The 56,211-nt window shown below is 70.4% G+C and carries 53 protein-coding genes and 2 pseudogenes (2 of these 55 only partly in view); 45 read left to right on the top strand and 10 right to left on the bottom strand.

All coding sequences use genetic code 11. The features are described 5' to 3' along the window. The 3 genes in view from ABZ532_RS15475 to ABZ532_RS15465 are tightly spaced (each overlapping or abutting the next) and all read left to right on the top strand, a layout consistent with a single transcriptional unit that may run on beyond the window. A protein-coding gene (locus tag ABZ532_RS15475; protein ID WP_361282833.1) for an ABC transporter permease crosses the window boundary here: on the top strand, positions 1 to 101 show its 3' portion. It extends 886 nt beyond the left edge of the window; 101 of the gene's 987 nt are visible here — the last part of the coding sequence; the start codon falls outside the window, past its left edge; it ends in the stop codon at positions 99 to 101. After that, positions 101 to 1,120 (top strand): ABC transporter ATP-binding protein, encoded by a 1,020-nt coding sequence (locus ABZ532_RS15470; protein ID WP_361282831.1) that lies wholly within the window; start codon positions 101 to 103, stop codon positions 1,118 to 1,120. Before ABZ532_RS15475 ends, ABZ532_RS15470 begins: the two co-directional genes overlap by 1 nt. Then, positions 1,117 to 2,109, top strand: a complete 993-nt coding sequence (locus ABZ532_RS15465; protein ID WP_361282829.1) for an oligopeptide/dipeptide ABC transporter ATP-binding protein — start codon at positions 1,117 to 1,119, stop codon at positions 2,107 to 2,109. Before ABZ532_RS15470 ends, ABZ532_RS15465 begins: the two co-directional genes overlap by 4 nt. Before the next feature lie 75 nt (positions 2,110 to 2,184). Here ABZ532_RS15465 and aceB read toward each other — a convergent pair whose 3' ends face one another. After that, complete coding sequence (gene aceB / locus ABZ532_RS15460) at positions 2,185 to 3,816, bottom strand: malate synthase A (protein ID WP_361282827.1); 1,632 nt, start codon at positions 3,814 to 3,816, stop codon at positions 2,185 to 2,187. A gap of 194 nt (positions 3,817 to 4,010) precedes the next feature. After that, a complete protein-coding gene (locus ABZ532_RS15455) occupies positions 4,011 to 4,622 on the bottom strand; it encodes a nucleotidyltransferase family protein (RefSeq protein WP_361282825.1) in 612 nt (203 codons plus the stop codon). A 428-nt stretch (positions 4,623 to 5,050) separates the two neighbouring features. On the opposite strand from ABZ532_RS15455, the pseudogene ABZ532_RS15450 reads away from it, so the two are divergent. Together ABZ532_RS15450 and ABZ532_RS15445 are read left to right on the top strand one after the other, a co-directional pair. Next, positions 5,051 to 5,353: pseudogene (locus tag ABZ532_RS15450) on the top strand (DUF5955 family protein); the annotation flags it as partial. A gap of 422 nt (positions 5,354 to 5,775) precedes the next feature. After that, positions 5,776 to 6,294: a GNAT family N-acetyltransferase gene (locus ABZ532_RS15445; RefSeq protein WP_361282823.1), complete on the top strand. Its 519-nt coding sequence runs from the start codon at positions 5,776 to 5,778 to the stop codon at positions 6,292 to 6,294. A gap of 9 nt (positions 6,295 to 6,303) precedes the next feature. On the opposite strand, the gene ABZ532_RS15440 is transcribed toward ABZ532_RS15445, so the two are convergent. Further along, entirely contained in the window at positions 6,304 to 6,726 is a 423-nt protein-coding gene (locus ABZ532_RS15440) for a hypothetical protein (RefSeq protein ID WP_361282821.1), read from the bottom strand. Between the two features lie 291 nt (positions 6,727 to 7,017). On the opposite strand from ABZ532_RS15440, the gene ABZ532_RS15435 reads away from it, so the two are divergent. Further along, complete coding sequence (locus tag ABZ532_RS15435; protein ID WP_361282819.1) at positions 7,018 to 7,650, top strand: hypothetical protein; 633 nt, start codon at positions 7,018 to 7,020, stop codon at positions 7,648 to 7,650. Between the two features lie 211 nt (positions 7,651 to 7,861). Next, positions 7,862 to 8,584, top strand: a complete 723-nt coding sequence (locus ABZ532_RS15430; protein WP_361282817.1) for a methyltransferase domain-containing protein — start codon at positions 7,862 to 7,864, stop codon at positions 8,582 to 8,584. 26 nt (positions 8,585 to 8,610) lie between these two features. Here ABZ532_RS15430 and ABZ532_RS15425 read toward each other — a convergent pair whose 3' ends face one another. Next, positions 8,611 to 9,432, bottom strand: coding sequence for an IclR family transcriptional regulator (locus ABZ532_RS15425; protein WP_361282815.1), 822 nt, complete (start codon positions 9,430 to 9,432; stop codon positions 8,611 to 8,613). A 198-nt stretch (positions 9,433 to 9,630) separates the two neighbouring features. On the opposite strand from ABZ532_RS15425, the gene allB reads away from it, so the two are divergent. Beyond that, a complete protein-coding gene (gene allB / locus ABZ532_RS15420) occupies positions 9,631 to 10,968 on the top strand; it encodes an allantoinase AllB (protein WP_361282813.1) in 1,338 nt (445 codons plus the stop codon). A 4-nt stretch (positions 10,969 to 10,972) separates the two neighbouring features. Beyond that, the gene (gene alc, locus ABZ532_RS15415) at positions 10,973 to 12,100 is read left to right on the top strand and encodes an allantoicase (protein WP_361282811.1); all 1,128 of its coding nucleotides are present in this window, start codon (positions 10,973 to 10,975) and stop codon (positions 12,098 to 12,100) included. Positions 12,101 to 12,133: 33 nt separating this feature from the next. Here alc and ABZ532_RS15410 read toward each other — a convergent pair whose 3' ends face one another. Next, positions 12,134 to 12,361, bottom strand: a complete 228-nt coding sequence (locus tag ABZ532_RS15410) for a hypothetical protein (protein WP_361282809.1) — start codon at positions 12,359 to 12,361, stop codon at positions 12,134 to 12,136. 143 nt (positions 12,362 to 12,504) lie between these two features. Here ABZ532_RS15410 and ABZ532_RS15405 point away from each other — a divergent pair, with 143 nt between their 5' ends. Genes ABZ532_RS15405 through ABZ532_RS15395 form a run of 3 tightly spaced genes read left to right on the top strand, consistent with a single transcriptional unit; the run spans position 12,505 to position 15,647 of the window. Next, entirely contained in the window at positions 12,505 to 13,743 is a 1,239-nt protein-coding gene (locus tag ABZ532_RS15405) for a histidine kinase (protein ID WP_361282807.1), read from the top strand. Then, positions 13,740 to 14,444, top strand: coding sequence for a response regulator transcription factor (locus ABZ532_RS15400; RefSeq protein ID WP_361282805.1), 705 nt, complete (start codon positions 13,740 to 13,742; stop codon positions 14,442 to 14,444). Before ABZ532_RS15405 ends, ABZ532_RS15400 begins: the two co-directional genes overlap by 4 nt. Positions 14,445 to 14,453: 9 nt before the next feature. Continuing rightward, positions 14,454 to 15,647, top strand: a complete 1,194-nt coding sequence (locus ABZ532_RS15395) for a cytochrome P450 (protein WP_361282803.1) — start codon at positions 14,454 to 14,456, stop codon at positions 15,645 to 15,647. A 92-nt stretch (positions 15,648 to 15,739) separates the two neighbouring features. Here the strand turns inward: ABZ532_RS15395 and ABZ532_RS15390 are convergent, their stop codons facing one another. Further along, the gene (locus tag ABZ532_RS15390; protein ID WP_361282801.1) at positions 15,740 to 16,744 is read right to left on the bottom strand and encodes a Gfo/Idh/MocA family oxidoreductase; all 1,005 of its coding nucleotides are present in this window, start codon (positions 16,742 to 16,744) and stop codon (positions 15,740 to 15,742) included. Between the two features lie 173 nt (positions 16,745 to 16,917). Here ABZ532_RS15390 and ABZ532_RS15385 point away from each other — a divergent pair, with 173 nt between their 5' ends. The 4 genes from ABZ532_RS15385 to ABZ532_RS15370 all read left to right on the top strand — a co-directional run bounded on the left by ABZ532_RS15385 (position 16,918) and on the right by ABZ532_RS15370 (position 20,639). Continuing rightward, positions 16,918 to 17,637 (top strand): GntR family transcriptional regulator, encoded by a 720-nt coding sequence (locus tag ABZ532_RS15385; protein ID WP_361282941.1) that lies wholly within the window; start codon positions 16,918 to 16,920, stop codon positions 17,635 to 17,637. Positions 17,638 to 17,728: 91 nt separating this feature from the next. Then, positions 17,729 to 18,742: a sugar ABC transporter substrate-binding protein gene (locus tag ABZ532_RS15380; protein WP_361282799.1), complete on the top strand. Its 1,014-nt coding sequence runs from the start codon at positions 17,729 to 17,731 to the stop codon at positions 18,740 to 18,742. Further along, positions 18,739 to 19,815: an ABC transporter permease gene (locus ABZ532_RS15375; RefSeq protein ID WP_361282797.1), complete on the top strand. Its 1,077-nt coding sequence runs from the start codon at positions 18,739 to 18,741 to the stop codon at positions 19,813 to 19,815. Before ABZ532_RS15380 ends, ABZ532_RS15375 begins: the two co-directional genes overlap by 4 nt. After that, complete coding sequence (locus ABZ532_RS15370) at positions 19,812 to 20,639, top strand: ATP-binding cassette domain-containing protein (protein ID WP_361282795.1); 828 nt, start codon at positions 19,812 to 19,814, stop codon at positions 20,637 to 20,639. Before ABZ532_RS15375 ends, ABZ532_RS15370 begins: the two co-directional genes overlap by 4 nt. A 135-nt stretch (positions 20,640 to 20,774) precedes the next feature. On the opposite strand, the gene ABZ532_RS15365 is transcribed toward ABZ532_RS15370, so the two are convergent. Further along, entirely contained in the window at positions 20,775 to 21,710 is a 936-nt protein-coding gene (locus ABZ532_RS15365) for a YhjD/YihY/BrkB family envelope integrity protein (protein ID WP_361282793.1), read from the bottom strand. Between the two features lie 137 nt (positions 21,711 to 21,847). On the opposite strand from ABZ532_RS15365, the gene ABZ532_RS15360 reads away from it, so the two are divergent. The 10 genes from ABZ532_RS15360 to ABZ532_RS15315 all read left to right on the top strand — a co-directional run bounded on the left by ABZ532_RS15360 (position 21,848) and on the right by ABZ532_RS15315 (position 32,812). Next, positions 21,848 to 22,504: a GAP family protein gene (locus ABZ532_RS15360; RefSeq protein ID WP_361282791.1), complete on the top strand. Its 657-nt coding sequence runs from the start codon at positions 21,848 to 21,850 to the stop codon at positions 22,502 to 22,504. A 132-nt stretch (positions 22,505 to 22,636) separates the two neighbouring features. Beyond that, a complete protein-coding gene (locus ABZ532_RS15355) occupies positions 22,637 to 23,098 on the top strand; it encodes a DUF6325 family protein (RefSeq protein ID WP_361282789.1) in 462 nt (153 codons plus the stop codon). Positions 23,099 to 23,131: 33 nt separating this feature from the next. After that, complete coding sequence (locus tag ABZ532_RS15350) at positions 23,132 to 23,419, top strand: SHOCT domain-containing protein (protein WP_361282787.1); 288 nt, start codon at positions 23,132 to 23,134, stop codon at positions 23,417 to 23,419. Positions 23,420 to 23,482: 63 nt separating this feature from the next. Then, complete coding sequence (locus ABZ532_RS15345) at positions 23,483 to 24,865, top strand: chloride channel protein (RefSeq protein WP_361282785.1); 1,383 nt, start codon at positions 23,483 to 23,485, stop codon at positions 24,863 to 24,865. 20 nt (positions 24,866 to 24,885) lie between these two features. Continuing rightward, positions 24,886 to 25,800, top strand: coding sequence for a cyclase family protein (locus ABZ532_RS15340; RefSeq protein ID WP_361282939.1), 915 nt, complete (start codon positions 24,886 to 24,888; stop codon positions 25,798 to 25,800). A 14-nt stretch (positions 25,801 to 25,814) separates the two neighbouring features. Continuing rightward, positions 25,815 to 27,407: a GMC family oxidoreductase gene (locus ABZ532_RS15335; RefSeq protein ID WP_361282783.1), complete on the top strand. Its 1,593-nt coding sequence runs from the start codon at positions 25,815 to 25,817 to the stop codon at positions 27,405 to 27,407. Between the two features lie 188 nt (positions 27,408 to 27,595). Further along, on the top strand, positions 27,596 to 28,390 hold the full coding sequence (locus ABZ532_RS15330; protein WP_361282937.1) for an SDR family oxidoreductase: 795 nt from the start codon (positions 27,596 to 27,598) through the stop codon (positions 28,388 to 28,390). Between the two features lie 88 nt (positions 28,391 to 28,478). Further along, a complete protein-coding gene (locus ABZ532_RS15325) occupies positions 28,479 to 29,987 on the top strand; it encodes a cytochrome ubiquinol oxidase subunit I (protein ID WP_361282781.1) in 1,509 nt (502 codons plus the stop codon). Then, positions 29,984 to 31,036, top strand: a complete 1,053-nt coding sequence (locus tag ABZ532_RS15320) for a cytochrome d ubiquinol oxidase subunit II (protein ID WP_361282779.1) — start codon at positions 29,984 to 29,986, stop codon at positions 31,034 to 31,036. The genes ABZ532_RS15325 and ABZ532_RS15320 overlap by 4 nt, the downstream gene beginning before the upstream one ends. A 12-nt stretch (positions 31,037 to 31,048) precedes the next feature. After that, a complete protein-coding gene (locus ABZ532_RS15315; protein WP_361282935.1) occupies positions 31,049 to 32,812 on the top strand; it encodes a cation:proton antiporter in 1,764 nt (587 codons plus the stop codon). 160 nt (positions 32,813 to 32,972) lie between these two features. Here the strand turns inward: ABZ532_RS15315 and ABZ532_RS15310 are convergent, their stop codons facing one another. Next, positions 32,973 to 34,856 carry a glycoside hydrolase family 15 protein gene (locus tag ABZ532_RS15310; RefSeq protein ID WP_361282777.1) on the bottom strand — a complete coding sequence of 628 codons (1,884 nt, stop codon included), beginning with the start codon at positions 34,854 to 34,856 and terminating at the stop codon, positions 32,973 to 32,975. A gap of 184 nt (positions 34,857 to 35,040) precedes the next feature. Here ABZ532_RS15310 and ABZ532_RS15305 point away from each other — a divergent pair, with 184 nt between their 5' ends. The 8 genes and pseudogenes from ABZ532_RS15305 to ABZ532_RS15270 all read left to right on the top strand — a co-directional run bounded on the left by ABZ532_RS15305 (position 35,041) and on the right by ABZ532_RS15270 (position 42,203). Then, positions 35,041 to 36,426, top strand: a complete 1,386-nt coding sequence (locus ABZ532_RS15305) for a DUF2254 domain-containing protein (RefSeq protein WP_361282775.1) — start codon at positions 35,041 to 35,043, stop codon at positions 36,424 to 36,426. Positions 36,427 to 36,446: 20 nt separating this feature from the next. Next, a pseudogene (locus tag ABZ532_RS15300) lies at positions 36,447 to 37,574 on the top strand (ROK family glucokinase); the annotation flags it as partial. A 218-nt stretch (positions 37,575 to 37,792) separates the two neighbouring features. Next, positions 37,793 to 38,302, top strand: a complete 510-nt coding sequence (locus ABZ532_RS15295; RefSeq protein WP_361282933.1) for a hypothetical protein — start codon at positions 37,793 to 37,795, stop codon at positions 38,300 to 38,302. 152 nt (positions 38,303 to 38,454) lie between these two features. After that, a complete protein-coding gene (locus ABZ532_RS15290) occupies positions 38,455 to 38,832 on the top strand; it encodes a hypothetical protein (RefSeq protein WP_361282773.1) in 378 nt (125 codons plus the stop codon). A 33-nt stretch (positions 38,833 to 38,865) separates the two neighbouring features. Continuing rightward, positions 38,866 to 40,146, top strand: coding sequence for a 4-carboxymuconolactone decarboxylase (gene pcaC / locus ABZ532_RS15285; protein WP_361282771.1), 1,281 nt, complete (start codon positions 38,866 to 38,868; stop codon positions 40,144 to 40,146). A gap of 36 nt (positions 40,147 to 40,182) precedes the next feature. Beyond that, the gene (locus tag ABZ532_RS15280; protein ID WP_361282769.1) at positions 40,183 to 40,815 is read left to right on the top strand and encodes an MBL fold metallo-hydrolase; all 633 of its coding nucleotides are present in this window, start codon (positions 40,183 to 40,185) and stop codon (positions 40,813 to 40,815) included. A 69-nt stretch (positions 40,816 to 40,884) separates the two neighbouring features. Continuing rightward, positions 40,885 to 41,682, top strand: a complete 798-nt coding sequence (locus ABZ532_RS15275; RefSeq protein WP_361282767.1) for an exodeoxyribonuclease III — start codon at positions 40,885 to 40,887, stop codon at positions 41,680 to 41,682. 77 nt (positions 41,683 to 41,759) lie between these two features. Further along, positions 41,760 to 42,203 (top strand): DUF6278 family protein, encoded by a 444-nt coding sequence (locus ABZ532_RS15270; RefSeq protein WP_361282765.1) that lies wholly within the window; start codon positions 41,760 to 41,762, stop codon positions 42,201 to 42,203. A 114-nt stretch (positions 42,204 to 42,317) separates the two neighbouring features. Here ABZ532_RS15270 and ABZ532_RS15265 read toward each other — a convergent pair whose 3' ends face one another. Continuing rightward, complete coding sequence (locus ABZ532_RS15265; protein ID WP_361282763.1) at positions 42,318 to 43,907, bottom strand: alpha/beta fold hydrolase; 1,590 nt, start codon at positions 43,905 to 43,907, stop codon at positions 42,318 to 42,320. A gap of 311 nt (positions 43,908 to 44,218) precedes the next feature. Between ABZ532_RS15265 and ABZ532_RS15260 the strand changes: the two genes are divergently transcribed. After that, on the top strand, positions 44,219 to 44,998 hold the full coding sequence (locus ABZ532_RS15260) for an alpha/beta hydrolase (protein WP_361282761.1): 780 nt from the start codon (positions 44,219 to 44,221) through the stop codon (positions 44,996 to 44,998). Further along, the gene (locus ABZ532_RS15255) at positions 44,995 to 46,305 is read left to right on the top strand and encodes a cytochrome P450 (protein WP_361282759.1); all 1,311 of its coding nucleotides are present in this window, start codon (positions 44,995 to 44,997) and stop codon (positions 46,303 to 46,305) included. The genes ABZ532_RS15260 and ABZ532_RS15255 overlap by 4 nt, the downstream gene beginning before the upstream one ends. Here ABZ532_RS15255 and ABZ532_RS15250 read toward each other — a convergent pair. After that, the gene (locus ABZ532_RS15250; RefSeq protein WP_361282757.1) at positions 46,277 to 47,017 is read right to left on the bottom strand and encodes a hypothetical protein; all 741 of its coding nucleotides are present in this window, start codon (positions 47,015 to 47,017) and stop codon (positions 46,277 to 46,279) included. The genes ABZ532_RS15255 and ABZ532_RS15250 overlap by 29 nt on opposite strands. A gap of 106 nt (positions 47,018 to 47,123) precedes the next feature. On the opposite strand from ABZ532_RS15250, the gene ggt reads away from it, so the two are divergent. The 9 genes from ggt to ABZ532_RS15205 all read left to right on the top strand — a co-directional run. Beyond that, positions 47,124 to 48,962 carry a gamma-glutamyltransferase gene (gene ggt / locus ABZ532_RS15245; protein WP_361282755.1) on the top strand — a complete coding sequence of 613 codons (1,839 nt, stop codon included), beginning with the start codon at positions 47,124 to 47,126 and terminating at the stop codon, positions 48,960 to 48,962. A 133-nt stretch (positions 48,963 to 49,095) separates the two neighbouring features. Beyond that, on the top strand, positions 49,096 to 49,734 hold the full coding sequence (locus ABZ532_RS15240) for a hypothetical protein (protein ID WP_361282753.1): 639 nt from the start codon (positions 49,096 to 49,098) through the stop codon (positions 49,732 to 49,734). A gap of 120 nt (positions 49,735 to 49,854) precedes the next feature. Beyond that, positions 49,855 to 50,100: a ferredoxin gene (locus ABZ532_RS15235; RefSeq protein ID WP_361282751.1), complete on the top strand. Its 246-nt coding sequence runs from the start codon at positions 49,855 to 49,857 to the stop codon at positions 50,098 to 50,100. Then, the gene (locus ABZ532_RS15230) at positions 50,090 to 51,481 is read left to right on the top strand and encodes an FAD-dependent oxidoreductase (protein WP_361282749.1); all 1,392 of its coding nucleotides are present in this window, start codon (positions 50,090 to 50,092) and stop codon (positions 51,479 to 51,481) included. Before ABZ532_RS15235 ends, ABZ532_RS15230 begins: the two co-directional genes overlap by 11 nt. Before the next feature lie 30 nt (positions 51,482 to 51,511). After that, the gene (locus tag ABZ532_RS15225) at positions 51,512 to 52,753 is read left to right on the top strand and encodes a cytochrome P450 (protein WP_361282747.1); all 1,242 of its coding nucleotides are present in this window, start codon (positions 51,512 to 51,514) and stop codon (positions 52,751 to 52,753) included. Positions 52,754 to 52,877: 124 nt separating this feature from the next. Further along, on the top strand, positions 52,878 to 53,267 hold the full coding sequence (locus tag ABZ532_RS15220; protein ID WP_361282745.1) for a PPOX class F420-dependent oxidoreductase: 390 nt from the start codon (positions 52,878 to 52,880) through the stop codon (positions 53,265 to 53,267). Positions 53,268 to 53,360: 93 nt separating this feature from the next. Further along, on the top strand, positions 53,361 to 54,779 hold the full coding sequence (locus ABZ532_RS15215; protein ID WP_361282743.1) for a hypothetical protein: 1,419 nt from the start codon (positions 53,361 to 53,363) through the stop codon (positions 54,777 to 54,779). 169 nt (positions 54,780 to 54,948) lie between these two features. Further along, positions 54,949 to 55,791, top strand: a complete 843-nt coding sequence (locus ABZ532_RS15210) for a nitrilase-related carbon-nitrogen hydrolase (RefSeq protein ID WP_361282741.1) — start codon at positions 54,949 to 54,951, stop codon at positions 55,789 to 55,791. After that, positions 55,788 to 56,211, top strand: partial view of an aspartate aminotransferase family protein gene (locus ABZ532_RS15205; protein ID WP_361282739.1) — the 5' end (the start) only. Its footprint extends 857 nt past the window's final position; 424 of the gene's 1,281 nt are visible here — the first part of the coding sequence; the start codon lies at positions 55,788 to 55,790; the stop codon falls past the right edge of the window. The genes ABZ532_RS15210 and ABZ532_RS15205 overlap by 4 nt, the downstream gene beginning before the upstream one ends.

Genomic DNA, 56,211 nt, shown 5'->3' with positions numbered 1-56,211 from the left:
TGGTGCTCGGTGTGACCCTGCTGGCCGCCTTCTTCATCGTCGTCGCCAACCTGCTGGTCGACCTGCTGTACGCCGTGGTCGACCCGAGGGTGAGGTACTGATGGGTGCCCTGCTCGAAGTACGCGACCTCCAGGTCACGTTCACCACCACCGCCGGTCCCGTCCACGCGGTGGACTCCCTCGGCTTCACCGTCGAAGCGGGCCGCACCCTCGGCATCGTCGGCGAGTCCGGCTCGGGGAAGTCGGTCACCTCGCTCGCGGTGATGGGCCTGCACCGGAGTGCGGCGGCCCGGGTCTCGGGCTCGATCGTCTTCGACGGCCGTGAGCTGACCGGACTGCCGGAGAAGCAGCTCGCCGGGCTGCGAGGACGCCGGATGGCGATGATCTTCCAGGATCCGCTGTCCAGCCTCCACCCCTCGTACACGGTCGGCGAACAGATAGCGGAGCACTTCCGCGTCCACTTCCGCAGCGGACGGGCCGCCGCGCGCCGCCGCGCCGTCGACATGCTCGGCGACGTGGGCATCCCCGAACCCGCCCGCAGGGCGGGGGAGTACCCCCACCAGTTCTCCGGAGGCATGCGCCAGCGTGTCATGATCGCCATGGCTCTGGCGTGTGAGCCGGATCTGCTCATCGCCGACGAACCGACGACCGCCCTGGATGTGACCGTCCAGGCGCAGATCCTCGAACTCATCGTGCGCGTACAGGAAGAGCGCGGTCTCGGCGTCATCATGATCACGCATGATCTAGGGGTGATCGCCAGGGTCGCCCACGACGTACTGGTGATGTACGGCGGCCGGGGCGCCGAACAAGCTCCCGTGCAGGCGCTGTTCGACAGGCCCGCGCACCCTTACACCCGGGGGTTGCTGGACTCCTTGCCACGGCTGGACGATTCCGAGGACGCACCCCTGCGGTCGATCCCCGGCAGTCCGCCCTCGCTCGTCGGGCGCACACCGGGCTGCGCGTTCGCGCCGCGCTGCGCCCTCCACGCATCGGCGGACGAAGGGCAGCGGCGCCGCTGCACCACCGAACGGCCCGCCTTCACCCCGCTCGACCCCCTGAACGGCCCCGCACATATGACGGCCTGTCATATGGCCGTACCCGTCGAGGAGGAGGCCCGATGACGGTGACGACGACGACCTCGCTGCTGTCCGTACGGGACCTCGGCAAGTCCTTCCCCGGCAGGCGAGCGCGCACCGGCCGGCGGGGTGCGCCGGTCAGGGCCGTGGACGGGGTGAGCTTCGACGTCGCGGCGGGGGAGAGCCTGGGCCTGGTCGGCGAATCGGGCTGCGGGAAGTCCACCACGGGCCGTCTGATCGTCCGTTTGCTGGAGCCCACGGCCGGGTCGGTCCACTTCGACGGCAGTGACATCAGCCATCTGTCCGCGGGCGGTATGCGACCTCTGCGGCGGCACATCCAGATGGTGTTCCAGGACCCCCACTCCTCCCTCAACCCCCGGCAGACCGTGGCCCGGGTCATCGCCGACCCCCTGCTCGTACAGGGCTGGAGCCGGACGGAGGCACGGCAGCGGGCGGCGGATTTGATGGAGCTGGTCGGGCTGGTCCCGGAGCATATCGACCGCTACCCTCACGAGTTCTCCGGTGGACAGGCACAGCGGATCGGCATCGCCCGCTCCCTGGCCACCAGCCCCCGGCTGCTGGTCGCCGACGAACCGGTCTCCGCCCTCGATGTCTCGGTCCAGGCGCAGATCGTCAATCTGATGGCGCGTCTGCGCCGCGAACTGGGCCTCGCCTATGTCTTCATCGCCCACGACCTCTCCGTGGTGAAGCGGGTGTGCGACCGGGTCGCGGTGATGTACCTCGGCCGGATCGTCGAGATCGGCGACAAGCGCACGGTGTACGGCAGCCCGCTGCACCCCTACACCCGGGCGCTGCTGTCCGCCGTACCAGTGCCCGACCCGGTGGCCGAGCGGCGCCGCGAACGCATCACCCTGGCCGGCGACCCTCCGAGCCCGGCGGCGCCACCGCCCGGATGCGCCTTCCACCCCCGCTGCCCCAAGGCGCAGGCGATCTGCCGTGCGGAACGGCCGCTGCTGCGGATCGGTGGCCCGGGAGAGCGCAGCGAGGTCGCCTGCCACTTCCCGGGTGACTGAGCCGGACACGGGAACGACGGGGCCGCCCCCTGGAGCACACGGCTCCAGGGGGCGGCCCCGTCGTAGCCGCGGGTGTCAGCCGACGAGCTGCTCGTACGCCGGGAGCGTCAGGAAGTCCGCGTAGTCCGCGTCCAGCGAGACCCGCAGCAGCAGGTCGTGGGCCTGCTGCCACCTGCCCGCCACGAAGGCCTCCTCGCCGACCTCCTCGCGGATCGCGGCCAGCTCCCGGGCTGCGACCTCCCGCGCCAGCTCAGGGGTGGCCCGCACGGTCCTGCCGTCGTGCTCGAACTCCACACCCGCGTTGATCCACTGCCAGATCTGGGAGCGGGAGATCTCGGCGGTGGCGGCGTCCTCCATCAGATTGAAGATGGCCACGGCGCCGAGGCCGCGCAGCCAGGCCTCGATGTAGCGGATGCCGACCTGGACGGCGTTGCGCAGGCCCTCGTAGGTGGGCCTGGCGTCCAGGGAGTCGATGGCGATCAGGTCACCGGGCGCCACCGAGACCTCCTCGCGCAGCCGGTCCTTCTGGTTGGGCTTGTCGCCGAGCACCGCGTCGAAGGAGGCCATCGCGATCGGGACCAGGTCCGGGTGGGCGACCCAGGAGCCGTCGAAGCCGTCCCCGGCCTCGCGGTCCTTGTCGGCCTTGACCTTTTCGAAGGCGACCTTGTTGACCTCGGGGTCCTTGCGGGAGGGGATGAAGGCGGCCATGCCGCCGATCGCGTGGGCGCCGCGCTTGTGGCAGGTGCGGACGAGCAGTTCGGTGTACGCGCGCATGAACGGGGCCGTCATCGTGACCGCGTTGCGGTCCGGGAGGACGAACTTCGCCCCGCCGTCACGGAAGTTCTTGACGATGGAGAACAAGTAGTCCCAGCGGCCCGCGTTGAGGCCGGAGGCGTGGTCGCGGAGCTCGTAGAGGATCTCCTCCATCTCGTACGCCGCCGTGATCGTCTCGATGAGCACGGTGGCGCGGACGGTGCCCTGCGGGATGCCCACGTAGTCCTGTGCGAAGACGAAGATCTCGTTCCACAGCCGGGCCTCGAGGTGCGACTCGGTCTTGGGGAGGTAGAAGTACGGGCCCTTGCCGAGCTCGATCAGCCGCTTGGCGTTGTGGAAGAAGTACAGACCGAAGTCCACCAGCCCACCCGGCACCGGGCGGCCGTCGACGCGCACATGGCGCTCCTCGAGGTGCCAGCCGCGGGGGCGCATGACCACGGTGGCGAGCTCGTCGGCGGGCCGCAGCGCGTACGACTTGCCGGTCCGGGCGTCCGTGAAGTCGATCCGGCGCTCGTACGCGTCGATCAGATTGAGCTGCCCCAGGAGCACGTTCTCCCAGGTCGGCGCCGAAGCATCCTCGAAGTCGGCGAGCCAGACCCGGGCGCCCGAGTTCAGGGCGTTGATGGTCATCTTGCGGTCGGTGGGACCGGTGATCTCGACCCTGCGGTCGTTGAGCGCGGCCGGTGCGGGTGCCACCTTCCAGCTCTCGTCCGCGCGGATCCCCGCGGTCTCCGGGAGGAAGTCGAGCGTGCTGGTGCGGGCGATCTCCGCACGCCGCTCCGCGCGGCGGGCGAGGAGCTCATCACGCCGGGGGGTGAACCGGCGGTGCAGCTCGGCGACGAAGGCGAGTGCCGCGTCGGTCAGCACCTCCTCCTGCCGGGGCAGCGGCTCGGCGTCGACGGTGGCCAGCGGGGACGGCGCTGGTGCGGACATGAGTGGTCACTTCCTTCAGCGAGCTCGGCAGGGGCACTCGGTGCCAGGGGCCTTGAACTTCGGTCTCCGGCCCTGTTCAGGGCGAAGGGCGCTTCTGAACAGTGGATAGTAGTTATCGCATGGTGGAAGTTCAATGTTTTGTTGACGTCGAGATTCTCCGGGTCGACACAATGTGGCGCTCGGTGCCACCCTGCTCACTCCAGGTGCCCCAGATCCTCGGGAGTGTCGATGTCGTACGGCTCGGCCACCTCCCCGCACTCCACGAGGCTGATCTCGGGCTCGTGCTCCCTCAGGTAGTCCCGCGCCCCGCGGTCACCCGAGGCACTCGCGGCCACCGCGTCCCAGCGGGCCGCTCCGAAGAGCACCGGATGGCCTCGACGGCCGTCGTACGCGGCCGACACCAGAGCCGACGGCGAGTCACCGGCCGCCACCACCCGGGCGATCGCCGCCGCACCGATACCCGGCTGGTCCACCAGCGAGACCAGGACCGCGTCAGGGGCCCCCTCCGCGGTGCCCAGGGAGGTCAGCCCGACGCGCAGCGAGGAGCCCATCCCCTCCTCCCAGTCCGCGTTGACCGACACGACACAGCCCGAGAGGTCGGCTTCCCGCAGCACCTGATCGGCCGCCGCGCCCAGGACCACGTGGACGGTGCGGCAGCCTCCGGCGCGCAGTACGCGCACCGCGTTCTCCACCAGGGGGCGGCCCCGGTACTCCAGTAGCGCCTTGGGTCGGCCGCCGAGCCGCCGACCGCCGCCCGCGGCCAGCACCAGTCCCGCGACCTGCGGTTTCTCTGAGGTATGAGCCATGGACCCTGCTTACCTCATCAAAGAGCCCGATGGCCCGGCGACGCTTCGGTGGCCCTGTGCGAGGGTGCTGCTCCAGGGCGGGCAGGAGGTTCCCCGGATACATGCGGGGCGGAAACGCGCTCCACCCGGTCCCATCGGCCGGGACATGTCCGCCGTGGGCGCCGAGATCTGCGTGCAGACCAGCTCGGGGGCGCCCCCGGGCTGATCACCGTGAAGGGCTTCGGGCCGGAATCGGGCCCCAGCGACTACACAACGCTCGACCTCACCGTATGGCGCAAGGCGCTCGAAGTGGACACGTCGGGCTGATTCTCGTACTCCCGAGTGGCGAAGCCTGCGGGTCATGGCGTTAACTTGCCCGCGACCCAAGACGTCTGACCATCGTTCGGCGGGTCATACACCGGACACCGGGACGTGCGAGGGGGAGTGCTGTGTTGCGGAGCGTGAGGCAGACGCGGGTGACAGGGAGCGGTGAGGATCCGAGGGTGGCGGAGCTGCGCTCCGCCGTCTCCCGGCTCCGCCGTGAACTGGCCGGATATCCGGCCGAATTCGCGGATCGGGCCATCGCGGAGGACGAGCTCGCGGCGATGGCCGCGATGGTGGACGGCAGGGTGCCGGAGATCCGGCGGCTGCGCCGCTCGTTGCTGCTCGTCGTCGGCTCGATCGGCTCCGTCAGCGCGCTCGCATCCGGGCTCGCCGCCGTGCGGCAGGCGGTCGAGCTCTTCGGCGAGCCCATCGGCGACCTGTACGGCGACGCGAGCGGCGGTCCCTGCGGAGGGCTGCGCGGCGGGCTGACCGGGGGCGCGTACGGCGGCGCCTACGGCGGTGACGCGTCCTGCGGTGGAGGGGCGTACGGCGACGACGCGTCGTACGGCGTCGCCTATGGCCCTGGTTCGTACGGCAGCGGCATGGACGACGACACCACGCGCTGACCGCGGCCCACATGGTCAGGGTGCCGCCCCGTAACGCGGATTTCTCCGAACGCACACGGTAGTGACATGAGCGCGAAGCGTAGCCAATTTGGCGTGAACCTCGCTTGAGTGGACCTCGGCGGGGCAAAAGACTTCTCCTGTGCCAGCGGCTGCGCCTGTTGGGGGAGCAGTCGTACGGGGGCCACGGCACATCCATCGCGTTCGCAAGGCAAGGAGAAGTCGGCATGGCCGACGGCATCGCCCGTGGCACCGGACACCCGATCACCCTGACCGACGGCACAACCACCCGTACCAGGGAGATGACACCAGCCGATCTCGCGCCCGTCCAAGCGCTCCACCGGCGCTGCTCACCGGACAGCCGGGCCCGGCGCTATCACACCGGCAAACCCGAACTGTCCCGCGCCGGATGGCGGTTGCTGTGCGACCCGAGGCGCGGCACCACTCTGGTCACCACCGCGGGCCGGCACGCCGACCACATCATCGCCATGACCAACGTCATGCGTACGGACCGGCAAGGGGTGGGGGAGCTGGCCGTACTCATCGAGGACACCTGGCAGTTCAAGGGCCTCGGCACCGCGCTGGCCGCCCATGCCGCCGAAATCGCCCGCAGCCAGGGGCATCACACGCTGACGGCCACGGTCGCCGTCGACAACACGCCGATGCTGCACGTACTGGAGAGCCTCGACGCACCGCCCGCACTCGCATCCGACGGGCCGGTCATCGACGTCCGCATCCCTCTGTGAGCGGGGTGCTCAGTCGCGCAGCGGCTGGCTGGGCCTGCCTGTCGATCCGCGCAGGGCGATGAGGCACCACACCGCTGCCGAGGCCAGTGCGACCGCCGCCATCAAGGCGACCGCCGGTGCCTCGGGCCGCCAGCCCAGCGACAGCCGCGTCCCCACCAGGATCGTGCAGATGGTGACTCCCTCCGGGGCGTAGACCGGCACCCGCGCCGCGGCGGCCCGCAGGGCTGCGCCCGACAGCAGGCCGATGACGGCCCAGAACGTGAGGTACGGCAGCAGCGGTCCGGGCGCGGTGCTCGGCAGACCGTACTCGTCGGGCCCGAGGCGGAACTGGCCACTCGCCCAACCGAACCCCACGCCGAGCGCGGCCACGGCCACCACCCACAGGGCGTGGCGCCACAGCGGTCCGGGCCTGATTTCCTCAGTCTCCTCCAAGTCGTCCGCAATATTCGCATTGTCGTACCCATGGGGGCTCAATTCATCGCTCACGCACGGAAGGACGCTCCGGCGTGTGTCGCGGTTGTCCGCGGCCGAGCAAGCGAATTGCGCCTGCTTGGTGAATGCTGTTCCCTCCACAAGAGTGGACATAGATGCCTAAAGCTCGTATTCCCTGACATATGCGCTCGGCACCTGTATCGCTTGACCTGAGCGCTCGGCAACCACCGAGTGCATGGGGCGGCCCGGCCCGGTCGGGGGTGGCCGCGTAACACTTCTCAAGGAGAGTCCATGGGTCCTGAATTCAGGACGAAGTCCTCGTACGGGCCGCTTCCGCGGCGCAGGGCGTGGGTGTCGGGCGGTGCCGTGGCTTCGCTGGCGCTCGTGGTGTCGGGCATCGCGGGTCCGGCGTTCGCCACCGCGGAGGCCGATGTTCCCGGGCTGAGCGCCGTCGGCGCCAGCGGGGACAGGTGCCGGCCGATGGTGAGCACCGACGGCATGATGGCCACGCTCGACTGGGGCGACTGCAACGGCCGCCCCGGCCCGGCTGGTCCGCGTGGTTCGACCGGACCCACCGGCCCGACCGGGGCCACCGGGGCCACCGGGGCCACCGGGGCCACCGGGCTCGGCGCGACCGGTCCTACGGGGCCGACCGGTCCTACGGGGCCGGCCGGCGCCGACGGCACGGTTGCCATCACGTCGGACACCAGCGAGACCCAGGCGTTCACGCTGCTCGGTGTCCAGACCCCGTTCGACTCGCCCTCGTGCCCCGCCGGCAGCGTGCCGATCTCCGGTGGGCTCGAGACCCAGAGCGGGGTGACGCTCATCGGCGAGAGCTACGCGAACGGTGACCACTGGACGGTGGAGGCGACGGCCACCGTCCTGCCCACCACGGTCACGGTGCAGGTCTGGTGCGCCTCCTAACCAGCGCGTGAGCAGCGGGCGGCCCGGATGCCCTCTCGCGAAGGCCCGCCCGCACGGCTGCAACGGAGTCCCCGTCCCCGGACGGGGACTCCGGCCTGCCCGCGTCCAACGCACCAGCGCTGCCCGACCTGATCGGTACCGGTGGACCGGGCGCTTTCGCCCGGCGGGACGGCGAGGCGCCGGGTGCCGGGCAGCCCTTACGCTGGAGACGATGTCCATTCATGAACGCCCCACCCTCCGCGAACTCGCGGTCCAGGCCCTCTCCTCCGTCCAGCGCGGCTATGACCTGCTGGCGCCGAAGTTCGACGCGACGCCGTTCCGCACTCCCGAGCACATCCTCGACGAGGTGCTCCGGGCGGTCCGGCCGCTCGGCCCGTTCCGGGACGGGCTGGATGTCTGCTGTGGCACCGGCGCGGGAATCCGTGTGCTGCGGGAGGTGTGCGACGGGCGGGTCGTCGGTGTCGACTTCAGTGCGGGCATGCTGTCCGAGGCCCGGAGCGCCTTCCCGGCGACGGACTGGATACGGGCCGATGTGCGGGCCATGCCTTTCGCGCCGGTATTCGATCTGGCCATGAGCTTCGGGGCGTTCGGGCACTTCCTGCCGGAGGAACGGCCCGGGCTGTTCGCACAGGTGCACTCGGCGCTGCGGCCCGGCGGTGTGTTCGCCTTCCCTATCGGGGCGCCCGCGCGCCCCGGCAGCCGGCCGTACTGGGCGATGCTCGGCTTCGACGCGGCGATGCGGGTGCGCAACGCGGTGTGGTCGCCGCGGTTCGTGATGTACTACCGCACCTTTCCGCTCGCCGAGGTCTCGAGCGAGCTGGTACGGGTCGGATTCGAGGTGGAGCTGCGTACGCTGGCCGGGCTGGGGTGGCGTGACGACGGGAGTCCGCGCGCCGTGCTCCTGGTCGCCCGTAAGCGCGCGGAAGGGCCTTAGGCCGGACCAGCCCTGCAGGTGCCGGATCAGCCCTGCGGCGCCGAGGTCTTCGCCAGGGCCTCGGACAGCTCCTGCGCGACCGTCCGGAGGACGGGGACGATCTTCTCGGTCGCCTCGTCGGTCACCCGGCCCGCGGGGCCCGAGATCGAGATCGCGGCGGCCGTGGGCGAATCGGGCACCGGCACGGCCAGGCAGCGCACACCGATCTCCTGCTCGTTGTCGTCCACCGCGTAGCCGGTGCTGCGGACCCGCTCGAGCGCGGCCAGGAAGGCGTCAGGCGTGGTGATGGTCTTCTCGGTGGCGGCCGGCATCCCGGTTCTGGCCAGCAGGGCCCGCACCTCCTCCGGCGCGGTGTGGGCGAGCAGGGCCTTGCCCACACCGGTCGAGTGCGGCAGCACCCGCCGGCCGACCTCGGTGAACATCCGCATGGAGTGCTTCGACGGGACCTGCGCGACGTACACGATCTCGTCCCCGTCGAGCAGCGCCATATTGGCGGTCTCGCCCGTCTCCTCGACCAGGCGTGCGAGGTACGGCCGGGCCCAGGTGCCGAGCAGCCGAGCGGCCGACTCGCCGAGCCGGATCAGCCGGGGGCCCAGGGCATAACGCCGGTTCGGCTGCTGACGCACATAGCCGCAGGCCACAAGGGTGCGCATCAGCCGGTGGATCGTGGGCAGTGGGAGTCCGCTGCTGGCGGAGAGTTCGCTCAGTCCGACCTCGCCCCCGGCGTCCGCCATCCGCTCCAGGAGGTCGAAGGCGCGCTCGAGTGACTGGACGCCGCCACCACTGCTCGTGGCGGGCTTGGCCGCGTCGGCGGCGGCCGATGTGCTGCTGGCACTGGACGTCGGCACGGCAACGGTCCTTTCAGGCGGCGGGCGAGTTGTCAGCCTATCGGGCGGCTTTGATTTTGCCCTGTGAAATCATATTTCCGCTTGCCGGAAGTATCAAGGTGCCAGGGCGGGCTGGGGGTGAGGTCTTGACGGGGCCGGGCCCTGGGTGAAGACTTCTTCAACAGATCGTTGAAATCCTGTTCTGCGAAGGAGGCGCGGGTGGCCGACGTGCACCTGGTACTGCGCTCGACACGGGTCATCACCCCCGAGGGGACCCGGGCCGCATCCATCGCCGTGCGCGGCGAGGAGATCGCCGCCGTGCTGCCGTACGACGCCGAGGTCCCGGCCGGGGCACGCCTGGAGGACTTCGGGGACGATGTCGTGCTCCCCGGCCTCGTCGACACGCACGTCCATGTGAACGACCCGGGCCGCACCGAGTGGGAGGGCTTCTGGACCGCAACCCGTGCCGCCGCCGCGGGCGGTATCACCACGCTGGTGGACATGCCGCTCAACTCCCTCCCGCCCACCACCACCGTCGATCACCTGCGGACCAAGCAGCGTACGGCAGAGCCCAAGGTCCACGTCGACACCGGCTTCTGGGGCGGTGCCGTCCCGGACAATGCCACCGATCTGCGCCCCCTGCACGACGCCGGGGTGTTCGGCTTCAAGTGCTTCCTGTCCCCTTCGGGCGTCGAGGAGTTCCCGGAGCTCGACCAGGATCAGCTCGCCCGGTCGCTGGGGGTGATCGCGGGCTTCGACGGCCTGATGATCGTGCACGCCGAGGACCCGCACCACCTCGCCGCGGCGCCCCCGTGCAGCGGCCCCGCGTATGCCGACTTCCTCGCCTCCCGCCCGCGCGACGCCGAGAACACCGCGATCGGGCTGCTGATCGAGCAGGCACGGCGGCTGAACGCACGCGTCCACGTGCTGCACCTGTCCTCAGCCGACGCGCTGCCGCTGATCGCGAAGGCCAAAGCCGAGGGCGTACGGATCACCGTCGAGTCCTGCCCGCACTTCCTCAGCCTCACCGCCGAGGAAGTCCCCGACGGAGCGACCGAGTTCAAGTGCTGCCCGCCCATCCGCGAGGCCGCGAACCAGGGCGTGCTCTGGCAGGGTCTGGCGGACGGCACGATCGACTGCATCGTCTCCGACCACTCGCCCTGCACCACCGACCTGAAGACACCCGACTTCGGCTCCGCATGGGGCGGCATCTCCTCACTCCAGCTCGGCCTCCCCGCCATCTGGACCGAGGCCCGCAGGCGTGGCCACACCCTGGAGGACGTGGCGCGCTGGATGTCCGCGGCCCCGGCGCGCCTCGCCGGACTGGACCGCAAGGGCGCCATCGCGCCCGGCCGCGACGCAGACTTCGCCGTGATCGCGCCCGATGACACCTTCACCGTCGACCCCGTGGAACTCCACCACCGCAACCAGGTCACCGCCTACGCGGGCAGGACCCTGCACGGTGTCGTGAAGTCGACATGGCTGCGCGGCACGCGGATCGTGGAGAACGGAACCCTCGCCGAGCCGTCCGGCCGGCTGATCGAAAGGAGCGCCTGAGACAGTGGCGATACCGTCCTACACCGGCGACGCGAACCCCTACGGCGGCGGAGACCCGTACGCCGACTACCGTACGCCCGGTTCCACGGGCTTCCCGTTCAGCCAGTACGCCGACCTCGCCGACCGCAGCCTCGGCGCGGGCGTCATCGCCGCCAACGACGAGTTCTTCGCCGAGCGTGAGAACCTGCTGAAGCCCGGAGCCGCCGAATTCGACCCCGAGCACTTCGGCCACAAGGGCAAGATCATGGACGGCTGGGAGACCCGCCGCCGCCGCGGTGCGGGTGCCGATGAGCCTCACCCCACCGACGCCGACCACGACTGGGCCCTGATCCGGCTCGGCGCACCCGGTGTCGTACACGGAATCGTCGTCGACACCGCCCACTTCCGGGGCAACTACCCGCAGTCCGTGTCGGTCGAAGCGGCCTGCGTACCCGGCTCGCCGTCCGCCGGGACCCTGCTCGGCGACGACGTCACCTGGACCACCCTCGTCCCGCGCACTCCCGTCGGCGGCCACGCGGCCAACGGCTTCGCAACCGACGCCGGGCAGCGCTTCACCCACCTGCGCCTCAACCAGCATCCGGACGGCGGCGTCGCGCGGCTGCGGGTGTACGGAGAGGTCGCCCCGGATCCCGCGTGGCTGAGCGTGCTCGGCACCTTCGACGTCGTGGCGCTGGAGAACGGCGGACAGGTCGAGGACGCGTCCGACCGCTTCTACTCCCCGGCCACCAACACCATCCAGCCGGGCAGGTCCAGGAAGATGGACGACGGCTGGGAGACGCGTCGGCGCCGCGACAAGGGCAACGACTGGATCCGCTACCGGCTGGTCGAGCAGTCCGAGATCCGCGCGGTCGAGATCGACACCGCGTACCTCAAGGGCAACAGCGCGGGCTGGGCGGAGCTCTCCGTACGCGACGGCGAATCGGGCGAGTGGACCCGCCTGCTCCCGCGCACCCGCCTCCAGCCCGACACCAACCACCGCTTCGTGCTGGACACCCCGGCCGTCGGCACGCACGTCCGCATCGACATCTTCCCGGACGGAGGCATCTCGCGGCTGCGGCTCTTCGGCTCCCTCACGGACCAGGGTGCGGCAGGTCTGGCCGCCCGCCACGAGGAGCTCGGCGGCGCCGGCTGACCGGGAGAGCGGACCGGGCGTAAGCGGGGCGCCTCAGGAGCGGTGCTCGCGGTGGCGGCCCGCGATGCCGAGCACGGCGATGCCCAGGGCCGCCACCACGATGTGCGCGTACAGCTCCCTGCCTTCCAGGAAGCCGATGGGCTCGATGATCCAGCGGGTGAAGCCCATGATCGAGAACCAGCCGCCGGTCAGTTCGCGCAGCACCCCGCAGGCCCCGGCGACGAGCAGGACCATCCCGATGAACTCCAGCGGCTTCTTCATGGTCCGATCGTCGCCCGGGCCGGCCATCCGGTGCCTCGGGCGTCGGCATGCCGCGAGGCGACCAAAGTCTGAGATCGCGCAACTTTGGTAGCGCGGGCCGGTCCGGAGGCGATTCCGGGCCCGACCGTGCGTAGATTCGCGGTGTGATGCGTACGGAATACCCCTGGCTGCTGCCGTCGGCCTTGGCCGATCCGCTGGACCAGGAGCTTCCGGGCGACCGGGGCCGGGAGAGGCCCCGGCGTACCGTCCGTGACTGGGTCGTCGATATCTGTGCGTTCCTGTTCGCCGCCCTGATCGGGCTGCTCGCGCTGGAGGCGAGCGCGAAGGCCGCCAACGGCGGGGGTGTGCTGCTCGCCGACCAGCTTGTCGGCGCGCTCGCGTGCTGCGCGGTATGGCTGCGGCGGCGCTGGCCGGTCGTGCTCGCGGTGGCGCTGACCCTGGTCACGATCCCCGTACCCGTCGCGGGCGGGGCGCTGCTGGTCAGCCTGTTCAGCCTGGCCGTGCACCGGCCGTTCCGCCCGGTTGCCCTCGTCGGCGGGCTGGCGCTGGCTTCCGCCGTCGTACAGCCGCTCGTCCGGCCCGAACCGGACACCTCCACGCTGGTGGCGATGGCCGCCGGGGCCGTGTTCGTGCTGCTGGTCATCGGCTGGGGCATGCTCGTACGCGCGCGCCGCCAGCTCCTCGTCGCGCTGCGCGAACGTGCCCACCGGGCCGAGACCGAAGCGGAGCTTCGTGCCCAGCAGGCGCAGCGGCTCGCGCGCGAGGCCATCGCCCGTGAGATGCACGACGTGCTCGCGCACCGGCTGACCCTGCTGTCCGTCCACGCGGGCGCGCTGGAGTTCAGGCCGGACGCGCCGAAGGCCGAGATCGCCCGCGCCGCCGGGGTCATCCGCGACAGCTCACACGAGGCGCTCCAGGACCTGCGGGAGATCATCGGTGTGCTGCGCGCGCCGGGCGCGGGGGACGGCGAGGACGGGCACCGCCCGCAACCCACGCTGGCCAGCCTGGAGACCCTGGTGGCCGAGTCCCGCGAGGCCGGGATGCGGGTCACGCTCGACAACCGTGTCGCCGACCCCGCCGCGGCGCCCGCCGCCACCGGCCGGACCGTCTACCGCATCGCCCAGGAAGGCCTGACCAACGCGCGCAAGCACGCCCCCGGCGCCGAGGTCGTGCTCACCGTGGGCGGCGGACCGGGCCGGGGGCTCACCGTGGAGGTGCGCAATCCGGCGCCGGCCGAAGGGCCGGCCAGTGACGTGCCGGGCTCCGGACAGGGCCTGATCGGACTCACCGAACGCGCCACGCTCGCGGGCGGCAGGCTGGAGCACGGACGAACGGACGACGGAGGGTTCCTGGTCCGTTCCTGGCTACCGTGGCCCTCATGACCTCGGAAGCCGCTACTCGCCCCATTCGTTTGCTCATCGTCGACGACGACCCGCTGGTCCGTGCCGGACTCGCCCTGATGCTCGGGGGAGCCGACGACATCGACATCGTGGGCGAGGCCGCCGACGGCTCCGAAGCCCTCGCACTGGCCGGGCGGCTGCGGCCCGATGTCGTCCTGATGGACATCCGGATGCCCGTGCTGGACGGCCTCTCGGCCACCGAGCAGCTACGTGCCGCCGCAGAAGCCCCCGAAGTCATCGTCCTGACCACCTTCCACGCCGACGAACAGGTGGTGCGGGCGCTGCGGGCAGGAGCCGCCGGGTTCGTCCTCAAGGACACCCCGCCCGCCGCGATCATCGCCGCAGTACGCCGCGTGGCGGCCGGCGACCCGGTGCTGTCGCCCGCCGTCACCCGCCAGTTGATGACCCAGGTCGCGGGCGTTGCCCCCGACGGCCGCACCGGCCGGGCCCGCGCCCGTATCGGCCTGCTCGCCGAACGGGAACGCGAGGTCGCCGTGGCCGTCGGCCGTGGGCAGTCCAACGCGGAGATCGCGGCCGGGCTCTATATGAGCGTGCCGACCGTGAAGACCCATGTGTCGCGGATCCTTGCCAAGCTCAATCTCAACAACCGTGTGCAGATAGCCCTGTTGGTCCATGACGCCGGGCTTTTGGACGGGGAGGAAGCGCAGGAGGGGGGAGCGTAGGCTGGGATCATGGCCGTCATGGATCTAGGGGAGTACGGGGCGGACTTCACCGCCGATCCGTATCCGTACTACGCGAAGCTGCGCGAGGCAGGACCCGTCCACGAGGTGGTCTCGCCGAACGGCGACCGCGTCTGGCTGGTCGTCGGACACGAGGAGGCTCGGGCCGCCCTCGCCGACCCCCGGCTGTCGAAATCCCCCGGGACGGTCGGCCTGACGATGCTGGACGAGGAACTCATCGGACCGAATCTGCTGGTGCTCGACCCGCCGGACCACACCCGGCTGCGCAGGCTCGTCGCCCGTGAGTTCACCATGCGCCGTGTCGAGGAGCTGCGCCCGCGCGTCCAGCGGATCACCGACGGACTGATCGACACGATGCTCCCGGCCGGGCAGGGGGATCTCGTCGAGGCGCTCGCCTTCCCCCTGCCCATCACCGTCATCTGCGAACTCCTCGGCGTCCCCGTCGCCGACCGCGACCGCTTCCGCGCCTGGTCCACCGAGGTCGTCGCTCCGACCGGCGAAGAAGCCGCGAAGACCGCCATCGAGGAACTCGCCGCGTATCTCCGCGAACTCATCGAGGACAAGCGCAGCGCCGGGCCCGCGGACGACCTGCTGTCGGCTCTGCTGCGCACCCGTGCGGAGGACGGGGACCGGTTGTCCGCCGCCGAACTGCGGGCCATGGCCTATCTGCTGCTCATCGCGGGCCATGAGACCACCGTCAACCTGATCACCAACGGTGTGCGTGCCCTGCTCCGGCATCCGGACCAACTAGGCGCGTTGCGCGCCGACTTCGGGCTGATGGACGGCGCGATCGATGAGATGCTCCGCTACGAGGGTCCGGTGGAGAACGCGACACTGCGCTTCACCACGGAGCCGGTCGGCTACGGCGGCACGGTCATCCCCGCGGGTGAGGTCGTCCGGGTGGGGCTGGCGGCGGCGGACCACGACCCGGACCGCTTCCCGGACCCTGACACCTTCGACATCCGCCGCACGGAGAATTCGGGGAAGAGCCCGGGCCATCTCGCCTTCGGCCACGGTATCCACTACTGCCTGGGTGCCCCACTGGCCCGGCTGGAGGCCGGGATCGCGATCCGCACCCTGCTGGAACGCTGCCCAGCCCTCGCGCTGGATCCCGGTGCCGGGCCGCTCGAGTGGCTGCCCGGCATCCTGATGCGGGGAGTACGCCGGCTGCCCGTCGTGTGGTGACGGGCAGTCGCGGCCGAGGCCCGGACAGGACTCGACGCCGCGGGCCGATCCCCAAGGACCGCCCGGACAGGACCTGGTAGGGGTTGGGGGCGTCACAGCCCCGGGATCTCCTCCATCCGCACGGGTCTGCGCTCCCGCCGCGACAGCTCGCACGCCTCGGCGATACGCAGTGCCTCGAGCGCCTCCCGGCCGTCGCACGGATTGTCCGCCCCGCCGAGGGCCACCTGGATGAAGGCCCCCAACTCGGCCTCGTAGGCGGGGGCGAAGCGCTCCAGGAACCCCGGCCAGGGCCTGTCGGCGGCAGGCGGGCCCTTGGGTTCCGTGGAGGAGATGGGCGTGCGGTCGTCCAGGCCCACCACGACCGTGTCGGACTCGCCGGACAGCTCCATGCGCACGTCGTAGCCCGCGCCGTTGAAGCGTGTGGCGGTGGCGGACACGAGGGTGCCGTCGTCCAGGGTCAGCACCGCGGCGGCCGTGCCGACATCACCGGCCGAGCGGAACACGGCATCCCCGGCATCCGAGCCCGTGGCGTACACATCCACGACCTCGTGACCGGTGATCCAGCGCAGCATGTCGAAATCGTGGACCAGGCAGTCGCGGTAGAGCCCACCGGACAGCGGCAGATACTCCGCGGGCGGCGGCGCGGGGTCCGCGGTGATGGCGCGGATCGTGTGCAGCCGGCCGAGCTGTCCCGAGCGCACCAGCTCGCGGGCCCTGCCGAAGCCCGCGTCGAAGCGGCGCATGAACCCGAGCTGGAGCACGGTGCCCGCGGCGGCCACCTCGCGCAGCGCCCCCAGGGTCCCCGGCAGGTCCACGGCGATCGGCTTCTCACAGAAGGCGGGCAGCCCGGCGCGGGCGGCCCGGCCGATCAGATCGGCGTGGGAGGCGGTGGTGGAGGCGATCACCACGGCGTCGACGCCCCATTTGAAGATCTCGTCGACGGAGGGTGCCGCGGTCGCGTCGATACGGGTGGCGACCTCGCGCGCCCGCTGGGCGTCGGTGTCCGCGACCACCAGGGCGCCGACCTCGCGATGACGGCTGAGGACACCCGCATGGAACGTGCCGATACGTCCGGTTCCGATGAGTCCGATGCGCATGGCCCCAAGGTGGGGGCCGCCCCGGGGCCATGTCAAGCATTTGTCCTGACAATCGAACGACACAACTTCCGGTCAACAGGACCTACGACTACGCTCGCAGCGTGCCCAAGCAGCCGAGAGAGCCAAGAGAGCCCAAAGACGCGCCGGACGCCACCGTGGCCCTCCAGCTCGGGGTGGACCGCACCAGCCCCGTCCCGCTCTACTTCCAGCTGTCCCAGCAGCTCGAAGCGGCCATCGAAGGCGGCACGCTCTCCCCGGGAAGCCTGCTCGGCAACGAGATCGAGCTCGCGGGCAGGCTCGGTCTGTCCAGGCCCACCGTCCGCCAGGCCATCCAGTCGCTGGTCGACAAGGGCCTCCTGGTACGCCGCCGCGGTGTCGGCACCCAGGTGGTGCACAGCCAGGTCAGGCGACCCCTGGAGCTGAGCAGCCTCTATGACGACCTCGAGGCGGCAGGTCGGCGCCCGGCCACGGCCGTGCTGCGCAACACCCTCGTACCGGCCCCCGCGGAGGTCGCCGCCGCCCTCTGCATACCCGAGGGGAGCGAGGTCCATCTGGTGGAGCGGCTGCGGTACGCGCACGGGGAGCCGATGGCGTATCTGTGCAACCACCTGCCGGCCGGGCTGCTGCCGCTCGACACCGACCAGCTCGAGGCCACCGGGCTCTACCGGATGATGCGGGCGGCCGGGATCACCCTGCACAGCGCCCGCCAGTCGGTCGGGGCGCGGGCCGCCACCCCCGACGAGGCCGGGCGGCTCGCCGAGGAGCCCGGCGCGCCGCTGCTGACCATGCAGCGCACCACGTACGACGACACAGGGCGTGCGGTGGAATTCGGCTCGCATGTGTACAGGGCTTCGCGCTACTCCTTCGATTTCCAGCTCCTTGCACGCCCGTAGTCCCGGTCCGGAGGCTCAGGGATACTGACCCCTGGAGTTCGGCAAGCGGGGGCGACGAGCGGAACAGCGGGAACAAGAGAGGCGCGGTGTCGTGACAAGGGTTCGGACAGGGGTGCGCGTGCTCGGCGCGGTGCTGGCGGCGGCGCTCGGCGTCTCGCTCGCGGGATGCAGCGCGACCGGCGGCAAGCGGGCCGAGGATGCCCGCAAGCAGGCGGCGGCCGAGGGGCGCGCCGCCGTCACCACGCCGCGCTGGACCTTCGCCATGGTCACCCACTCCGGAGCGGGCGACACCTTCTGGGACATCGTCCAGAGCGGCGCCAAGCAGGCTGCCGTGAAGGACAACATCAACTTCCTCTACGCCAACAGCGACGAGGCACAGCAGCAGGCGCAGCTCGTCGACTCCTACATCGACAAGAAGGTCGACGGGCTCATCGTCACGCTCGCCAAGCCCGAGGCGATGAAGGCCGTCGTCGCCAAGGCGGTCAAGGCCGGGATCCCGGTGATCACCGTGAACTCCGGTGCCGAGCAGTCCAAGGCCTACGGCGCACTCACGCACATCGGCCAGGACGAGACCATCGCCGGTGAGGCCGTCGGCGACGAGCTGGACGAGCGCGGCCGCAGGAAGGCCCTGTGCGTGGTGCACGAGCAGGGCAACGTCGGCCATGAGCAGCGATGCGCCGGGGCGAAGAAGACCTTCGGCGGGACGATGGAGAACCTGTATGTCGACGGCACCAACATGCCCGACGTCCAGGCCTCCATCGAGGCCAAGCTCCAGACCGACACGTCCATCGACGCGGTCGTCACCCTGGGCGCTCCCTTCGCCGACGCCGCCGTCCAGGCCGGGCAGTCAGCGGGGAGCAAGGCCGAGGTCGACACCTTCGACCTGAACGCCAAGGTCGCCACGGCGCTCAAGGACGGGAAGCTCGGCTTCGCCGTCGATCAGCAGCCGTATCTCCAGGGCTACGAGGCCGTCGACCTGCTGTGGCTCTACCGCTACAACGCCGATGTGCTCGGCGGCGGACGGCCCGTCCTCACCGGACCGCAGATCATCACCGGTGCGGATGCCGCCAAGCTGAAGGACTTCGCGGAGCGGGGGACCCGATGAGCGCGACCGCGCCACCCGATCACGAGCGACCACGGGAGCCCGGTCCCGCCGCTACCGCCGACGAGCGGCTGCTGCACACCTCGCCGCTGAAGAAGCTGCTCGGCAGGCCCGAACTCGGCGCCGTCGTGGGCGCAGCCGCGGTGTTCCTCTTCTTCTCCCTCGTCGCCGACGGCTTCCTGCGGGCCTCCAGCCTCGGCACGGTGCTCTACGCGTCCTCGATCATCGGCATCATGGCCGTACCCGTCGCGCTGCTGATGATCGGCGGCGAGTTCGACCTCTCGGCCGGTGTGCTGGTGACCAGCTCCGCGCTGGTCTCCTCGATGTTCGCCTACCAGATGACGGCGAACGTCTGGGTCGGTGTGCTGGTCTCACTGCTCGTCACCCTGGCCATCGGGGTCTTCAACGGGCTCATGCTGACCCGCACCAAGCTGCCGAGCTTCATCATCACGCTCGGTACCTTCCTGATGCTCACCGGCCTGAACCTCGGCTTCACCAAGCTGATCAGCGGCACGGTCTCCACGAAGACGATCGCGGACATGGAGGGCTTCGCGTCCGCCAAGGCGCTGTTCGCCTCGCAGCTCACCATCGGCGGTGTCGACCTCAAGGTCACCATCCTGTGGTGGCTCGCCCTGGTCGCCGTGGCCACCTGGATCCTGCTGCGCACCCGCTTCGGCAACTGGATCTTCGCTGCCGGCGGGGGCTCCCTCGCGGCCCGCGCGGTCGGCGTACCGGTCAGCAGGACCAAGGTCGGTCTGTACATGGGCGTGGCGTTCTGCGCCTGGATCTCCGGCCAGCACCTCCTGTTCTCGTTCGATGTCGTGCAGTCCGGCGAAGGCGTGGGCAACGAGCTGATCTACATCATCGCGGCCGTGATCGGCGGCTGTCTGATCACCGGCGGCTACGGCTCGGCGATCGGCTCAGCGGTCGGTGCGTTCATCTTCGGCATGACCAGCAAGGGCATCGTGTACGCGGAGTGGAACCCGGACTGGTTCACCTTCTTCCTCGGAGCGATGCTTCTCCTGGCGACCCTGCTGAACTCCTGGGTCCGCAAGCGAGCGGAGGCGACCGCATGACCGCCGGGACCGCCCTCGTGGAACTCCACGACGTCAGCAAGTACTACGGGAACATCCGCGCGCTCGAAGCCGTCTCGCTGGAGGTCCACGCGGGCGAGATCAGCTGTGTACTCGGCGACAACGGCGCCGGGAAGTCCACGTTGATCAAGATCATCGCCGGTCTGCACCGGCACGACTCCGGAACCTTCGCGATCGAGGGCGAGGAAACCACCCTCAGCTCCCCGCGCGAGGCGCTCGACCGGGGGATCGCCACCGTCTACCAGGACCTCGCCGTCGTCCCGCTGATGCCGGTCTGGCGCAACTTCTTCCTCGGCTCCGAGCCGACCAGGGGCAGCGGCCCGTTCAAGCGCCTCGACGTGCGGCGGATGCGCGAGACCACCCGCTCCGAGCTGCTGCGTATGGGCATCGACCTGCGCGACGTGGACCAGCCCATCGGCACCCTCTCCGGTGGTGAGCGGCAGTGCGTCGCGATCGCCAGGGCCGTCTACTTCGGGGCCAAGGTGCTGGTCCTGGACGAGCCCACGGCGGCACTCGGCGTCAAGCAGTCCGGCGTCGTGCTCAAGTACGTGGCCGCCGCTCGCGACGCTGGCCTCGGCGTCGTACTGATCACGCACAACCCGCACCACGCCTATCTCGTCGGCGACCGGTTCGTGCTGCTGAAGCGCGGCACGATGGTGGGCAGTCACGGCAAGCAGGAGATCACCCTGGACGAGCTCACCCGCCAGATGGCAGGCGGCAGCGAGCTCGACGACCTCCGCCACGAACTGGAGCGCGCGCCTGCGCCCAGGCATCTGGGCGGGCACGACGGCTCCGGTAAGTCCTGACGGAACCCGGGCTCTCGTAGGACGGAACACCCTCGCGGACGCGTGGTCCGAGGCGGTGCGCATCCGGTCCGAAGTCGGTCCGGAGCCTGAGGGGCGGACCGAAGCCGGTCCGAAGCCCGGGCGAGGCGCGGTGGGTCATGTCCTCGGGGCTTCCCACCCGTCACGGCTCGGCTCCGGCGTACCCAGCCGCCGGGCCAGCCAGGGCTCGCGCGCGAGGACCGCCCCCGCCGTGATGCCGAGGGCGATGGCGACACAGAGCACGATCAGCCAGGACAGCAGCGTGAACACCGCCCCCAGGGCCCCGTACTCCTCCAGGCTGCGGTTCAGCGCCCGCGGCATGTAGTAGCGGCTGGCGATCGACAGCACCGTGGTGACGGCACCGGTCAGTACCGCGCCCGGCAGCAGCGGGAGCCAGCTGACGAGGCCGCCGAGCAGCAGGTGCTGGGACCACCACCACAGCAGGATCTGGGTGAGCAGGGTGACGGGGAGGGCCAGCCAGAGCCCGGTGCCGAAGCCCTCGCGTACCGGAGCCTGCACGATCAGGACGGCCAGCCATACTCCGATCCAGGCCACCCAGCGCCATGGGGCGATCTTGACGCCCGTGCGCGGGATCAGCCAGGCCCGCTTGCACAGGCGCTGCATCGCGCGGCTGCACGCGGTGGCGGAGAGCAGCACGATCATCGCGCCGATGACACCGGTCGCCTGGCGCAGGCCGTCGTCGTTCGCGGATCGGTACACATGCTCGAGCTGCTTCTGTGCCGGGCCGGTGAGCCCGAAGATCGCCTGTACCGAGCTGATGAGCTGGTTTCGTACGCCTGAGGGCGCGAACGACCCCACCACGAAGAGCAGGGGGATCGCGGTCAGGAAGCACTGCGCCGCGAGCCGGGTGGCGGAGTCGAAGATGTTCACCGCGACCATGCGGGCCGTCAGCCGCGTCATGACGGGGAAGCGTGCCTCGGTCCGTGAGACCAGGGCGCGCAGGGATTCCCCGTACGCATGGAACCGGGCCGTCCACCACGCCGGGTGGGGGAAGCCCGCCCCGCGCCGCGGGGCGCTGCTTCCCGGGGGCATGGCTGCTCCTTCCCTGGGACCAGAGTGGGGGACCGGGCCGGGGACGGCATCTCGGACCGTGCGGCTCTGTTTTGCGGGGGCCCGCGACCGGGGGTGACGATGAACGGGCGGGCCGATCGGACACAGAGAGGAGCGCCATGGTCCTCGACCTGCTCCTCATCGGCATCGGTATCACCCTCGACCCGCTGCCGATCATGGCCTTCGTCCTGGTGCTGTCGGCGCACAAGGGGATCTGGAAGGGCCTGGTCTTCCTGCTCGCCTGGATGGCCAGTCTGGTCGCGGTGATCGCCGCGGTGCTGCTGGTCACCGGGGGGCAGCCGCCACCGCCGAGGTCCCCGCCCTCGACCACGGGGCTCGCGATCAAGCTCGCCATCGGCGTCGGACTCGTCCTCTACGGCGTCCACCGGCGGCGCAGCCACGGCGCCGAGCGGCCCCGGAAGAAGCAGTCGTCGTCCATGACGTCCAGGCTGGACCACGCCTCGCCGTGGTCCGTGGCCGGTCTCGCCTTCTTCCTGCAGCCCTGGGGCATGGTCGCGGCGGCGGCGACCGTGGTCATCGAGGCCGACCTGTCGCATGTCGGCACGTATCTGATCCTGTTCGGCTTCTGCCTGCTCGCCAGCGCGAGCCTGCTGGCCGCCGAGCTGTACATGATCTTCGCGCCGGAGGCCGCCGAGGTCCGGCTGAAGCGGCTGCGGGCCTGGCTCCAGCGGCACCAGGAACCGGCCATCGTCTTCGGCTGCCTGCTGCTGGGGCTGTGGCTGACCGGCAACAGCATCTACCAGTTGACGAGCTGATCACCGCCCGGACAGGGTCCACGCCACCGCCTTGACCAGCGCCGCTGGCCGAAATGCGAAGCGTGCGGCCGAGTGCTGCAATGGCAAGCAGGGTGCCCCCCAGGACCGCCGGCGCGTTGGCAAGGAGTGGTCATGATCGATGACGTGGAAGAAATGGGACCCGTCGACTATCTGGTCGTGGAATTCCCCGGCAACCGTATGACGGGCGAGGGCCTTCCCCTGCTCATCGATCTGGCCGATCGCCAGATCATCCGTATTCTCGATCTGTTGTTCGTCAGCAAGGGTGCCGACGGATCCCTCACCGTCCTGGAGCTGTCCGACATCGACGGCGATGTGGATCTGACGGTGTTCGAGGGCGTCTCGTCGGGTCTGCTCGGCGAGGACGATCTGGGCGAGGCGGGAGCGGCCATCGAGCCGGGCAACTCCGCCGCCATCCTCGTGTACGAGAACACCTGGGCGGCACCACTCGCCCGGGCGATGCGGCGCAGTGGCGCCCAGCTGGTGGCGGGAGGACGTATTCCGGTACAGGCCCTGCTCGCCTCGCTCGACGCGATCGAAGGCGACATGTCCGGGCAGGAATCCTCAGCGGCCTGATCACCGCACCTTCGCATCAACCGGGAGAAGAACATGCCAGGTCTCATCCGCGGTGTCGCCCGTACCGCCGTGATCGCGGGTACCGCCACGGCCGTGTCCAACCGTGTCTCGCGTCGCCAGCAGGGCCGCTGGGCACAGCAGGGTGAACAGCAGCAGCAACAACAGCAGGAGCCGCAAGCCGGACCTCCGCCGACCGCGCTCACGCCCGACGACGAGATGAGCAGCAAGATCGACAAGCTCAAGGAGCTCGGCGAGCTGAAGGCCCAGGGCCTGCTCACCGAGGAGGAGTTCGCGGCCGAGAAGCAGAAGGTCCTCGCCTGACATCTGAACTCGAGCAGTTCGCACCACTCCAACAGCTCAGGGGGCCGGGAAGGGACGACCCCCATGACACAGCCGCGGGCCAGGGCTGCCGCCTCCGCCGGCGGCACCCAGCCGGAGGAGGCGGACCGGCTTCGGGAGCTGCTGCGCACCCCGAGCTACCGCAAGACGCTGGTGTTCTCCGCGCTGCTCGGCATCCCGGTGTCGCTCGTCGCGTTCTGGTTCCTCGTGGCGCTTCACGAGCTGGAACACCTCGTGTGGGACACCCTGCCGGAGTCACTCGGCTGGGCCATGCCGCCCTGGTGGTGGCCACTGGTGCTGCTTCCGATCGCCGGTCTCGTCGTGTCCTGGGTCGTCCTCCGGCTGCCGGGCTCGGGCGGACATATCCCCGCGTACGGTCTCCAGCCGGGCGGCTCGACCTCCAAGGCGCTGCCGGGTGTGGTCATCGCGGCGGTGGCGAGCCTGCCGCTGGGCGCGACCCTCGGTCCCGAGGCGCCGCTGATCGCCCTGGGTGGCGGTCTCGCCCTGCTGTTCAGGGAACTCACCCGCGCACCCGCCACACCGCAGAGCACCGCCCTGCTCGGGGCGGCCGGCGCCGCCGCCGCCATCGCGGCGATCTTCGGCAACCCGGTCATCGGGGCCGTGCTGCTGATGGAGGTCATCGGGGTCGGTGGCCCGCAGCTCTTCGCGATCATGCTTCCCGCGCTGCTCTCCAGCGGGGTGGGCGCCCTGGTGTTCACGGGTTTCGGGCGCTGGACCGGTCTCGACACGGCGAGTCTGCGGCTGAAGGTGTCCGGCCCGTTCCCGCACCTGGACGCCGGGGACGTGCTCTGGGCGCTGCTCGTCGCAGCCGTGATCGGCGCGCTGGTGCACTACGTGTTCACGGCGGGACGGTATCTCGCCGCCCTGGTCGCCGCGCGTACCGTCCGTACGACCGTGCTGTGCGCACTGGGCGCCGGAGTCTGCGCCGCCCTCTACACGCTGCTCACCGACCGCTCGCCCGCCGACGTCGCCTCGTCGGGCCAGGCGGCGATGGTCCAGCTGTCGGCGCAGCCACAGTCCTACGGGATCGCGGCGCTGGTGGCCGTCCTGGTGTTCAAGGGCGCCGCCTACGCCCTCTGCCTCGGCAGTCTGCGGGGCGGACCCGTGTTCCCGGCGCTGTTCCTCGGAGCGGCGGCGGGTGTGCTCGCGGCACCCTTGCCCGGCCTCGGCTTCATCCCAGGCATGGCCGCCGGCATGGCCGCGGCCTCGGCTGCGGCTCTCAGGCTGCCCGTCAGCAGCGTGGTGCTCGTGGTGATGCTCCTCGGCAGTGTCTCGATGATCCCTGTGGTGATCCTGGCCGCCGTGGTCGCCTTCGTCGTCACCGAACTCCTGCCCGCCGGACCGGGAGTGGCCCCCGGTGGCGCGCCACCGGAGCCGGAACCGGCACGAGCGCGGGGAGCGGTGTGAGCACACCCCCGCGCACCCACATGAGCCAGGACGCGTTCCGGTCCCTGTACGAGCGGCTGCGCGAGCAGACCGGGCAGGGCCCCGCCGACCGGCGGGGCGCGCTGAACCACCTCACCCCGGACCGGGTCGTGACCGCGGCGGCCGAGATCCGCTCGGGGCGCTCGGTCTCACTGGCCGCACCGGTCGAGACCAGGACCGGGCCGGACAGCCCGGAACCAGCCGTCCACCGCATGACGGGCCCCGAACCGGGCGACCTCGGGGCCCCGGGCCTGGACTTCGCCCGCGACCGCTTCGCCATGAACGTGCACGGCGACTGCGACAGCCATCTCGACGCGCTCTGCCATGTCATCTACGACGGTGCGCTCTACAACGGCGTGCCCGCGTCCACCGTGACCCCGGACGGCGCCACCGCGCTCACCGTCGACCTCGTCGCGGACGGGATCGTGGGGCGCGGGGTGCTGCTGGACATCCCCCGGCTCAGAGGGGTGCCCTGGCTGGAGCCGGGCGAACAGGTGACGGCGGACGAGCTCGTCGCCGCCGAGGCGGCACAGGGCGTACGGACCGGGCCGGGGGACCTGCTGCTCGTCCGGGTCGGCCACCGGCGCAGGCGCCGCGAGACCGGGGCCTGGGACGCGGCGTCGGCCCGGGCCGGTCTCCATCCGCGGGCCATGGAGTTCGTGGCCGAGCGGCGGGTCGCGGTGCTGGGCAGCGACGGCAACAACGACACCGCCCCGAGCACGGTGGAAGGAGTCGACTTCCCCGTCCATGTGCTGGCCATCCACGCCATGGGAGTGCACCTGATGGACTACCTGCAATTCGAGGAGCTCGCCCCGCTCTGCGCACGGGAAGGCCGCTGGAGCTTCCTGTGCGTGGTCGCCCCGCTGCGGTTGCCGGCGGCCACCGGTTCCCCGGTGAACCCGATCGCGATTCTGTGAGGACGGTGGCAGTCATGAACGATTTCCCACACGCTGACCACTACGACGTCGTCATCATCGGCACCGGCGCAGGCGGAGGCACCCTCGCCCATCGCCTCGCACCCTCCGGAAAGCGGGTGCTGCTGCTGGAGCGCGGTGACTACCTCCCGCGGGAGCGCGACAACTGGGACTCCACGGCCGTCTTCGTCAAGGGCAAGTACCGCGCGCCCGAGTTCTGGTACGACAAACACGGCCGCTCCTTCCCGCCCGAGGTCAACTACTACGTCGGGGGCAACACCAAGTTCTACGGCGCCGCGCTGTTCCGGCTGCGCCCCGAGGACTTCGGCGAACTGCGCCACCACGGCGGCATCTCCCCGGCCTGGCCGATCCGTTACGAGGACCTGGAGCCGTACTACACCCAGGCCGAGCACCTCTACCTGGTCCACGGCAGACACGGAGAGGACCCGACCGAGGGGCCGGTGAGCGGGCAGTACGCCCATCCGCCCGTGGAACACGAGCCGCGTATCCAGCAGTTGAGCGACGACCTGGAGAGCCGCGGACTGCACCCCTTCCATCTGCCCATCGGGGTCAATCTGCGGCAGGACGAGCACGGTGGTGCCACCCACTCCAGTGTGTGCATCCGCTGCAACAGGGTCGACGGCTTCCCCTGCCTGGTGCGCGGCAAGTCCGACGCCCAGGTGATCTGCGTGGAGCCCGCCCTGGAACACCCCGGCGTCGAACTGGTCACCAACGCCCATGTGATGCGCCTGGAGACCGACCCGACCGGGCGCAGCGTGTCCACGGTGGTCGCCACCCTCGGCGACGGCTCGACCGCCCGGTTGTCCGCCGACGTGGTCGTGGTCTCCTGCGGCGCCGTCAACTCCGCCGTACTGCTGCTCGCCTCCGCCAACGACCAGCACCCGGGCGGCCTCGCCAACAGCTCGGGCACCGTGGGCCGCCACTACATGCGGCACAACAACCTGGCGCTCATGGCGGTGTCCAAGGAACCCAACGACACCCAGTTCCAGAAGACCCTGGCGCTGCACGACTGGTACCTGGGGGCGGACGACTGGGACTACCCCCTCGGCGGCATGCAGATGCTCGGCAAGTCGGACGCCGAACAGATCCACGGCGAGGCACCGCGCTGGGCCGGGGCGGTGTCACCGAACATGCCCTTCGAGGTGCTGGCCCATCACGCCGTCGACTTCTGGCTGTGCGGCGAGGACCTCCCCGACCCGGACAACCGTGTCACCCTGGACCGGGACGGCGGCGTCCACCTCGCGCTGGACGAGGAGAACAACATCGAGGGACTGAACCGGCTGAGGCACAAACTCCAGAGCATGCTGGGCCATCTCGGTATGCACGAGCACCATCTGCTGCCGCACAGCATCTATCTGCACAAGGGCATGCCCATCGGCGCGACCGCCCATCAGGCGGGCACGGTGCGGTTCGGCGACGACCCGGGCGGCTCCGCCCTGGACATCAACTGCAAGGCGCACGACCTGGACAACCTCTACGTCGTGGACACGAGCTTCTTCCCGAGCATCGGCGCCGTCAATCCGTCCCTGACGGCGATCGCCAACGCCCTCCGGGTCGGTGACCACATCACGGAGCGCCTGCGCGGTTGAGCCGCCCGGGGGAAGATCGGCCATCCAACGGCGCAACGGGCAGTGTGCCCGGCCCCCGGGCGGGTGCCGCGGTGGTTCCGTGGCGTGACGCGTGCCCGCGCCGCGCAGCGGACCGCGGAACCGGAGTGACGTACCAGGGAGGCAGCGTGGATTCCCATGCCAGTGCGGCACCGCAGGCGGTCTCGCCTCTGCTGAAGGGGCAGAAGGCGCTGGTCACCGGGGCCAACTCGGGCATCGGCAAGGCCACCGCACTCGCGCTCGGGCGCGCGGGCGCAGATGTGGTGGTGAACTACGTGGCGGGCCGTGAAGCGGCCGATGAGGTGGTCGCGCAGATCACCGCGCAGGGCTCGCGCGCCGCCGCCTACGAGGCGGATGTCTCCCAGGAGGACCAGGTCGTCGCCATGATGGCCCGGATGGTCGACGAGTTCGGCACCATCGACATCCTGGTCGCCAACGCGGGCCTCCAGCGTGACGCCGCGTTCACCGAAATGACGCTCGCGCAGTGGCAGAAGGTCATCGACGTCAACCTCACCGGCCAGTTCCTGTGCGCCAGGGAGGCCACCAAGGAGTTCCTGCGGCGCGGGGTGGTGGCCGAGGTGTCACGTTCCGCCGGGAAGATCATCTGCATGAGTTCCGTGCACCAGCTCATCCCCTGGGCGGGCCACGTCAACTACGCCTCGTCCAAGGGCGGCGTGCAGATGATGATGGAGACCCTGGCCCAGGAACTGGCGCCGAAGAAGATCAGGGTCAACGCCGTTGCTCCAGGCGCCATCAAGACCCCGATCAACACCGACGCCTGGGACACTCCAGCGGCCGAACAGGACCTGCTCAAGCTCATCCCGTACGGGCGGGTCGGCGAGCCCGACGACATCGCCCACGCGGCCGTCGCCCTCGCATCCGACCTCCTGGACTACGTGGTGGGCGCCACGCTGTACGTGGACGGGGGGATGACCCTCTTCCCCGGATTCGCCACGGGCGGATGACACGCGCCCCCTCGCCCAGGCCGTGTTCGTGAACGAGCGGCGTCCGCCCGCAGGGCGGGCTCGCGGCGTCTGACCACCGAAGGCACACATGCACCACGCGGTCCACCTGCTGGCGGACGCCCGGCTGCTGGCCGACGCACCCGCCCAGCTGCTCCCGGCCAGGGAGCTCATGGCATTCACGCTGGCATCCCACATCATTCTGGTGCCGATGGGGGTCGCCTTTCCGCTGATCACCCTGATCATGCACTACCGGGGGCTGCGCACCGGCGACGCCGTCGCACTGCTGCTCGCCCGGCGCTGGTCGGCCGTCATGGCCATCCAGTTCGCCGTCGGCGTGGTCACCGGGACCGTGCTGTCCTTCGAGTTCGGGCTGCTCTGGCCGGGTCTGATGGGCCGCTGGGGCGACGTCTTCGGCATCGGATTCGGTGTGGAGGCCTGGGCGTTCTTCCTGGAAGCCGTGCTCATCGCCATCTACCTCTACGGCTGGCGCCGGCTTCCGGCCCGCACGCACTTCCTCCTCGGTGTGCCGCTGCCCGTGACCGCCCTGCTCGGGGCGTTCGGCATCATCGCCGCCAACTCATGGATGAACACACCGCAGGGCTTCACACTCGACGCCGAGGGCAACCCGGTCGACGTCAGCGTCTGGAAAGCCCTCTTCACTCCCATGTTCGGGCCCCAGTACTGGCACTTCGTGGTGGCGATGCTCGTCACCGCGGGCTATGTCGTCGCGGGCGTGTACGCCGTCGGCTGGCTCCGTGGACGCAGGGACCGCTACCACCGTCTCGGCTTCACCGTCCCCTTCACGGTCGCCGCGGTGTTCACGCCCGTGCAGTTCGTACTCGGCGACGCCATCGCCCGCGCGGTGTTCCAGAAACAGCCGGTGAAGTTCGCCGCTATGGAGATCGTCTGGGAGACGGACACCCATGTGCCGGAGTACATGTTCGGCCGGCTGCATCCCGACGGCACCGTCTCCGGGGGCATCAAGATCCCCCAGCTCGACTCCATCCTCGCCGGGTTCAGCCCCGCCACCAAGGTCACCGGTCTTTCCTCGGTCCCCGCGTCCGACCGGCCCAACGCCACCCAGGCCACCATCGTCCACTGGGCTTTCGACCTCATGGTCGTCATCGGCTCGCTGCTCCTACTGCTGGCTCTCTGGTACGCCTGGATCTGGTTCCGCAAGCGCCGGCTTCCCACCTCGCGATGGTTCTTCCGCAGCGCGGCGTGCGCCGGGGTCTCCTCCGTGGTCGCGGTCGAATGCGGCTGGATCACCACCGAGGTGGGACGGCAGCCCTGGATCGTCTACCAGAACATGAGGGTCGCCGAAGCGGTGACCGCGACCAGATCCACCAGTCTCTGGATCATGTTCGGGCTGGTGATCGTCGTATACGTGTTCATCTTCGGCTCGTTCCTGGCCCTGCTGCTCGTGATGCGCACCCGCTGGCGCCAGGCGGACGCCGCGGCGGCGGGTCCGACGCTTCCGGGCGGGGAAGGACCTGAAGCCCTCACCCCCTACGGTCCCCGGCCGGTACCGTCCGGCCGCGACACCCCGGCAGGACACGGCGCCGGGCCCGGGGACGAACGAGGCGGCACCCCATGACGATCGCCGACATCATCGCCGTCGTCCTGCTGCTCGCGGTCGCCGCCTACGCCTGCGCGGGGGGCACCGACTACGGCGCCGGATTCTGGGACCTGGCCGCCGGAGGCGCGGAGCGCGGCAAGCGGCCACGCTGGCTCATCGACCACGCCATGGCGCCCGTCTGGGAGGTCAACAACGTCTGGCTGATCTTCGTCATGGTCATCATGTGGACCGGATTCCCGGTGCTGTTCCAGACCGTGTTCTCGGCGATGTGGCTGCCCCTGGCACTGGCCACCGTCGGCCTGGTGCTGCGCGGCGCCGGGTTCGCCCTGCGCAAGCCCATGCGGCGGCTGTCCCGGCGTCGTCTGTACGGGGCCGTCTTCGCGATCTCCTCGCTGCTCACCCCCTTCTTCCTCGGCGCGGCCGTAGGGGGGATCGCCTCGGGGCGAGTGGCACCGGGCACCGAGGCATCGGCGGACGCCTGGTCCAACCCCACCTCGGTGTTCTTCGGGCTGCTCACCATCGCGGCCACCGCCTTCCTGGGCGCGGTGTTCCTGCTCTCGGACGCCGAGCGCTTCGAGGCCCCTGATCTCATGGGCTACTTCAGGCTCAGGGCGCTCGGCAGCCTGGTCGTCGTGGTGGTGCTCGGCGTGGCAGCGTTCGCCGTCACCCACAACGACGCACCGCACGTCTGGCACGGTCTCACCCATGGTGCGGGTCTGGTCTTCGTGGTGCTGGCCGCGGTGTGCGCGGTGGCCACCGCCGCACAACTGGGGCGGTCGTCCGCCCGCTGGACCCGTCCGGCAGCCGTCGGTGTGGTCGCGGCCGGCGTCATCGCCTGGGGACTCGCCCAGCGCCCGTATCTGATCCCGACCTCGCTGACCGTACGGGACGCGGCCGGTGACCCCAACACCCTGGTGTGGCTGGCCTTCGTGACCCTCGTCGCCCTGCTGCTCGTCGTCCCTGCCGTCATCCTGCTGTACTGGCTGGACACCCATGGCGAGCTGGAGTCGCTCAACGACGCGGACCTGCGGCAGAGCGCTGCCGGGGATTCCGCCGACGGCGGCTGAGGGACCCGGGTGCTGAGCGCCGACGAGTTCCTCCTCGGTATCGCGCTGACCGTGGTGCTCGCCGTGGGCTGTCAGATCCTGGCGAGCCGGCTGCACATCCCGGCGCTCATCCTGCTGCTGCCCGCGGGATTCACGGCGGGCGCACTCACCGATGTCGTCCAGCCGGACAAGCTGGCCCCGCAGAACTTCCCGTCCATCGTCTCGCTGTCCGTCGCGGTGATCCTCTACGACGCGGGACTCGGCCTCGAACTGCGGCATCTGAAGGGTCGCACCCGTTCGGTGGTGGCCCGGCTGCTGCTGCTCGGGGTGCTGATCACCTGGGCGGCGGTGCTGGCGGTGGGCCCGGCGCTGTTCAGCGTCCCGGTGGCCGTCGCGCTGATGCTGGGCGTCATCCTCGTGGTCTCGGGACCGACCGTGGTGGGGCCCCTGCTCGAATACGTCCGGCCGTCGGAGCAGGTGCGGCGCATCCTCGTCTGGGAAGGCACGCTCGTCGACCCGGTCGGCGGCATCCTCGGGGCGCTGGTGTTCCACTCGATCCTGGTCGGCGGCTTCCAGGTCGGAAAGGGCTTCCACATCGGCGAGTTCCTCCTCAGCGCCGTGGTCGGAGTGGCCGGCGGGCTGGTCGGAGCCGCGCTGCTCTGGCTCGCCCTGGGCACCCTGCGGCTCGGGGAGACCCTCGGCACACTGGTCCAACTGGCCGTCGTGGTGGCGGTGTCGGCGGGCTGCGACGTGCTGCGTGACGACACGGGCCTGATCGCCGCCATCGTGGCCGGTCTCGCGGTCGCCAACCTCCGCGGACTCGACATGCCCGCCCGGCGCCCCTTCTTCGAGACCCTGGTCCAGCTGATCATCGGGCTGCTGTTCGTCTCCATCTCGGCATCCGTCGCGCCCTCCGCCGTACGCCCCGTGCTGCTGCCCGCCGTCGGCCTGATCGCGCTTCTGGTGCTGGTGGTCCGTCCCCTCGTCGCGTACCTGTCCACTGCACGGACCGGGCTGGACGGCGGGGAGCGGGCGTTCATCGGCTGGATGGCGCCACGCGGAATCGTGGCAGCCTCCACGGCCTCGGCCTTCGGGGGCAGCCTGGACGAGGCGGGCCTGCCCGGCTCGCAGGTGATCCTTCCCGTCACCTTCCTCGTGATCGTCGGCACGGTCCTGGTGTACGCGCTGACCGCGGTGCCCGTGGCCGGCCGGCTCGGGGTCTCCCGGTCCGCCCGGACCCGGCCGCTGCTGGTGGGAGGCGAACCCTGGGCGGTCGCCCTGGGCCGGTGCCTGCGCTCGGCCGGGCTCGACGTACTGATGTGGGCGGGACCCGAGGACCAGCGGGAGCGGATCCGCGGCGCCGGACTCGCCTTGGCCCCGGGGGAGCTGCTGGCCACCGCCACGGCTCCCGGAGCCCAGCTGGAGGGCGTCAGCGCGGTGTTCCTGCTCACCGACGACGACGACTTCAACGCCCTGGCCGCCGTCCTGGTGCAGGACAGCGTGGAGGAGCCGGTACACCGCATCGGCCCACCGGCCGACAGCACGGGCGCCGTCGCCCCGTACACCGACCGCGACATCCTCTTCGGCCCCCATCTGCTGCGCCGGACCATCGCCGAACGCTACGGGCACGGCGCGCGCTTCGTCCTGGGCGGCCCCGGCGGCGAGGTCCCGGCACAGCACGACCTGCTGTTCGTGCTCCGTGCGGACGGCCGCCTGACCCCGGCCACCGGGACGCACGCGGTGCGACCGGGGCCGGGGGACAGGGCTGTGCTGCTCAGTCCCTCACCCGGTCCCTAAGCGCTGTCCCGTAATCCCCGGCGGGCGCACGACGACAGCTACGGCGCCTCGCTGCGTTGTCGAATCGCCCGAATGCGCCCAGTATGAGGACGACCCTCCGCCTTGCGATGCACCGCATCTGACGCCGTGCGCTGATCCACCGGGGATTACGGGACAGCCCTTAGAGGAACGCCCCCGCCCCCTCACCGGAGTCGCGTTCGCCGTCGGTCTCGCTGCGGTTCAGCTCCCTGTCCAGGGTGAGCGCCGTGTCGATGAACGCCAGGTGCGTGAACGCCTGCGGGAAGTTGCCGAGTTGCCGGCCGGTCAGGTCGATCTCCTCGGAGTAGAGGCCCAGATGGTTGGCGTACGTCAGCATCTTCTCCAGCACCAGCCGCGACTGGTTCAGCCGTCCGGCCCGCGCCAGGGCGTCCACGTAGGTGAACGTGCAGAGCGAGAAGGTGCCTTCGGAGCCGCGCAGGCCGTCGGGTGACGCCTCGGGGTTGTAGCGGTAGACCAGGCTGTCGTTGACGAGCTCGCGGTCCATTGCGTCGAGCGTGGAGGTCCACATCGGATCGGCTGGGGTGATGAACCCCACCGTGGACATCCGCAGCAGCGACGAGTCGAGCACATCGCTGCCGTAGTGCTGCACGAACGCCCGGCGCTCGGGGTCCCAGCCGCGGGCCATGACCTGCTCGTAGACCTTGTCGCGCTCCGTGCTCCAGCGTGCCAGCGAGGCCGGGCGACCGCTCGCGACGGCCAGTCGCAGGGCCCGGTCGAAGGCGACCCAGGACATCACCCGGCCGTAGGTGAAGTCCTTGCGTCCGCCCCGGGTCTCCCACAGCCCCTCCTCGGGCTGGTCCCAGTGGTCGCTGAGCCAGTCGAGGAGGGTACGCAGGGAGGACCAGCCGCGGTGGTCGAGCTGGATGCCCCGCTCATGGGCGAAGAAGATGCTGTCGAGCGCCTCGCCGTAGATGTCGAGCTGGAGCTGGGTGGCGGCGCCGTTGCCGACGCGCACGGGGCTGGAGCCCGCGTAGCCCTCCCAGTGGTCGAGCGTCTCCTCGACGAGGTCGGACGATCCGTCGACCCGGTACATGATGTTCAGCGGGCACAAGTCGCCCGCCCGGTCAGCCTGTTCGTGGACGCGGTCACGCAGCCAGCCGGTGAACGCCGCCGCCTCCTCGGTGAATCCGAGGCCCAGCAGGGCGTACACGGAGAACGAGGCGTCGCGGATCCAGGTGAAGCGGTAGTCCCAGTTGCGCTCGCCGCCCAGTTGCTCGGGCAGTCCCGCGGTCGGCGCCGCCACCAGTGCGCCGCTGGGCGCGTAGGTCATCAGTTTCAGGGTCACCGCCGAGCGTTCCACCGCCTCACGCCAGCGGCCCGAGTAACGGGACTGGTGGAGCCAGGAGCGCCAGAACTGGACGGTCTCCTCGAACAGCTCGACGAACTCGCTGTGGGTGATGTGCCGTGGCGGTCCGTCGGCGAAGGTCTCGATGACGACACCCCGCTCCTGGCCCGCCTGGAGAGTCAGCTTGAAGTGCAGGTCCTGGTCGTCGCCGAAGAACACGGGCACGAGGCGCACGTCCTCGGGCTCACGGACCGCGTGGACCGTCAGCTCCATCCCCTCAGCCTCGAACACGGCGCCCTTCTCGGTGAAGTGGAGCTTGTGCGGCTTGCGGCCGTAGTCGAACCGGGGCGCGATGTCCACGTCGAAGGTGAGGCTGCCGCGCACACAGCGCAGCAGGCGTACGAGGCGGTGCCGGTCGGTGGCGGAAGTGCCGGTCACCGGCATGAAGTCGATGACCTCGCCCGCGCCGCTCTCGGTCATGAAGCGGGTGACGAGGATGGCGGTGTCCGGCAGGTAGAGCTGCTTGGTGGAGTACGTCTTGTCGGTGGGGGTGACCTTGAAGTGTCCGCCCTTCTCGCTGTCCAGCAGTGCGCCGAAGATGCTGGGCGAGTCGAACCGCGGAGTGCAGTACCAGTCGATGGTTCCGTTGGTGGTGACCAGCGCAGCTGTCTGGAGGTCACCGATCAGACCGTGGTCCTCGATCAGGGGGTAGTCGCCCATCCTGAGCCCCTTTCGCCCCGGCCGGGAGGCGGACGCCGTCCCACACCACCCCATCAGCTTAGACAATCGGGGCACTTCAGGCTTTTCGGGCGATTAGTGCTTCCTGGGCTGCGGCACTACCGTGGAGGAACGCCAAGGAGCGCGAGGAGCATGTGCACCAGGTGATCCCGGGGGTGCGACGCCCATGATGTCCTGGGCCACGGCCTTCCAGCTGAGGCAGTACGTCAAAGCAAGCCTGTGGATCGTGCCACTCCTCGGGTTCGTGTTCGGCGCCCTGCTCGCCGACGCCGCGGTCTGGCTCGACAGCAACGTCGACGCGCCCCCCGGCTGGGAGTATTCGGCGAGCACCGCGAGCAGTGTGCTCAGCTCCATCGTCGGTGCGATGATCGCCCTGCTCGGTTTCGTCGTCACCATCGGCGTCCTCGTGGTCCAGCAGGCGACGAGCACCCTGTCCCCGCGCTATATGCGTCTGTGGTACCGCGATCGGCTGCAGAAGGCCGTGCTGGCCACCTTCACCGGGACCTTCGCCTTCGCCTTCTCCCTGCTGCGCAACGTCGAGGCGGACTTCGTGCCCGACATCGGCGTGACACTGGCGGGTGCCGCGGTCGCCGTGAGCCTGATGCTGCTGCTGATCTACCTCAACCGCTTCATCCACAACCTCAGGCCGGTGGCCATCGCCTCACTGGTGGTGCGGTCCGGCCAGTCCGTGCTCAGGCGGGGGACCGCCCTGGCGGAGAGCGGGACGCTGCGGCCCGCGGTGCCGGGCGGGGAACCGTTCCCGCCGCCGCTGCCCGGACCCGTGACGCTGGTCCGTACCGAACGGGGCGGCACGATCCAGGGTCTCCAGGTGGCACGGCTGAGAGCCGCGGCGGAGCGGTACGACTGCGTACTCGTGCTGCCGCACAGGATCGGTGACTTCGTGCCGCCGGGCGCCACGCTGATCGAGATCCACGGGACGGCACCCCCCGATCCGCCAACCCTGAGCGGGTACATCGCCCTCGGTGTCGAACGGACGATCGAACAGGATCCGGCCTTCGCGCTGCGGATCCTCGTCGACATCGCCATCAGGGCGCTGTCACCGGCCGTGAACGACCCCACGACCGCCGTTCAGGTACTGAACCACATCGAAGCCTTCCTGCACACCGTCGGCAGGATGGAACCGGCCCGTGGCTACACCCTCCATGACGGCCGGGGCCGGCCCCGGCTCGTGGTGCCGGGGCGTTCCTGGGAGGACTTCCTCCAGCTCGCGGTGACCGAGATCCGCGAGTACGGCTCCACGTCCGTCCAGGTCTGCCGGCGGCTGCGGGCCGTGCTGGACGCCCTGCTCGCCGCCCTCCCCGATGAGCGTGCCGTGACGGTGCGCACAGAGCTGGGGCTCCTGGACGACTCGGTGCGGCACGCCTTCACCGACCCGGCGCGGCGTGCCATGGCGCTCACACCGGACCGCCAGGGCATCGGCGGCGGCTCTCCCGTGAGCCCTGACGCACCGGGCCGCACCGGGCCCGGTGGAGCCCCGGATGGCACAATCGGGCACGGCGGGCACCGCCCGCCTCAGCAGACCGGACCGTAACGACCACTCACAGGGACGCCGTGAGCACGTACCGTGACTTCGCCCACAGAGGCGCCGCCCGGGCCACCGCCCTGCGGACCACCGGCCCACGGGAGCGGCGCTCACACCTCACCGCGCCGCGCGTCCCGACGGTGGGGATCGACATCGGCGGCACGAAGGTGATGGCCGGTGTCGTCGACGCCGACGGCGTCATCCTGGAGAAGGTCCGCACCGAGACCCCCGACAAGTCCAAGAGTCCCAAGGTCGTCGAGGACGTCATCGTCGAACTCGTACTCGACCTTTCCGACCGGCACGATGTGCACGCCGTCGGCATCGGGGCGGCCGGGTGGGTGGACGCCGACCGCTCCACGGTGCTCTTCGCGCCCCATCTCGCCTGGCGCAACGAACCCCTGCGCGACTCGCTGGAGAAGCGCCTCGTCGTGCCGGTCATGGTTGACAACGACGCCAACACCGCCGCCTGGGCCGAATGGCGCTTCGGCGCCGGCCGTGGTGAGGACCACCTGGTCATGATCACCCTCGGCACCGGTATCGGCGGGGCGATCCTGGAGGGCGGGCAGGTCAAACGCGGCAAGTACGGGGTCGCCGGGGAATTCGGCCATATGCAGGTCGTGCCCGGCGGGCACCGCTGCCCCTGCGGCAACCGCGGCTGCTGGGAGCAGTACAGCTCAGGCAACGCACTGGTCCGCGAGGCCCGCGAACTGGCCGCGGCAGACTCCCCGGTCGCCCACAACATCATCGAGCGGGTCAAGGGCGGCATCCCCGACATCACCGGCCCCCTGATCACCGAACTGGCGCGTGAGGGCGACGCGATGTGCGTCGAGCTGCTCGAGGACATCGGTCAGTGGCTCGGGGTCGGCATCGCCAACCTCGCGGCGGCACTCGACCCCTCCTGCTTCGTCATCGGCGGCGGAGTCAGCGCGGCCGACGATCTGCTGATCGGCCCGGCGCGGGACGCCTTCCGGCGGCATCTCACCGGCCGCGGCTACCGGCCCGAGGCGCGGATCGCCAAAGCCCAGCTCGGCCCCGAAGCCGGTATGGTCGGCGCCGCCGACCTGGCCCGGCTGGTCGCCCGCCGCTTCAGGCGCGCCAACCGGCGCCGTGTCGAGCGCCATGAGAGGTACGAGCGCTACGCCCAGGCGCTGCGCAACGCCGGCGCGAACAACATCGGCACCAGCACTGGCAACGGCGGCACCGGCAACGGCGGTGCCGTCGAGGGCCGGCCGGACAGCGCCGGCAGCCTCGATCATGCCGGGCCCGGCAGCAGCACCTCCCGCACCACGCCCCAGGAACCCACTTCATGACCCTGCCCCGACAGACCCCCCGGAAGTCAGCGCACCACCCGGATGACGCGGAGGGCAGACGGCACATGATCCTCCGCCGCTGTCTGACGCTGCTGGTGATCGTGTTGCTCATCGGCGTCCCGGCCGGATACCTGCTGATCTCCGCCGAGCAGAGCCGGAACAGCGGCCTGGACAAGGAGCGCGAGTCATCGGCGACCGGGCTGCGGGAGAACTGGCCGTCCAAGATGAAGCGCCGTGTTTTCGAGGTGCCCATCCCCGCGAAGGCCACCGAAGTCGCCTACTACGAGACCTCCAACTGGAAGTCCAGCAGGTTCTACGTCACCTTCCGGACCACCGCCGCGGGCCTCGACCTGTTCCTCAATCGGGTCGGTACCACCCGCTCCGAGCTGAAGACCGGTGAGGTCACCATCGGCGAGCGCGACGCCTCCACGGTCGGCTGGACCTTCGGCCCCGACACCCTGTGGTCGGGCACCACACACCCGCAGACGGATCCCCGGCCCACCCAGGACATCACCGTCAATCTGACCGACCCGTCCTCGCCCGAGGTCTTCGTCGTCTCGACCACGACTCCCTGATCCTGAACCAGCGCCCGGCCGGCTGCGAATCGGCCTTGGCTTGCGGGTGGTTCGAGCTCTACGGTCACGGCATGCGAAGACGCCGCGATCAACCCGAGGAGCCACCGGTAGCACCGTACGACTCGAATGCGATCGGGATCACCGTTCGAGAAATGACGGCCCTTGTGGAAATCTTCGAATACACCCATGCGCAGATTGCCGAGCTCAGCGGCGCCGACAATGACATGGTCGCAAGGGCCAGCGGATCCATTCTGATATCGACCTTGTACGCACGAGCTGGATTCGCTGCCGTAAGAGGTCGCCGCCACATTCCTTTACTCGTCAGCGAGCTCGGTTTGCTCGAGGCGGCCGTAATCAACCTGGAATCATACGAGGGGAATGAGGCGGCGCTGTGCACGGGCTACGGATTGCTCGACGACTTGGTGAGCCGAAAATCCAGCACCGGTCTTCTCTGCTGCGTACACGGAATTCTGGCCTTCACCGATGAGGCCGATGAGGCAGAAGACCCGGCGCAGGGCATAGTCGTGTAACGCCCGCGACCCGTGTGTGAGAGGGTCGGGCGGGTGAGCGAGACAGTACCGAACACCTTGCAGTACCGGATCGACGGTCCCGACGACGCCCCCGTACTCGTCCTCGGACCCTCGCTGGGTACCACATGGCACATGTGGGACCGTCAGATACCGGGACTGTCCCAGCGATGGCGGATCCTGCGTTTCGATCTCCCCGGTCATGGCGGCTCTCCCGCACATCCCGCGGACTCGGTGACCGAGCTCGCGGACCGCCTCGTCGCCACCCTCGACGGGCTCGGTGTGCAGCGCTTCGGGTACGCGGGGTGCTCCATCGGCGGGGCCATCGGGATCGATCTCGCGCTGCGGCTGCCGCAGCGGGTGGCCACGCTTGCGGTGATCGCGACCTCGCCCAGGTTCGGGACCGCCGACGAGTTCCGCAGGCGCGGGGTGATCGTCCGCACCAACGGGCTGGAGCCGATGGCCCGCAGCGCGCCGGACGGCTGGTTCACCTCCGCGTTCGCCGCCGCGCAGCCCGCGATCGTCGAGTGGGCCGTGCAGATGGTGCGCACCACCGACCCGGGATGCTACGTCGCGGCCTGCGAGGCGCTCGCGGCTTTCGACGTACGCCAGGACCTGGGGCGCATCGGGGTCCCCGCGCTCGTGCTGGTCGGCTCCGACGACCAGCTCACCGGACCCGCCGAGGCCCGGACGCTCGTGGCCGGCATCCCGGACGCGCGGCTCGCCCTGGTCCCCGGTGCCTCCCATCTCGCCCCTGTGGAGCAGCCGGCCGCCGTCACCGACCTGCTGACCCGCCACTTCTCCCTCGCCTGGCAGGACACCCTGACCGCGATCCCCGCGCCGTCCGCGTCGCCGGGGCTCTCCGCGCCGGTCACCCCGGCCGGGGAAATCGCCGCCGCCCCGCTTGAGCGGCCGGGCACCGGACGTACCGCCCGCCCCGACCTGTACGAGGCGGGGCTGAAGGTGCGCAGGGAGGTGCTGGGCGACGCCCACGTGGACCGCGTGCTGGCGACGGCCGACGACTTCACCGCCGACTTCCAGGAGCTGATCACCCGCTACGCCTGGGGCGAGGTGTGGACCCGCGGCGGCCTTGACCGCCGTACCCGCAGCGCGGTCACGCTCACGGCCCTGGTCGCGGGCGGCCATCTCGAGGACCTGGCCGTGCACATCCGCGCGGCGCTCCGCAACGGGCTCACCCCCGTGGAGATCCGTGAGGTGCTCGTCCAAGCGGCGGTCTACTGCGGCGTGCCCGCGGCGAACGCGGCATTCCGCGTGGCCCAAGGGGTGATCCGCGAGGAGACCACCCCGCACGCATAGGATGCGCCGCACCGCCGCGAAAGAGAGGTCACCCAGGTGAAGCTCACGAAGAAGTCGCACGCCTGCATCCGGCTGGAGAAGGACGGGCGGACCCTCGTCATCGACCCCGGGGCCTTCAGCGAGGCGGACGCGGCCGTGGGCGCCGAAGCGGTGCTCATCACCCATGAGCATCCCGACCACTTCGACGAGACCCGGCTGCGCGTCGCCCTGGACGCCAACCCCGCCGCGGAGATCTGGACCCTGCGCAGTGTCGCCGACCAGCTGTCCACCGCTTTCCCCGGGCGGGTGCACACCGTGGGCAACGGCGACGCGTTCTCCGCCGCCGGCTTCGACGTCCAGGTGTACGGCGAACTGCACGCGGTCATCCACCCCGACCTTCCGCGCGTCACCAATGTCGGGTTCCTGGTGGACGGTTCGGTCTTCCACCCGGGGGACGCCCTGACCGTGCCCGAACGGTCCGTGGACACCCTGATGCTCCCCGTGATGGCACCCTGGAGCAAGGTCTCCGAGGTCATCGACTATGTGCGTGAGATCGGTCCGCGCCGGGCGATCGACGTCCACGACGCGCTGCTGACCGAGCTGGCGCGACCGATCTACGACACCCACATCGGCAATCTGGGCGGGGCGGAGCACAGCAGGCTCGCCTCGGGGGACTCGGCGGAGATCTAGGCCGGAGGCCTTGTCCGGGCGCTCTTCTGTGCGCCCCCGTATGTCACACCCCGCGGTTACGCTTGCGGCATGCGCATCGCCACGTTCAACGTCAATTCGATCACGGCCCGGTTGCCACGGCTGCTCGCCTGGCTGGAGAGCAGCGGCACCGACGTGCTGTGCATCCAGGAGACCAAGTGCACCTCCGAGCAGTTCCCCGCCGACGCGCTGAAGGAACTCGGCTACGAGTCCGCGGTGAACGCCGACGGCCGGTGGAACGGAGTGGCGCTGCTCTCCCGGGTCGGGCTCGACGACGTCGTCATGGGGCTGCCGGGCGGCCCCGCCTACGGCGGGGCGCAGGAGCCGCGCGCGGTGAGTGCCACCTGCGGGCCGGTGCGGGTGTGGTCGGTGTACGTGCCCAACGGCCGGGAGGTCTCCCATGAGCACTACGTGTACAAGCTGGCCTGGCTGGAGGCCCTGAAGCAGGCCGTCACCGAGGACGTCGCGGGCAGCCGCCCGTTCGCGGTGCTGGGCGACTACAACATCGCGCCGACCGACGACGATGTGTGGGACCGCTCCTTCTTCGAGGGTATGACCCATGTGACCGAGCCGGAGCGGGCCGCGCTCGCGGGACTGCGGGAGATCGGTCTGTCCGATGTGGTGCCGCGCCCGCTCAAGTACGACCATCCGTACACATACTGGGACTACCGCCAGCTGTGCTTCCCCAAGAACAGGGGGATGCGCATCGACTTGGTGTACGGCAACGAGCCGTTCGCCAAGGCCGTCAAGGACAGCTATGTCGACCGCGAGGAGCGCAAGGGCAAGGGGGCGTCGGACCACGCCCCGGTGGTGGTCGATCTCGCCCTCGACGCCGCCTCCGGTCTCTGAGGCTCAGCGCCCCGGCCCCGGGGCGCGCCCCGCGCGCCCTGTGGTGCGCCGTCCACGGGAATGCGAGGCTGATCCGTATGAACATCCCTTTCTTGGACAACTGGCGTAAAAAGCATGGTGCCGAGCGGGGCGGACAGACGCTGGCCTCCGCCGTCGGGGGTGACCCCGACGGCGTGGCCGAGCTGCTCGCCGAGTGCGAGCTGCTGCGTGCCCGGGCGGGACAGCAGGGGCTCGAACTGGACGACACGCCCCGCTCGTTGGAGGCGCTCGACCAGCTTCCGCCGCGCTGGCGCGACGATCCCGAGGAACTGCCCTGGGTGGGCAATGACGCTGGTCTGTATCTGGGTACGGTGATCGTCCGCACCGTGCGGGGGGCCGCCTGGCATGTCTGGCCCGGTGGCCAGCCGGTGGTCCGGCTGGCGTCCGGACGTGAGATCAACGTGGTGGAGGCGGGTCTTGACTGGGCGGCTCAGGGCTCGCCCGAGCTGTCCCAGGTGTACGCGGAAGCGGCAGAAGCCTGACATTCCTACCGCTTATGCCGTATTTATCCGTGTTGGGTGCGTGTTGGGTGTGAAGCCCCCTGTCGCGCCGGATAGTTTGCGCTGACCGCGCCCGGACCGGTGGCCAGCCGGAGATCACTTCTCACGCAGGGGGACCGACACATATGACGGGTCGTGCGCCGGTGAGGAGAAGGTCAGCTTCGCCCCGGACGGGTTGTGCTCGATGTAGAGGGGGTCAACGGTGTCGACGACCAAGGCGAGACGGTGGCCCGCCGGCACATCGTAGGCCGTGGAGTACAGCTCCATATCCACGCCGAACGGGCGACCGGGAGTCTGGCCGTGAAAGGTGTAGGGGGCGTTGCTGATCAACTTGCCGAGGCCGAGCGGGCCCACGTCGTAGAGGTATGCGATGAGGGTGCCGCTCTCCTTGGTGCTGGTGACTGTGGTGTGCAGCTTCGCCGTGCCTCTGACGTGCTGCTCGGAGGCATACCGCTCGGACTGCCAGACCGCGGCGAACCAGCGCGGCAGCAGCGGGATCGATGCCATCGGCGGGACCTTCAGGAACTGGTCCAGTGCGCTGGAGAGCACGGTGACCCCGCCGTTGGCGCCCGAGTCGATGTTGGCATGGATCTTCTCGGTGCCCTCGAGCTCGAACTTCCGGGTGTCCGCGCCCACCGACTTCCAGTCCGGATACGACTCGTAGCCGCCGTCCGAGCGGGATTTGATCCGCACCGGCGCCTCGCGGTCGACGCCGTTGTCGTCGGCCTTGAGGTAGTGGTCCATCCATCGGCGGGCGCTGGTCCAGGTGTCGTTGGGCAGCCCAAGCAGGCCGGTGAGCTCGGCGGTGGCGTGGTCGCCGGGGCGGAACTCCAGCCGCTTCGGCACGGTCAGCCGCTCATAGAACTCGGCGTACTGGTTGGGCGGGAAAATGGTGTCGCCCCAGGCGTTGCCCAGCATGATCGCCGCGCCGTTCCGGTTGATCTGGTCCACATAGGTGGCGGGGGAGCGCTTCTTCCCCCAGGCGATCATCTCGTCTTCCTTCGCCAGGTCGATGCCACCGAGGAAGTCCTTCATGAACTGCTGGAGTTCGGGACTGGGGCGACCGGTCACATAGCCGGTGCCGCCGAGCAGTGCGGCGGCCTGGAGGTGCTCGGTGCGCCCGCCGTAGATGGAGGCGGGGATGTCGGCCCAGCCGCTGAGGGCGGCGACTGCCTTGACCCGCTTGTCGTGTGCCGCGGCCAGCAGGCTGATGCCGGCTCCGTACGACATCCCCGCCATCCCGACTCTGGAGGGATCGGCGGGGGTGTTCGCGAGCGCCCAGTCGATCACCTTGGAGGCGTCCGCGACATCCGGCGTGCCCGCCACCTCGATGTTCCCCTCGGACTGCCAGAAACCGCGCACGTTGTAACTGACCACCACGTAGCCGGAGTCCGCGAGCTTGGCGGCCTGGGCGAGGTACTGGACCTGCGGCGTGGCCCAGCTGGTGGGCAGCACGATCACGGGATAGGTGCGGGATCCGTCGGCGTTCGCCGGGGTCACGACATTGGCCTTGAGGACGGTACCGCCGTCGCCGTGGATGTCGACGAACCGTACGCCTGGGTGGGCGCCGATGGTGGCGGCGGCTGCCGGTGCGGCGGGGCTCAGTGCGAACACCGTACCGGCGAGGAGAGCGGCCGAGGCGGCGCCGGTCGTGGCCGTCCGCAGGGCCTTGTGGGGGTGTCCCATCGGTCACTCCTGACTCGTGCAAGTACGAAAGTGACCCGACGGTAACCGGTGCTCCTTACCCGAGGTAACTGGTCGGTAAGTTACGTGCGGGTAACGATTGCTTGACGATGTGTCGGGTACGCAAGGACCGACCGTCGCGCGGACCCGGGGGCTGAGGGTTCGTCAGGCGGCCTTTCCTGCTGTTCCGTACGGGGGAAGTCCGCCCGTGCGCCGGTTCTGCACCCTGGTGATCGCGGGATCCGCGGTCCACCGTGGTGGCGTACACCCGCAATGCCCCACTCGGCTGCCCCGCGATCGGAGATGTCGTCACCGTGACCGAAAATCACCGCTTTGTGCCGCCGTACACGCTCATCGGCCAAGGACCGCACCATGTCATCGCCGTGCACGGCTGGTTCGCCGACCGGGACGCCTACGCGCCCCTGTTCCACGACCTCGACCTGACCTCCTTCAGCTATGCCTTCGTGGACCTGCGCGGCTATGGCGAGGCGATCCGCGCCACCGGCGCCTACACCACCGGCGAAGGCGCCGCCGATGTGCTCGCGCTCGCCGAGGAGCTCGGCTGGGACCGCTTCTCGGTCGTCGGCCACTCCATGGGAGGGGCCGTGGCCCAGCGCGTCGTGGCGCGTGCCCCGCAGCGAGTGCGAAGGCTGGTCGGGATCTCCCCGGTGCCCGCGGGAGGCCTCCCGATGCCGCCCGACCAGTGGCGGCTGTTCGCCGACGCCGCCGATGTCCCGGCGAACCGCCGCGCCATCATCGACATCACCACCGGATCGGTACGGCCCGGCGCGTGGCTGGACCGGATGACCCAGCGGTCGCTGCGCAGGAGCGACCCCAAGGCGTTCCGCGCCTGGCTCGACTCCTGGTCGGTCGAGGACTTCCACAGCGAGATCGAGGGCTCGGCCATCCCGGCCCTCGCCATCGTCGGCGGCCTCGACCCGGCGCTCGGCGCCGCGCTGATGCGTGAGACCTGGCTGCGCTGGTACGCCCGGGGCGAGCTGGCCGAACTGCCCGCGGCCGGGCACTACGCCATGGACGAGACCCCGCTGCAGCTCATCCGTACCGTGGAGGACTTCCTTCGGGCGGACGCATGAGCGGACCCCAGGGCCAGGGCACGAGGACACCCGCACCCCGCCCGGACTCCGCCGTGCCGGCCGTCCCCGATGTGTTCGACCCGAGGCTCTATGGGCGGGGGCTGCCGCACGACGCCTTCCGCACCCTGCGTGCCCACCATCCCGTGGCCTGGCAGGAGGAGTACGAGGTACTGGGCTGGCCGGCCGGACCCGGCTTCTGGGCCCTCACCCGGCACGCCGACGTCGTACGCGTGCTCAAGGACGCGGGCACCTTCTCGTCCTGGCTCGGCGCCACACAGATCCGGGACCCCGATCCGGCCGATCTTCCGTTCATCCGCCGGATGATGCTCAACCAGGACCCAGCGCCGGGCGCCACGGAAGAGTCCGGCCCCGGCCACGGCAGGCTGAGGCGGCTGGTGAGCCGGGCCTTCACCCCGGCCCGTGTCGACCGCTTCACCGCGGCGGCCCGGGCCAGGGCCCGCGAACTGCTCGGCGCCGCCCGGGAACGAGGACCGGTGGTCGATCTGGTCTCCGCCGTCACCGACGACTACGCCCTCCTCAACCTCGCCGACCTGCTCGGCGTACCGGAGAGCGACCGCGGCCTGCTTCTCGGCTGGACCGAACGCGTCATCGCCTACCAGGACCCGGACGAGCCGCCCCTGCTGGACGACCGCGGCCGTCCGGTCAACCCCCGCTCGCCCGCCATGCTCCGGGAGATGTTCGACTACGCGCAGGAACTCGCGGAGTACAAGCGGCGCGTGCCCGCCGATGATGTGATGACCTCGCTCGCCGCGTCGGCACTGACGGACGCGGAACTGGAGATGTTCTTCTTCCTGCTCACCGTGGCCGGCAACGACACGGTACGCAGCGCGGCGCCGGGCGGCCTGCTGGCGCTCGCCGAGCACCCGGACGAACAACGGCGGCTGCGGGAGGGGGACATCCCGCTCGGGACGGCGGTCGACGAGCTGCTGCGCTGGCATCCACCGGTCCTGTCGTTCCGCCGCACCGCCGCCCGGGACACGGTCGTCCACGGCAGCCGGATACGCGCGGGCGACAAGGTCGTGGTGTTCCACGCCGCGGCCAACTACGACGAGCGGGCCTTCCGCGACCCGTACCGGTTGGACCTCTCACGGCGGCCGAACCCCCATGTCTCGTTCGGCGACGGCCCGCACATCTGCCTAGGCGCCCACTTCGCCAGGCTTCAGCTGCGCGTACTGCACGACGAGGTACGCGAGACGCTCCCGCCCATGACGCTCGCACAACCGCCGAGGCACCTCGTGTCCAACTTCATCAACGGGATCAAGTCACTGCGGGTGCGTCTGGGCTGACCGGCAGCGGGGACTGCGCCGCCCTGCTCACATCGGCGACGAGTTCCACGACATCGGGCCCGTAGGCCTCGGTGTTGAGCACCTTCAGCAGCAGCACGAAGGACCTGCCGCCGTACTTCCGGGACAACCGCTCGTGGTGGCGGGCGAGATAGCGGGCCGCCGCCTGGTTCGTGATCGCCCGCTGACCGCAGAAGAGGAACACCGGTCTGCCGCCCTCGCCCGCGGTCAGCCGGGCCAGCAGCACATACTCGGTGGCGCCCTTGTCCAGCCGGTAGTGCTCGGTGCCTATCTGGAACGCCAGGCGGTCGGGACCCGGCTCGGCGTCGGTGTTGACCCGCACACCGGGCAGCAGCGATGACAGGTGTGCCCCCATCCGGCGATTGCTGCCGGGACCGCCCACGCAGAACTCCGTGCGGTCGCCGAAGCCCTGCCGTGCGGTGTCGTGCTGGACGATCTGGGCATGCGCGCCGCAGTCCTTGATCAGCGCCGAGAGTTCGAGCAGCGTGAAGACGTCAAAGCGATGCACCGCACCCTCACTGGCGGGCTCGCGGTTGACGACGAGCAGGCACTCCGAGTCCTGCGGCAGACCGAAGAAGGCCTGCTTGCGGTGGAGCCGTCGGCGCCAGAGGTAGGTACGTGCCAGCCAGCCGAGTGAAGCACTTGTTCCGGCCGCCACGACACCGAGCACAAGCTCGCGCAGGTCTTCGTTCATGGGCGCGCATGGTAGCGGGCCCGGCGGAAAGGTGTTCGACGCGGTCCTGACGGGGAGAACGAAGGGACGCTACGCTGCGGCCGACTCTCGTCGGCTGGAGGTACACATGCGTCGTACTACCAGGACAACCCATCGCCTCGTCGCCATTCCCGCCCTGGTCATGGCGGTCCTCGCGACGGGGGCATCGGGCCCTTCGGTGCCCCCCGCGGTCAGGGCCGCCCACACCGAAGCCCCGGCCAAGGCCAAGGTGCCGGTCGCCGTGGGCTACGGGGGAGTGGTGGCAAGCGTCGACCCGGACGCCTCGGCGGCCGGCATCGAGGTGCTGCGCGGTGGTGGCAACGCCGTGGACGCCGCCGTGGCCACGGCGGCGGCACTGGGTGTCACCGAGCCCTACTCCGCGGGCATCGGCGGTGGCGGCTTCTTCGTCTACTACGACGCCGACACCCGGACCGTCCACACCATCGACGGGCGCGAGACCGCGCCCCGCTCCGCGGATACCTCGCTCTTCCTGGAGAACGGCAAGCCCATCCCGTTCGACGAGGGCGTCACCAGCGGCCTCGGCGTCGGGACCCCCGGTACCCCGGACACCTGGGACGCGGCGCTGGACGAATGGGGCAGCCGGTCCCTCCGGGCGCTGCTGAAGCCCGCCGAGAAGCTCGCCAGGGACGGCTTCACCGTGGACGCGACCTTCCGCGCCCAGACCCAGGCCAACGAGGCCCGCTTCCGGGACTTCCCGGCCACGGCCGGACTCTTCCTGCCGGGCGGACAGCTGCCGGTGGTCGGCTCGGTGTTCCGCAATCCGGATCTGGCGCGCACCTACGCCGAGCTCGGGCGCAAGGGCACCGGCGCGCTCTATCGCGGCCCCCTCGCCCGGGACATCGTGAACACCGTGCGGCACCCGCAGGTCCGCGAGGGCGCGACACGGGTGGTGAGACCCGGGGATCTCACCCTGAGGGACCTGGCGGCCTACGAGACCGAGTGGCGCCGGCCGACCAGGATGACCTACCGGGGTCTGGACGTGTACGGCATGGGACCCGCGTCCTCCGGTGGGACGACCGTCGGCGAGGCACTCAACATCCTGGAGAGCACCGATCTGTCCGAGCAGTCGGCGGCCGGCTATCTGCACCGGTTCATCGAGGCGAGCCGGATCGCCTTCGCCGACCGGGGGCGCTGGGTGGGCGACCCGGCGTTCGAGGACGTACCCGTGAAGGAGCTGCTGTCCCAGCGATACGCGAACTCACGGGAGTGCCTGATCCGCGACGACGCCGTACTCAAGAGCCCGCTGGCTCCTGGTGACCCCAGCAGGCCCGTCGCCTGCGCGGCGGCCGGCAAGGCCGTCCCAGCGACCTACGAAGGCGACAACACCACGCATCTCACGGTCGCCGACAAGTGGGGCAACGTCGTGGCCTACACCCTGACCATCGAGTCCACCGGCGGCAGCGCGATCACGGTGCCCGGGCGGGGCTTCCTGCTCAACAACGAACTCACCGACTTCTCCTTCGCACCGGCGAACCCGTCGGTCCACGACCCCAACCTGCCGGGACCCCGCAAGCGCCCCCGTTCCTCCATCTCTCCCACCGTCGTGCTCGACCAGCGGGACCGGCCCGTGCTGGCGCTCGGCTCCCCGGGCGGTGCCACGATCATCACCACGGTGCTCCAGACCCTGACGGGCGTGGTCGACCGCGGCCTCCCGCTGGTGGAGGCGATCGCCGCCCCGCGCGCGAGCCAGCGAAACCAGACCACGACCGAACTGGAACCGGCCCTCTGGAACAGCCCCCTGAGGGCTGAGCTCGAGGCGCGCGGCCATGCCTTCCGCCAGAACCCGGAGATCGGCGCCGCGACAGCGGTCCAGCGGCTGCCTGACGGCCGCTGGATCGCCGCCGCCGAGAAGGTACGGCGGGGCGGCGGCTCCGCCATGGCCGTACGGCCCAGCGGCACACCGTAGCGCGCACGCGCACCTCGTCACCGGGGTCACCCATGAGGGTGGCCCCGGTGGCGTGCGGGGCCGGGGGACTGCTTGCTGTTAAGTGCGGTCGAGCGGCCGGTCACGGGGGCACGGGAGAGAAAGCGAGTGGTCCATGGAGGCGAACAGGGAGCGGCTGCGGACCCCGCGGGCGGCGGGGCTGGCCGGCATCGTGTTCGCCGTGCTGCTGGCGGCGGCGATCGTGCTGATGCGGATCGCGATTCCGGAGGGTGCCGTACCGACCGGTGCGATCAGCCCCGACCGCAAGCGGGCCGTGCGGGTGGCGTTGGAGCTGGTGCCGTTCGCCGGGATCTTCTTCCTGTGGTTCATGGGCGCGCTTCGTGCCCAGGTGGGGGAGGCGGAGGACAGGTTCGTCGCGACCGTGTTCCTGGGCAGCGGACTGGTGTTCGTGGCCACCCTGTTCGGTGCCGCCGCGGCGGCCGGGAGCATCCTGGTCGATCAGCAGCCGTCGCAGTTCGGCCGCGACTTCGCGTACACCCTGCTGACGACGTACTCCATGCGGATGGCCGCCGTCTTCATCTTCACCACCTCGCACATCGGCCGCAGGCTCGGGGTGTTCCCGCGCCCCTACGCGCTCGTCGGGTACGCGGCGGGCCTGGTGCTGTTGTTCGCCGGGCCGGGCTTCCCCTGGTCCGAGATGGTGTTCCCGGTCTGGTCCGTGATCGTCAGCATCCATCTGCTCAGGCTCCGCCTGCGGCCACGGACCGAGGCATCCACGGCCGGGCCGGTGTGACGGCTCCCGTCATTCCGGAGGACCGCCGTTCACTCCACCGGTCCATCCCGGCGCGCGGAGTCCCGCCCAGGAGCCCATGGTGATACGGAGAGTGACTAGTCACGGGAAGGGCTGATCCGGGTGAGACTTGTCGTCGATCTCAACCGATGCCAGGGCTATGCGCAGTGCGCGTTCCTCGCACCGGACGTCTTCGAAATGCACGGCGAGGAAGCGCTGCTGTACAACCCTGACGCCGACAAGGCGCAGCGCGACGCGGTGCTCCGGGCGGCGGCAGCCTGTCCGGTGCAGGCAATTCTCGTGGACGCGGTGGACGGGGCGGACGCCGAGGCCACCGCTGGTGCCCAGGGGGCCTCCCATGCCCGGTGAAGCATTCCTCGACTGGCTGAAGCGTGAGGGGCGCGTCGTCGTCGTCGGCGCGTCGCTGGCCGGGCTGCGCGCCGCGGAGACCCTCCGGGACGAGGGCTTCGCCGGCTCGCTGACACTGATCGGCGACGAACCGTACGAGCCCTACGACCGCCCCCCGCTGTCCAAGGGCGTCCTGCTGGGCCGCGCCACACCGGACCACACCGCGCTGCCCCGCCGCCGCGCCCTGGACGCCGAGTGGCGGCTCGGGGTCCCGGCGGCCGGTCTCGACATGGCGGCCCGGCGGGTACGGCTGGCCGACGGCGAGGAGGTGCCGTACGACCGGCTGCTGATCGCCACAGGCGTACGGGCCCGTCCATGGCCGCACGAGACCGAAGCCGAACTCGATGGGGTCTTCGTGCTGCGCACCCGCGACGACGCCACCGCGCTCCAGAAGCGGCTGTCCGCGGGCCCCCGCAGGGTGTTCGTGATCGGCGCGGGCTTCACCGGCTCGGAGATCGCGTCTGCCTGCCGTGAGCGCGAGATCGAGGTCACCGTAGCGGAGCGCGGCTCGGCGCCGCTCGTCGGAGCGCTCGGCGGTGTGGTCGGACAGGTCGCCGCCCAACTCCAGCAGGAGAACGGCGTGGACCTGCGCTGCGGAGTGATGGTCACCGGCCTCGAGGGCGACACCGCGGGCCGGGTGCGAGCAGCCCACCTGTCCGACGGCACCAGCGTGGAGACGGACGTCGTGGTCGTCTGTCTCGGCGCCACCCGCAACACCGAGTGGCTCGCCGGGTCAGGGCTCGGCGCGGGCCCCCGCGGTATCGCCTGCGACGCGGGCTGCCGGGCGTTCGACATCCGGGGCATCGTCACCGACGACATCTTCGTGGCCGGTGACGTGGCACGGTCCCCGCACCCGCTGTTCGGCTATCAGTTCCTGTCCCTGGAGCACTGGGGCAACGCGGTCACCCAGGCCGAGACCGCCGCACACAACATGCTCTGCGACAGCGTCGACCGCCGCCCCCACATGTGGGTACCCGGCTTCTGGTCCTCCCAGTTCGGGGTGAACATCAAGTCGGTCGGCGTACCGTCCATGGGCACGGAGATCATCGTCTCGCAGGGCTCGCTCGCCGAGCGGCGGTTCGTCGGTGTCTACGGCTACCAGGGGCGCGTCATCGGCGCCGTCACCTTCGACCAGGCCCGCTGGTTGCCGTTCTACCAGCACCTGATCGAGACGACCGCGCCCTTCCCGCCGAAGTTCCCGACGGTGGACCGGCGCCCCGAGGGGCAGCGCCCGGTGTCTGCCGACTTCCCGGACCCCTCGGTGCCCTCCCACGGGCCGACCGTGACCCTGAGCGGGTACTCGCCGTCCGACCGGCGGATGAGCTTCACCCCTGGCCGGTAACGAGGCCGTGAGCGACCCGAAGGACAGGTCATGACCCAAGGCAGCCAAGAGAGCCTGCTGCGGCAGATCCTCGACTACAGCAACCGTCACGACCCGTATCCGCTCTACGCGGAGCTGCGTAAGACCCCGGTCCACAGCGACGGCGACGGCTCCTTCGTCGTGAGCACCTACCACGAGATCCGGAGCCTGCTCCACGATCCACGGGTCAGCTCCGACCCCCACAACCTGAACGTGCCCGGGGACCCCGGGTTCGACGCGCAGGACGAGTCGAGCCTGCCGCCCAGTTTCATCCGTCTCGACCCCCCTGAGCACGACCGGCTGCGCCGGATGACGAACTCGTCGTTCGGACCGCCCCACAGTCCGCGCCGGATCTACCAGATGCACGGTGAGCTGGAGGAGATCGTCTCCGGCCTCATCGACGGGATCGGCGACACGGAACACCTCGACCTGGTCGAGAAGTTCTCGTACCCGTTCCCGGTGACCGTGATCTGCCGGCTGCTCGGTGTGCCGCGTGAGGACGAGTCGCGCTTCCACACCTGGGCGGACACCCTGGCGGCCAGCCTGGACCCGATGCCAGGTCAGGACCCGACCGAGCGGAACAAGATCACGCAGCAGGCCCGTACGGAGCTCGGCATGTACCTGGCCGGGCTCATCGAGGAGCGGCGCAAGAACCCCAAGGACGACATGCTCTCCGAACTGGCCACCCTCCGCGGGCCGGACGGATCCATGTCGACCATGGAGCTGCTGAGCACAGCGGCACTGCTGCTGATCGCCGGCCATGAGACCACGGTCAACCTGATCACCAACGGGATGCTGACCCTGCTGCGCAACCCCGACCAGCTCCAGCGGCTGCGCGAGAACCCGAAGCTCGCGGTTCCCATCGTGGAGGAACTGCTGCGCTTCGAACCACCGGTGCAGCTGGTGCCGAACCGGACCACCCTGGCGGACATCGACATCTGCGGTGTCACCATTCCCAAGGGCGCCTCGCTTTGGCTGGTCGTGGCCGCGGGCAACCGAGACCCCCAGCGCTTCGACCACCCGGACCGCTTCGACCCGGACCGGGGCGACATCCAGCACCTGGGCTTCGGCAGCGGCATCCACTCCTGCTTCGGCGCCCCGCTCGCCCGCCTGGAGGCCCAGCTCGCATTGAGCGAGCTCGCCCGCAGGCTGGTCAACCCCCGACTGCTCGAGGACCCGCCCGAGTACCGGCAGAACGCGGTCTTGCGCGGGCCCCGTCATCTGCCCATCGCCTGCGACGGCATCCGGGGCTGAGGGCTGTCCCCCTTCGCCGTCGCCGCACTGGGCGGTGTCCTCGAGCTGTCCATGGACGAGCTGGTGACGCACTGCGTACCCGCATCCACGCCCGGACGGACCTACGCGGCGTAGTCTCCCGACCGTGGACCTGAAGAAGCTCGACCGCGCCAAATACCTCAGCCTCACCACCTTCCGCAAGAACGGGACGGGTGTCGCCACACCCGTGTGGTTCGCCGTCGACGGCGGTGAGATCTACGTCTGGACCCGCTCCGACTCGTGGAAGGTCAAACGGCTCCGCAACGACGGGCGGGTGACCGTGGCCCCCTGCGATGTGCGGGGCAGGGTCGCCGACGGCGCGCCTGTCGAGGAGGGGGCCGCGCGGCTGCTGGACGACGCGGAGCTCAAGAAGGTGCGGCGGCTGCTCGCCCGCAAGTACACCTGGCAGTTCTGGCTCATCGACTGGCCTGCCGCCGTCGTGCGTCGCGGCAAGCGGCCTCACACGGGCATCGCAGTGACGCTGCGGACACGTTGAGCAATCCGCACCGTCCGCGAAAACTGCGCGTAGCCGTACCGTAACGCGGCTGGGGTGCAATGCCTGCCGGCGGGTGACGGAGGGCGGGCGGCGATGACGGTGGACCAACTCCCGATGGACATAGCGGTTTTCGCACGATATCTCGGGGAGCTGACGGAGCGGCTCGATCGGGAAGCGGGCTGGTACGGGGTGTTCTGGCGGCGTGACCCCGAGGGGCTGGCGGCCTGCCTCCGGGGTGCGGAGATCCCGCCCTGGGACGTGGTGGAATCACTGCTCCTGGATCTCGGCGCGGGGCAGGCCGAGAGCGAGAACGCCAGCGCGCTGCACAATGCCGCGGTCACCGCTCACGACCTGCGCGCGGGTGGGCACGACGCCCTGCGGGAACGCCTGGAGCTGATGCACCGGGAGCGGGCCGCTGCGGCGGCCCGCGGCCAGGAGCTGCTGCGCCGGCTGGCCCTGCTCGCCGAGGGCTCCCCGGGCCACCAGGCCCTGGCTCATGAGCTGTCCTGGGTGAACGACGACCATGCGCGTGCCGCGGCCCGCTGCGCGGAACTCTCGGCCCGGCTGGCCGCGTTGCCGGTGGACGACCCCGGTTCCGGGGGATCGGAGTCGCGACCGGCGGGTCCGGACCGGCAACCCGTCCCGGAATCGGCCGGCTCCTCGTTCCACCCAGGTGGCGACCGGAACGAGCAGCCGGGCCCCGACCCGACGCAGCCCGCTGCCGCCCCGCCCGCCTCGCCCGCGCCGGGCGGTGAGCGCCGGAGGCGGGGGTGGAGCGGGCCGAAGCGTCGCTCACGCGGCGCCCGCTACGCCCCTCCGGGCGGAGCCGACCCGGTGCCGGGCGAGCCGTTGGCCGATGCCGTTCCTCCGCTGCCCATGGCCGGAACGCGACCGCGCGGGGCGCGGTTCGGGAGCGGCGGCGGTCGCGATGACGAGCGGGAGAAGGCCCCGGCAGGGCCGGCCACCGGACAGCCGGACGTCCAGGCGCGCCGCGCCGCTGCCGAGACCGTGGCGGTGCTCAGCCGGTTGCGCGCCGAGGGGCGCGGCGGCGAGGCACACGCCGTGCTGTGTGAGGCGGCCACGCGCCCCGCCGCCTGGCTGCCGGTGCTGGGCGACGAGCTGCACCGGTCCGGACTCGGCGCCGACTGGGCCACCCTGCTGTGGGAGGCCGCGTCGCTGCCGCCCGCGCATCTCGCTGCCGCCGCGCAGGCGCTGGGCGCGGCGGGCCGCGCGGACGACTGCCGGTATCTGCTCCGTCAGGGCGTCGCCCGTCCGCCCGCCGAGATCGCCGAAGCCGTGCTCGCGCTCGACGACGCCGGGGGCGAGGAGGAAGCGAACTCCCTGCTCAGCGCGTTCGTACGAGCCCGTGCGCCCGAGGACGCCGCACAGCTCGCCGCCTCTGACCCGCGCGGCCTCGTGCCGCGCCTGCTGACCGCGGCCCGTGCCGTGTCACCCGACCGGGAGCGCGATCTGGTGCATGCTCTGCGCGTCGCAGGACTCCTCGGCGCCTGAAAAAGTACGGTATACGCTGATTGTCGACCGCTGAGGTGCGAACATGATCGACACTGCGGGTTGACGGTGATGGTCTTGCCCCAGTGTGTGACGGGGCTTACGTTCTCCTCCTACGTATTGCATCTACGTGCGTAGAGGCTCTCTGACGTCTTGTCGAAGGAGCAGCTCAATGACCAATGTCGTACGCGCCGCACTCGTCCAGGCGACCTGGACCGGCGACACGGAGTCGATGATCGCCAAGCACGAGGAGCACGCCCGCGAGGCCGCACGCCAGGGCGCGAAGGTCATCGGATTCCAGGAGGTCTTCAACGCCCCGTACTTCTGCCAGGTCCAGGAGCCCGAGCACTACCGCTGGGCCGAACCGGTCCCGGACGGCCCCACCGTGCTGCGGATGCGCGACCTCGCCCGGGAGACCGGCATGGTGATCGTGGTCCCGGTGTTCGAGGTCGAGGGCACGGGCTTCTACTACAACACCGCGGCCGTCATCGACGCCGACGGCACCTACCTCGGGAAGTACCGCAAGCACCACATCCCCCAGGTGAAGGGCTTCTGGGAGAAGTACTACTTCAAACCCGGAAACCTGGGCTGGCCCGTTTTCGACACCGCCGTGGGCAGGGTCGGGGTCTATATCTGCTACGACCGCCACTTCCCGGAAGGCTGGCGCCAACTCGGACTCAACGGTGCCCAGTTGGTCTACAACCCATCGGCCACCTCGCGCGGTCTGTCGGCCTATCTCTGGCAGCTCGAACAGCCCGCCGCCGCTGTCGCCAACGAGTACTTCATCGCCGCCATCAACCGCGTCGGCCAGGAGGAGTACGGCGACAACGACTTCTACGGCACCAGCTACTTCGTGGACCCCCGCGGCCAGTTCGTCGGTGAAACCGCAGGCGACAAGGGCGAGGAACTGATCGTGCGGGACCTGGACTTCGGCCTCATCGAAGAGGTCAGGCAGCAGTGGGCGTTCTACCGGGACCGCAGGCCCGACGCCTACGAGGGACTGGTGCAGCCGTGAACGACCTGTACGAACGGCACCGCGCCGTCATCCCCGACTGGGTCGCCCTCTACTACCAGCACCCCATCGAGATCACCCACGGCGAGGGACGGCACGTCTGGGACGCGGACGGCAACCGCTACCTGGACTTCTTCGGCGGCATCCTCACCACCATGACCGCCCACGCACTCCCCGAGGTCACCAAGGCGGTGAGCGAGCAGGCCGGGCGGATCATCCACTCCTCCACGCTCTACCTCAACCGCCCGATGGTCGAGCTCGCCGAGCGGATCGCGGCCCTCTCCGGCATCCCCGACGCCCGGGTCTTCTTCACCACATCCGGCACCGAGGCCAATGACACGGCCCTGCTACTGGCCACGGCGTACCGCAGGTCCGGAACGGTCCTGGCGATGCGCAACAGCTACCACGGCCGCTCCTTCTCCG

Source organism: Streptomyces sp. NPDC019396 (assembly GCF_040632375.1).
Lineage (GTDB): Bacteria > Actinomycetota > Actinomycetes > Streptomycetales > Streptomycetaceae > Streptomyces.
This window is presented reverse-complemented; position numbering and strand designations above follow the sequence as displayed.

What these genes read in the sequence shown, in the direction of transcription:
- ABZ532_RS15470 (WP_361282831.1), top strand. Translation starts at nt 101, where the DNA reads ATGGGTGCCCTGCTCGAAGTACGCGACCTCCAGGTCACGTTCACCACC.
- ABZ532_RS15465 (WP_361282829.1), top strand. Translation starts at nt 1,117, where the DNA reads ATGACGGTGACGACGACGACCTCGCTGCTGTCCGTACGGGACCTCGGC.
- aceB (WP_361282827.1), bottom strand. Translation starts at nt 3,816, where the DNA reads ATGTCCGCACCAGCGCCGTCCCCGCTGGCCACCGTCGACGCCGAGCCG.
- ABZ532_RS15455 (WP_361282825.1), bottom strand. Translation starts at nt 4,622, where the DNA reads ATGGCTCATACCTCAGAGAAACCGCAGGTCGCGGGACTGGTGCTGGCC.
- ABZ532_RS15445 (WP_361282823.1), top strand. Translation starts at nt 5,776, where the DNA reads ATGGCCGACGGCATCGCCCGTGGCACCGGACACCCGATCACCCTGACC.
- ABZ532_RS15435 (WP_361282819.1), top strand. Translation starts at nt 7,018, where the DNA reads ATGGGTCCTGAATTCAGGACGAAGTCCTCGTACGGGCCGCTTCCGCGG.
- ABZ532_RS15430 (WP_361282817.1), top strand. Translation starts at nt 7,862, where the DNA reads ATGTCCATTCATGAACGCCCCACCCTCCGCGAACTCGCGGTCCAGGCC.
- ABZ532_RS15410 (WP_361282809.1), bottom strand. Translation starts at nt 12,361, where the DNA reads ATGAAGAAGCCGCTGGAGTTCATCGGGATGGTCCTGCTCGTCGCCGGG.
- ABZ532_RS15400 (WP_361282805.1), top strand. Translation starts at nt 13,740, where the DNA reads ATGACCTCGGAAGCCGCTACTCGCCCCATTCGTTTGCTCATCGTCGAC.
- ABZ532_RS15395 (WP_361282803.1), top strand. Translation starts at nt 14,454, where the DNA reads ATGGCCGTCATGGATCTAGGGGAGTACGGGGCGGACTTCACCGCCGAT.
- ABZ532_RS15390 (WP_361282801.1), bottom strand. Translation starts at nt 16,744, where the DNA reads ATGCGCATCGGACTCATCGGAACCGGACGTATCGGCACGTTCCATGCG.
- ABZ532_RS15375 (WP_361282797.1), top strand. Translation starts at nt 18,739, where the DNA reads ATGAGCGCGACCGCGCCACCCGATCACGAGCGACCACGGGAGCCCGGT.
- ABZ532_RS15370 (WP_361282795.1), top strand. Translation starts at nt 19,812, where the DNA reads ATGACCGCCGGGACCGCCCTCGTGGAACTCCACGACGTCAGCAAGTAC.
- ABZ532_RS15365 (WP_361282793.1), bottom strand. Translation starts at nt 21,710, where the DNA reads ATGCCCCCGGGAAGCAGCGCCCCGCGGCGCGGGGCGGGCTTCCCCCAC.
- ABZ532_RS15360 (WP_361282791.1), top strand. Translation starts at nt 21,848, where the DNA reads ATGGTCCTCGACCTGCTCCTCATCGGCATCGGTATCACCCTCGACCCG.
- ABZ532_RS15355 (WP_361282789.1), top strand. Translation starts at nt 22,637, where the DNA reads ATGATCGATGACGTGGAAGAAATGGGACCCGTCGACTATCTGGTCGTG.
- ABZ532_RS15350 (WP_361282787.1), top strand. Translation starts at nt 23,132, where the DNA reads ATGCCAGGTCTCATCCGCGGTGTCGCCCGTACCGCCGTGATCGCGGGT.
- ABZ532_RS15345 (WP_361282785.1), top strand. Translation starts at nt 23,483, where the DNA reads ATGACACAGCCGCGGGCCAGGGCTGCCGCCTCCGCCGGCGGCACCCAG.
- ABZ532_RS15340 (WP_361282939.1), top strand. Translation starts at nt 24,886, where the DNA reads ATGAGCCAGGACGCGTTCCGGTCCCTGTACGAGCGGCTGCGCGAGCAG.
- ABZ532_RS15335 (WP_361282783.1), top strand. Translation starts at nt 25,815, where the DNA reads ATGAACGATTTCCCACACGCTGACCACTACGACGTCGTCATCATCGGC.
- ABZ532_RS15325 (WP_361282781.1), top strand. Translation starts at nt 28,479, where the DNA reads ATGCACCACGCGGTCCACCTGCTGGCGGACGCCCGGCTGCTGGCCGAC.
- ABZ532_RS15320 (WP_361282779.1), top strand. Translation starts at nt 29,984, where the DNA reads ATGACGATCGCCGACATCATCGCCGTCGTCCTGCTGCTCGCGGTCGCC.
- ABZ532_RS15310 (WP_361282777.1), bottom strand. Translation starts at nt 34,856, where the DNA reads ATGGGCGACTACCCCCTGATCGAGGACCACGGTCTGATCGGTGACCTC.
- ABZ532_RS15305 (WP_361282775.1), top strand. Translation starts at nt 35,041, where the DNA reads ATGATGTCCTGGGCCACGGCCTTCCAGCTGAGGCAGTACGTCAAAGCA.
- ABZ532_RS15295 (WP_361282933.1), top strand. Translation starts at nt 37,793, where the DNA reads ATGATCCTCCGCCGCTGTCTGACGCTGCTGGTGATCGTGTTGCTCATC.
- ABZ532_RS15290 (WP_361282773.1), top strand. Translation starts at nt 38,455, where the DNA reads ATGACGGCCCTTGTGGAAATCTTCGAATACACCCATGCGCAGATTGCC.
- ABZ532_RS15275 (WP_361282767.1), top strand. Translation starts at nt 40,885, where the DNA reads ATGCGCATCGCCACGTTCAACGTCAATTCGATCACGGCCCGGTTGCCA.
- ABZ532_RS15270 (WP_361282765.1), top strand. Translation starts at nt 41,760, where the DNA reads ATGAACATCCCTTTCTTGGACAACTGGCGTAAAAAGCATGGTGCCGAG.
- ABZ532_RS15265 (WP_361282763.1), bottom strand. Translation starts at nt 43,907, where the DNA reads ATGGGACACCCCCACAAGGCCCTGCGGACGGCCACGACCGGCGCCGCC.
- ABZ532_RS15255 (WP_361282759.1), top strand. Translation starts at nt 44,995, where the DNA reads ATGAGCGGACCCCAGGGCCAGGGCACGAGGACACCCGCACCCCGCCCG.
- ABZ532_RS15250 (WP_361282757.1), bottom strand. Translation starts at nt 47,017, where the DNA reads ATGAACGAAGACCTGCGCGAGCTTGTGCTCGGTGTCGTGGCGGCCGGA.
- ggt (WP_361282755.1), top strand. Translation starts at nt 47,124, where the DNA reads ATGCGTCGTACTACCAGGACAACCCATCGCCTCGTCGCCATTCCCGCC.
- ABZ532_RS15240 (WP_361282753.1), top strand. Translation starts at nt 49,096, where the DNA reads ATGGAGGCGAACAGGGAGCGGCTGCGGACCCCGCGGGCGGCGGGGCTG.
- ABZ532_RS15230 (WP_361282749.1), top strand. Translation starts at nt 50,090, where the DNA reads ATGCCCGGTGAAGCATTCCTCGACTGGCTGAAGCGTGAGGGGCGCGTC.
- ABZ532_RS15225 (WP_361282747.1), top strand. Translation starts at nt 51,512, where the DNA reads ATGACCCAAGGCAGCCAAGAGAGCCTGCTGCGGCAGATCCTCGACTAC.
- ABZ532_RS15215 (WP_361282743.1), top strand. Translation starts at nt 53,361, where the DNA reads ATGACGGTGGACCAACTCCCGATGGACATAGCGGTTTTCGCACGATAT.
- ABZ532_RS15210 (WP_361282741.1), top strand. Translation starts at nt 54,949, where the DNA reads ATGACCAATGTCGTACGCGCCGCACTCGTCCAGGCGACCTGGACCGGC.